General features: G+C 72.6%; 39 protein-coding genes, 1 tRNA gene and 1 pseudogene (1 of these 41 running past the window's edge). 21 read left to right on the top strand and 20 right to left on the bottom strand.

Annotation, left to right across the window (positions count from 1 at the left end; translation table 11 throughout):
* Nucleotides 1–612, bottom strand: partial view of a flavin-dependent oxidoreductase gene (locus LHA35_RS08810; RefSeq protein ID WP_264185431.1) — the beginning only. It extends 633 nt beyond the left edge of the window; 612 of the gene's 1,245 nt are visible here — the first part of the coding sequence; its start codon is at nucleotides 610–612; its stop codon lies off the left edge, out of view.
* A 22-nt stretch (nucleotides 613–634) separates the two neighbouring features.
* Nucleotides 635–1,804 (bottom strand): serine hydrolase domain-containing protein, encoded by a 1,170-nt coding sequence (locus LHA35_RS08815; RefSeq protein WP_226607155.1) that lies wholly within the window; start codon nucleotides 1,802–1,804, stop codon nucleotides 635–637.
* Between the two features lie 113 nt (nucleotides 1,805–1,917).
* On the opposite strand from LHA35_RS08815, the gene mmsB reads away from it, so the two are divergent.
* The gene (gene mmsB / locus LHA35_RS08820) at nucleotides 1,918–2,835 is read left to right on the top strand and encodes a 3-hydroxyisobutyrate dehydrogenase (RefSeq protein WP_456316076.1); all 918 of its coding nucleotides are present in this window, start codon (nucleotides 1,918–1,920) and stop codon (nucleotides 2,833–2,835) included.
* A gap of 195 nt (nucleotides 2,836–3,030) precedes the next feature.
* Nucleotides 3,031–4,827: a sensor histidine kinase gene (locus LHA35_RS08825; RefSeq protein WP_226607158.1), complete on the top strand. Its 1,797-nt coding sequence runs from the start codon at nucleotides 3,031–3,033 to the stop codon at nucleotides 4,825–4,827.
* Nucleotides 4,828–5,157: 330 nt separating this feature from the next.
* Here the strand turns inward: LHA35_RS08825 and LHA35_RS08830 are convergent, their stop codons facing one another.
* A complete protein-coding gene (locus LHA35_RS08830) occupies nucleotides 5,158–6,099 on the bottom strand; it encodes a 2-dehydropantoate 2-reductase (RefSeq protein WP_226607160.1) in 942 nt (313 codons plus the stop codon).
* Nucleotides 6,100–6,164: 65 nt separating this feature from the next.
* Between LHA35_RS08830 and LHA35_RS08835 the strand changes: the two genes are divergently transcribed.
* Genes LHA35_RS08835 through LHA35_RS08845 form a run of 3 tightly spaced genes read left to right on the top strand, consistent with a single transcriptional unit; the run spans nucleotide 6,165 to nucleotide 9,798 of the window.
* Nucleotides 6,165–7,760, top strand: a complete 1,596-nt coding sequence (locus LHA35_RS08835; protein ID WP_226607163.1) for an efflux RND transporter periplasmic adaptor subunit — start codon at nucleotides 6,165–6,167, stop codon at nucleotides 7,758–7,760.
* Nucleotides 7,760–8,494, top strand: coding sequence for an ABC transporter ATP-binding protein (locus tag LHA35_RS08840; protein ID WP_226607166.1), 735 nt, complete (start codon nucleotides 7,760–7,762; stop codon nucleotides 8,492–8,494). Before LHA35_RS08835 ends, LHA35_RS08840 begins: the two co-directional genes overlap by 1 nt.
* Nucleotides 8,491–9,798, top strand: coding sequence for an ABC transporter permease (locus LHA35_RS08845; RefSeq protein WP_226607169.1), 1,308 nt, complete (start codon nucleotides 8,491–8,493; stop codon nucleotides 9,796–9,798). The genes LHA35_RS08840 and LHA35_RS08845 overlap by 4 nt, the downstream gene beginning before the upstream one ends.
* Nucleotides 9,799–9,892: 94 nt before the next feature.
* Here LHA35_RS08845 and LHA35_RS08850 read toward each other — a convergent pair whose 3' ends face one another.
* The 6 genes from LHA35_RS08850 to LHA35_RS08875 form a co-directional block, all read right to left on the bottom strand.
* A complete protein-coding gene (locus LHA35_RS08850) occupies nucleotides 9,893–10,792 on the bottom strand; it encodes a lipid A biosynthesis lauroyl acyltransferase (protein ID WP_226607172.1) in 900 nt (299 codons plus the stop codon).
* A gap of 133 nt (nucleotides 10,793–10,925) precedes the next feature.
* Nucleotides 10,926–11,948 carry a zinc-binding dehydrogenase gene (locus LHA35_RS08855; protein WP_226607174.1) on the bottom strand — a complete coding sequence of 341 codons (1,023 nt, stop codon included), beginning with the start codon at nucleotides 11,946–11,948 and terminating at the stop codon, nucleotides 10,926–10,928.
* The gene (locus tag LHA35_RS08860) at nucleotides 11,948–13,246 is read right to left on the bottom strand and encodes a beta-ketoacyl-ACP synthase (RefSeq protein WP_226607177.1); all 1,299 of its coding nucleotides are present in this window, start codon (nucleotides 13,244–13,246) and stop codon (nucleotides 11,948–11,950) included. The genes LHA35_RS08855 and LHA35_RS08860 overlap by 1 nt, the downstream gene beginning before the upstream one ends.
* 1 nt (nucleotide 13,247) lies before the next feature.
* A complete protein-coding gene (locus tag LHA35_RS08865) occupies nucleotides 13,248–14,399 on the bottom strand; it encodes a beta-ketoacyl-ACP synthase (RefSeq protein ID WP_226607180.1) in 1,152 nt (383 codons plus the stop codon).
* 4 nt (nucleotides 14,400–14,403) lie between these two features.
* Nucleotides 14,404–14,862, bottom strand: coding sequence for a 3-hydroxyacyl-ACP dehydratase FabZ family protein (locus LHA35_RS08870; RefSeq protein WP_226607181.1), 459 nt, complete (start codon nucleotides 14,860–14,862; stop codon nucleotides 14,404–14,406).
* 9 nt (nucleotides 14,863–14,871) lie between these two features.
* Nucleotides 14,872–15,171 (bottom strand): acyl carrier protein, encoded by a 300-nt coding sequence (locus tag LHA35_RS08875; RefSeq protein WP_226607183.1) that lies wholly within the window; start codon nucleotides 15,169–15,171, stop codon nucleotides 14,872–14,874.
* A 219-nt stretch (nucleotides 15,172–15,390) separates the two neighbouring features.
* On the opposite strand from LHA35_RS08875, the gene LHA35_RS08880 reads away from it, so the two are divergent.
* Entirely contained in the window at nucleotides 15,391–15,843 is a 453-nt protein-coding gene (locus LHA35_RS08880; RefSeq protein ID WP_226607185.1) for an SgcJ/EcaC family oxidoreductase, read from the top strand.
* 29 nt (nucleotides 15,844–15,872) lie between these two features.
* On the opposite strand, the gene LHA35_RS08885 is transcribed toward LHA35_RS08880, so the two are convergent.
* Together LHA35_RS08885 and LHA35_RS08890 are read right to left on the bottom strand one after the other, a co-directional pair.
* Nucleotides 15,873–15,958 (bottom strand) — tRNA-Leu (locus LHA35_RS08885).
* Nucleotides 15,959–16,005: 47 nt separating this feature from the next.
* Nucleotides 16,006–16,407, bottom strand: a complete 402-nt coding sequence (locus tag LHA35_RS08890) for a cupin domain-containing protein (protein WP_226607187.1) — start codon at nucleotides 16,405–16,407, stop codon at nucleotides 16,006–16,008.
* Nucleotides 16,408–16,518: 111 nt separating this feature from the next.
* Between LHA35_RS08890 and LHA35_RS08895 the strand changes: the two genes are divergently transcribed.
* The 3 genes from LHA35_RS08895 to LHA35_RS08905 all read left to right on the top strand — a co-directional run bounded on the left by LHA35_RS08895 (nucleotide 16,519) and on the right by LHA35_RS08905 (nucleotide 18,911).
* Nucleotides 16,519–16,746, top strand: a complete 228-nt coding sequence (locus tag LHA35_RS08895; RefSeq protein ID WP_226607190.1) for a hypothetical protein — start codon at nucleotides 16,519–16,521, stop codon at nucleotides 16,744–16,746.
* A gap of 93 nt (nucleotides 16,747–16,839) precedes the next feature.
* Nucleotides 16,840–17,568, top strand: a complete 729-nt coding sequence (otsB, locus tag LHA35_RS08900) for a trehalose-phosphatase (protein ID WP_226607192.1) — start codon at nucleotides 16,840–16,842, stop codon at nucleotides 17,566–17,568.
* Nucleotides 17,565–18,911 carry an alpha,alpha-trehalose-phosphate synthase (UDP-forming) gene (locus LHA35_RS08905; RefSeq protein WP_226607196.1) on the top strand — a complete coding sequence of 449 codons (1,347 nt, stop codon included), beginning with the start codon at nucleotides 17,565–17,567 and terminating at the stop codon, nucleotides 18,909–18,911. Before otsB ends, LHA35_RS08905 begins: the two co-directional genes overlap by 4 nt.
* A gap of 157 nt (nucleotides 18,912–19,068) precedes the next feature.
* Here the strand turns inward: LHA35_RS08905 and LHA35_RS08910 are convergent, their stop codons facing one another.
* The gene (locus LHA35_RS08910) at nucleotides 19,069–19,701 is read right to left on the bottom strand and encodes a glutathione S-transferase family protein (RefSeq protein WP_226607197.1); all 633 of its coding nucleotides are present in this window, start codon (nucleotides 19,699–19,701) and stop codon (nucleotides 19,069–19,071) included.
* 3 nt (nucleotides 19,702–19,704) lie between these two features.
* On the bottom strand, nucleotides 19,705–20,331 hold the full coding sequence (locus tag LHA35_RS08915; protein ID WP_226607199.1) for a glutathione S-transferase family protein: 627 nt from the start codon (nucleotides 20,329–20,331) through the stop codon (nucleotides 19,705–19,707).
* A 205-nt stretch (nucleotides 20,332–20,536) separates the two neighbouring features.
* Between LHA35_RS08915 and LHA35_RS08920 the strand changes: the two genes are divergently transcribed.
* From LHA35_RS08920 to LHA35_RS08935, 4 genes are all read left to right on the top strand, one after another.
* A complete protein-coding gene (locus LHA35_RS08920; RefSeq protein ID WP_226607201.1) occupies nucleotides 20,537–21,010 on the top strand; it encodes a disulfide bond formation protein B in 474 nt (157 codons plus the stop codon).
* The gene (locus tag LHA35_RS08925; RefSeq protein ID WP_226607203.1) at nucleotides 21,007–21,576 is read left to right on the top strand and encodes a demethoxyubiquinone hydroxylase family protein; all 570 of its coding nucleotides are present in this window, start codon (nucleotides 21,007–21,009) and stop codon (nucleotides 21,574–21,576) included. The genes LHA35_RS08920 and LHA35_RS08925 overlap by 4 nt, the downstream gene beginning before the upstream one ends.
* A 72-nt stretch (nucleotides 21,577–21,648) precedes the next feature.
* On the top strand, nucleotides 21,649–22,116 hold the full coding sequence (locus tag LHA35_RS08930) for a YybH family protein (RefSeq protein ID WP_226607205.1): 468 nt from the start codon (nucleotides 21,649–21,651) through the stop codon (nucleotides 22,114–22,116).
* A gap of 203 nt (nucleotides 22,117–22,319) precedes the next feature.
* Nucleotides 22,320–23,285, top strand: a complete 966-nt coding sequence (locus LHA35_RS08935; RefSeq protein WP_226607207.1) for an alpha/beta hydrolase — start codon at nucleotides 22,320–22,322, stop codon at nucleotides 23,283–23,285.
* A gap of 315 nt (nucleotides 23,286–23,600) precedes the next feature.
* Here the strand turns inward: LHA35_RS08935 and LHA35_RS08940 are convergent, their stop codons facing one another.
* Together LHA35_RS08940 and LHA35_RS08945 are read right to left on the bottom strand one after the other, a co-directional pair.
* Complete coding sequence (locus LHA35_RS08940; RefSeq protein WP_226607210.1) at nucleotides 23,601–24,176, bottom strand: HNH endonuclease; 576 nt, start codon at nucleotides 24,174–24,176, stop codon at nucleotides 23,601–23,603.
* 159 nt (nucleotides 24,177–24,335) lie between these two features.
* Entirely contained in the window at nucleotides 24,336–25,001 is a 666-nt protein-coding gene (locus tag LHA35_RS08945; RefSeq protein WP_226607213.1) for an alpha/beta hydrolase, read from the bottom strand.
* Between the two features lie 44 nt (nucleotides 25,002–25,045).
* Between LHA35_RS08945 and gluQRS the strand changes: the two genes are divergently transcribed.
* Entirely contained in the window at nucleotides 25,046–25,930 is an 885-nt protein-coding gene (gene gluQRS / locus LHA35_RS08950; RefSeq protein ID WP_226607215.1) for a tRNA glutamyl-Q(34) synthetase GluQRS, read from the top strand.
* A 225-nt stretch (nucleotides 25,931–26,155) separates the two neighbouring features.
* Here gluQRS and LHA35_RS08955 read toward each other — a convergent pair whose 3' ends face one another.
* Both LHA35_RS08955 and panC read right to left on the bottom strand, forming a co-directional pair.
* Nucleotides 26,156–27,076 carry a calcium-binding protein gene (locus tag LHA35_RS08955; RefSeq protein WP_226607218.1) on the bottom strand — a complete coding sequence of 307 codons (921 nt, stop codon included), beginning with the start codon at nucleotides 27,074–27,076 and terminating at the stop codon, nucleotides 26,156–26,158.
* Nucleotides 27,077–27,408: 332 nt separating this feature from the next.
* A complete protein-coding gene (gene panC / locus LHA35_RS08960) occupies nucleotides 27,409–28,239 on the bottom strand; it encodes a pantoate--beta-alanine ligase (RefSeq protein ID WP_226607221.1) in 831 nt (276 codons plus the stop codon).
* Nucleotides 28,240–28,303: 64 nt separating this feature from the next.
* On the opposite strand from panC, the gene LHA35_RS08965 reads away from it, so the two are divergent.
* The 5 genes from LHA35_RS08965 (at nucleotide 28,304) to LHA35_RS08985 (ending at nucleotide 34,122) form a co-directional block, all read left to right on the top strand.
* Nucleotides 28,304–29,500, top strand: coding sequence for a class I SAM-dependent rRNA methyltransferase (locus tag LHA35_RS08965; protein ID WP_226607223.1), 1,197 nt, complete (start codon nucleotides 28,304–28,306; stop codon nucleotides 29,498–29,500).
* On the top strand, nucleotides 29,497–29,886 hold the full coding sequence (locus LHA35_RS08970; protein WP_226607226.1) for a DUF3293 domain-containing protein: 390 nt from the start codon (nucleotides 29,497–29,499) through the stop codon (nucleotides 29,884–29,886). Before LHA35_RS08965 ends, LHA35_RS08970 begins: the two co-directional genes overlap by 4 nt.
* Before the next feature lie 220 nt (nucleotides 29,887–30,106).
* Nucleotides 30,107–31,195, top strand: a complete 1,089-nt coding sequence (locus LHA35_RS08975; RefSeq protein ID WP_226607229.1) for a mandelate racemase/muconate lactonizing enzyme family protein — start codon at nucleotides 30,107–30,109, stop codon at nucleotides 31,193–31,195.
* Nucleotides 31,196–31,313: 118 nt separating this feature from the next.
* Nucleotides 31,314–32,771: an amidase gene (locus LHA35_RS08980; RefSeq protein ID WP_226607232.1), complete on the top strand. Its 1,458-nt coding sequence runs from the start codon at nucleotides 31,314–31,316 to the stop codon at nucleotides 32,769–32,771.
* 328 nt (nucleotides 32,772–33,099) lie between these two features.
* Nucleotides 33,100–34,122: a calcium-binding protein gene (locus LHA35_RS08985; protein ID WP_226607235.1), complete on the top strand. Its 1,023-nt coding sequence runs from the start codon at nucleotides 33,100–33,102 to the stop codon at nucleotides 34,120–34,122.
* Nucleotides 34,123–34,141: 19 nt separating this feature from the next.
* On the opposite strand, the gene moaB is transcribed toward LHA35_RS08985, so the two are convergent.
* From moaB to LHA35_RS09000, 3 genes are all read right to left on the bottom strand, one after another.
* Nucleotides 34,142–34,681 (bottom strand): molybdenum cofactor biosynthesis protein B, encoded by a 540-nt coding sequence (moaB, locus tag LHA35_RS08990; protein WP_226607238.1) that lies wholly within the window; start codon nucleotides 34,679–34,681, stop codon nucleotides 34,142–34,144.
* A gap of 211 nt (nucleotides 34,682–34,892) precedes the next feature.
* Nucleotides 34,893–36,545, bottom strand: a complete 1,653-nt coding sequence (locus LHA35_RS08995; protein ID WP_226607257.1) for a lytic transglycosylase domain-containing protein — start codon at nucleotides 36,543–36,545, stop codon at nucleotides 34,893–34,895.
* A gap of 316 nt (nucleotides 36,546–36,861) precedes the next feature.
* Nucleotides 36,862–37,665, bottom strand: a complete 804-nt coding sequence (locus LHA35_RS09000) for a uracil-DNA glycosylase (RefSeq protein ID WP_456316077.1) — start codon at nucleotides 37,663–37,665, stop codon at nucleotides 36,862–36,864.
* Between the two features lie 109 nt (nucleotides 37,666–37,774).
* On the opposite strand from LHA35_RS09000, the gene LHA35_RS09005 reads away from it, so the two are divergent.
* Nucleotides 37,775–39,478: an electron transfer flavoprotein-ubiquinone oxidoreductase gene (locus LHA35_RS09005; protein WP_226607245.1), complete on the top strand. Its 1,704-nt coding sequence runs from the start codon at nucleotides 37,775–37,777 to the stop codon at nucleotides 39,476–39,478.
* Between the two features lie 426 nt (nucleotides 39,479–39,904).
* Nucleotides 39,905–41,940 (top strand): annotated as a pseudogene (locus LHA35_RS09010) (hypothetical protein); the annotation flags it as partial.

Raw genomic sequence — 41,940 nt, forward strand, 5'->3', positions numbered from 1 at the left:
CTGGTCATGGCTGCCGGCCTGCACCATGGAGGCGCCGGTGAGATAGGGCGGCGCCTCGCTGGTGGCGCGCCAGAGGATGGCGCCGTTCCATTTCGGCGGCCCCTCATCCGGGGCGAAATGCCGGCGCACCACGGAATGGATGCCATCGGCGGCGATCAGCAGGTCGCCCTGCGCCGTGCTGCCATCGGCGAAGCGCGCGGTGACGCCGGCCGCGTCCTGCGCGAAGGCGACCAGCCGCTTGCCGGCCTGCACGCGCCCGGCGCCCAGCCTTTCCTGTGCCGCGCGCCACAGCAGCGTCTGCAGCCGGCCGCGATGGATGGAGTATTGCGGCCATCTGTAGCCGGCGGCGAGGCCGCGATCCTCCCGCCAGATCACCTGGCCGAAGCGGTTGGCATAGACCAGTTCCCGCGTCGCGATGCCGGTCTCGGCCAGGCGCTCACCGAGGCCAAGCTCCGTCAGCTCCCGCACCGCATGCGGCTGCAGGTTGATCCCGACGCCGAGCGGCCTCACCTCCGCCGCGCTCTCGAAGACCTCGGCCCCGATGCCCGCCGCGTGCAGCGCCAGCGCCGTGGTCAGCCCGCCGATCCCGCCGCCGATGATGATGGCCCGCATGCGCATCCTCCCTCGGGCGGGATCATAGCCCGGCCGGGGCCGGGCCGCCCAGCAGGTGGCGGACGGCCTGGACGAAGGATACCACCTCCCGCCGGTGCGCAGGGTCCCGCTCGGGCGGCACATGCGGCGGCTGCGGGAAGGCGCCGAGGGTGATGACGGCCAGCCGCTCCGCCCGCAGGATGTCGATGCGCTGGCCGGCGAAGCCGATGGCCGACATCAACCCATCGCCGAGCCACCAGGAATAGCCGTAATGCGTGATCCCCGGCGGCTTCGGCTCAGCCACCGCGAAGCGCGGCGCCGCCACCGCCTCGATCCAGCCCTCCGGCAGCACGCGCCGCCCGTCGATCACGCCGTCATCCAGCACGAATTGCGCCAGCTTCCCCATGTCGCGCAGCGCCATGCCGGCGCGGCTGCCGGCGATCTCCTGCCCGCCCTCCGATTCCAGCGTGTAGAAGGCGTCGAATTCCATGCCGGCCGGCTGCCAGATCCGCTCCGACAGGTAGTCCGCCAGCGGCCGCCCCACCGCCCGCGTCAGGGCGGCGCCGAGCAGGAAGGTATCGCCGGAATTGTAGAGGAAGGCGCTGCCCGGCAGGGTCGCGCGCGGCAGCCCCGCCATGATGCGCAGCACGCCGCCCGGCTCCTTCGCTGCCAGCGCGCGGCTGTAGCGGTTCACGTCGCAATCCGGGTCGGAATAGACCTCCGTCCAGCGCGTGCCGGAGGACATGGTGAGCAGGTCGCGGAGCGTGACGCCCGCATAGGCGGTGCCCGCCAGTTCCGGCAGGAAGCGCGTGACCGGCGCCTCAACCGATTCGATGGCGCCGTCCCGGATGGCGGCGCCGAGCAGGATCGCCGTCCAGGACTTGATGGTGGACATGGTGGTCCAGCGGTCGCCCTCCGCCAGGCCGAGCCCGTAGCGCTCCAGCCGGATCCGCCCGTCCTGCACCACCAGCAGCCCGGCCAGGAAGTTCCGCTCCATGAAGGCCTCGACATCCTGCGCGCGCCCATCGGCCAGATAGGCCGGCGCGATCTCCGCCCCGCGCGCCCAGGGCTTCGGCCTGCCCCGCCGCACCACGCGATGCGCGAAGAGCCGGTCGACGATGCGGTAGCCCCAGGGCTGGATGGTCGGCGGGTAGAGCAGGAAATCGCCTGCCCGCGGCAGGTGCGCCATGGGGTCTGCCTGTCTCGCTGCCATCGGCGCCTCCGGCCCGTTCCGCTCGGGACGATGCCCCGGCCCGGCCGCCTTGTCATGAAGCCCGTCGCGCTGCAGCCCCGGCCGATGCCCCCGGGGTGACGCCGCGCCGGGCCTTGCCTACCCTGCCGGCCGACCAGTTGGAGGACATCGCCATGGCACGGATCGGCTTCGTCGGGCTCGGCAACATGGGCGGGCCGATGGCGCGCAACCTGCTGAAGGCCGGCCACCAGATCGCCGGCTTCGATCTCGTGCCCGCGGCGCTGGAGGCCTTCGCCGCGGCCGGCGGCACCCGCGCCGGCAGCGCCGCCGGGGCCGCGCAGGGCGCCGATGTCGTCATCACCATGCTGCCGGCCGGACGGCATGTGCGCGATGCCTGGCTCGGGGCCGGCGGCATGGCGGCGGCGAGCGCGCCGGGCGCCGTGCTGATCGACTGCTCGACCATCGATGTCGCGACCGCGCGCGAGGTGGCCGCCGGCGCCGGCCGGCCCATGCTGGATGCGCCGGTCTCGGGCGGGACCATGGGGGCGGAGGCGGCGACGCTCACCTTCATGGTCGGCGGGCCGGAGGAGGCCTTTGCCAGGGCCCTGCCGATCCTGCAGGCAATGGGGAAGACCATTGTGCATTGCGGCGGCGCCGGCGCCGGACAGGCGGCCAAGGTCTGCAACAACATGATGCTGGCCGCGAACATGATCATCACGGCGGAGGCCTTCGTGCTGGCGGAGAAGCTCGGCCTCTCCCACCAGGCGCTATTCGATGTCTCGAGCAAGTCCTCCGGCCAGTCCTGGGCGCTGACTTCCTATTGCCCGGTGCCCGGCCCGGTGCCGAACAGCCCGGCCAACCGGGACTACAGGCCGGGCTTCGCCGCCGCGCTGATGCTGAAGGATCTCGGCCTCAGCCAGGAAGCCGCGGCGACCGCCGGGGCGGAGACGCCGCTCGGCGCCCAGGCGCTCGCCCTGTATCGGCGCTTCGTCGAGGCGGGTGGGGGAGAGAATGATTTCTCCGGCATCATCCGGATGCTGCGGGGCGGGTAGCGGCCGCCCCCTTCCGGTTCCGGTGCGGCTGGTCGGCGCTCGTGCTATCGTGAATCCGTGCTGTGGTTGAGTCTCGGGCAATGTCGGAACCTATGACGGTTCATGAAAGGGCGCCGCGTTGATGCTTCCGTCCAGGCCGGTGCCTCCGGCCGTCGGCGCCCGGGGCGGGACGATCGCCGCAGGGCGGCGCCATCCTTGACGCCGCTCCCCGATATCGAGCGGCCGAGCCTCGGCTCTCTTGGCGCCGCGCTCGACCTCGTCCCGGTGGCAACCCTGTTGCTGGACTGGCCGGGGCTCCGGGCCATCGCCGGAAACGACGAGGCGGCGAGGCTGCTGGGCAGCGCCCGCGACCGGCTGCCGCAGGTCTGGGAAGGGACGCTCGCCGCCGCGGCCGGGGCAGCGCTGCGAAGCCGGCTCGGCGCCGTCACCGCGCGGGAGACGCCCGAGGTCTTCGATGCCTGCCTCGCGCCGCCGGGCGGGGCGCCCTTGACCGTGCTGGTCCGTGCCCGCCGCCTCGAGGTGGAGGGGCGCAGCCTGCTCTCGGCCGGGCTGGTGGACATTACCCGTCGCCAGAATGTCGAGGCCCGGCTCGCCATGGCGCACCGGCAGCTGGAGATCGCGCTGGCCGGCGCGGAGCTGGGCGCCTGGCAGAGGGACCTCCGCGAGGAGGTCCTGCAGGTCTCGCCGCGCTGGTGCACCATGCTGGGCCTGCCGCCCGGCCTGGGCATAATCCCGGTCGCCACCTGGCGGCAACTGGTCCATCCGGACGACCTCCCGCGGCTGGAGGCCATCGTGGCGGCGCATATCGCCTCCGAGCAGGGGCGCTACGAGGTGGAGATCCGCCTGCGCCATGCCGATGGCCGCTGGATCCCCGTGCTGTCGCGGGGCGAGGCGATCGAGCGCGATGCCGAGGGCCATGCGCTGGTGATCGTCGGCACGCATTTCGAACTCTCGGCCCAGCGGGCCTCGGAACTGGCCCGCGCCGCCAGCGAGCGGGAGGCGCGGCGGCGCCTGGCCGAGTTGGAGACGCTCTATCGCTCCGCGCCGCTCGGCCTGGCGCAGTTCGACCGCGAGTTCCGCTTCGTGCGCGTGAACGAGGCAATGGCCGAGATCAATGGCCTGCCGGTGGAGGCGCATCTCGGCCACCTGGCCTGGGCGCTGGTGCCGGACCTGCGGGAGGCGGCGGAGCCGCTGATGCGCCGGGTGCTGGAGCAGAGGGAGACCATCACCGGCATCGAATTCTCCGGCGAGACCCCGAAGGCGCCGGGCGTGAAGCGCGACTGGATCGAGCAATTCTACCCCGTGCGCGATCCGGAGACGCAGGAGGTTGTCGGCCTCGGCGTGGTCTGCGAGGAGGTGACGGAGCGGAAGCAGGCCGAGCGGACCCGCGAGCTGCTGCTGCGCGAACTGGACCACCGGGTGAAGAACCTCTTCGCCATCGTCAATGGCCTGGTGGCGTACAGCGCGCGGGGCGCGGCATCATCCCAGGCGATGCGGGATGCGCTGCTCGGCCGGGTCGGCGCCCTGGCGCGGGCGCATGACCTGGTGCGGCCGGCGATCGCCGGCGATGCCGGCCGGCAGTCCGGCACGACGCTGCCCGGCCTGCTGCAGGTGCTGCTGGCCCCTTTCCAGGGCGGGCACGCCCTGCCCGAGCGGCTCCGCCTGCACGGGCCGGCCCTGCCGCTCGGCCCCAATGCGGCGCCGCCCATCGCGCTGGCGCTGCACGAACTGGCGACCAATGCGGCCAAGTACGGCGCCTTGTCCCGTGCCGGCGGCAGGGTGGCGATCGACTGGGAGACGCAGGACGGGTCGCTGCGCCTGCGCTGGATGGAGGCCGGCGGCCCGCCGGCCGCGGCGCCCGGGGCATCCGGCTTCGGCCACCGGCTGGTGACGCAGAGCGCGGCGCAACTCGGCGGCAGCGCGGCCTTCGACTGGACGGAAGACGGGCTGCGGGTCGAGCTGCGGCTGCCGCTGGCACGGCTGGCGAACTGATGCCGCTCCGCATGAATGCTGGCGCATTGATGCGGCCTCGGCCGCCGATGGCGGCTGCCCGTCAGGACTGACGCCGGCCGGTATGACCGGGCGACCCTGACCGTCCCGGCCGGATCCGGGCGCGCCGGCCCGGCCCGGGGCCGGGGAGGGACGGGATGCGGCGCGCGAGTCCTCCCCCGGCGGGCGCCCGGCGCCCAGGCGCGGCGGGTCATTGCGCCAGGGGCGGCGTAGCGCCGCGGGAGGTTCGCGCCCCCTCCGCGATCCGCTGCCGCGCTCTGCTTTCCGGGCGGAGCCACCGGGCCGGTCATGCACGGCCTCCCGCGATCCGCCCTATCCCCGCGGCAGCCGCCCCGCGTCGCGCCGCTGCTCGAAGGCCTTGGCGTGCAGGAAGGCCGCCTCATGCACCTCCTCCGGCACGCCGGCCTGCCGCGCCGCCTCCAGCAGGAAGCCGAGGATGTGGTCGGATTCGATCCGCCCGCCCGCCTCCAGGTCGCGCAGCATGGAGGTGGCATAGGCGCCCTTCGGGTCGGCGAAGAGCGCGCGGAACTCCGCCATGAAGCTGTCGGGCATCGGGTGGCCGTTGGCGGCGGCGATGGCTGCGTTGCGCTCCAGCACCCGGTGCATGAAACCCACGCCGCCAGGGCTGCGGGCGATCTCGCCGGTATTGGCGCGCAGCAGCACCGTGCCGATGGCGCTGGTGCCGAGATGGGTCAGCTTCTCCCACATGCGCTGGAGGATGTCGGGCACCGCCGTCGCCACCATGCCATCGGCCTTCGCGGCGAGGGCGGCCAGGGCCTCGACGCGGGGGCTCATGCGCCCGTCCAGCTCGCCGAAAGTCAGCCAGCGCCAGTCATTGAGCTGCCGCACCACGCCCTCGGCGGTCATGGTCGCCTGGATCTTGGCCAGGCCCCCCAGCACCGCGCCGGCGCCGAATTCCCGCCGCAGGGTCTCGAGATGGGACAGGCCGTTCAGGACCGGCAGGATCGCGGTGCGGCCATCCACCGCCGGGCGGATGGCGGCGATGGCCTCGGCCAGGTCATAGGCCTTGCAGGTCAGCAGGATCAGGTCCCAGCCCGGCCGGACCTCCTCCGCCGACAGGGTCGCCACGGAAAGGCGCGCCCCGCCGAAGGGGCTCTCGATCACCAGCCCGTCGCGGGCCAGTTGCTCCCGCCGCCGCGGCCGGACCAGGAAGCCGAGCTCGGCCCCCGCCTGCTGCAGCCGGCCCCCGAAATAGCCACCCAGCGCGCCGGCGCCCAAAACCAGGATGCGCATCGGTTCCCGTCCTCCCTCGCAATTCGCGGCGCTTTCGCCGGCTCCCCTGCTATATGCAGCACCCCATGCGCCGCGTCCTGCTCCTCCTGCTGCCGGTCCTTCTCCTCGGAGCCGGGCTGGCCTCGCTCGGCAGGCCGGCCGCCACGGCGCTGAACCTGCCCTGGCCCGGCCAGGCGGTGGCGCCGGACGGGCCGCGGCTGCGCACGGCCGTGGTGGACCGGGGCAGCATCACCGCCGCGGTCGCGGCGACCGGCACGGTCAACCCGCTGGTCACCGTCTCGGTCGGCAGCCAGCTTTCCGGCCAGATCCGGGAGCTGCTGGCGGATTTCAACACCCGCGTCCGGGCCGGCCAGCCCGTGGCGCGGCTGGACACCCAGCAGCTCGAGGCGAAGCGCGCCGCCGCCGCCGCGGATGTGGAGGCGGCCGAGATCGGCGTGCTGGTGGCGCGCGCCGCGGCCGAGAAGGCGGAGGCCGATGCCGCCTCCGCCGTCGCCCAGCTCCGCGCCGCCGAGGCCGGGGCGGCGCGCGACGAGGCCGCGCTGCGCGATGCCGATTACGAGGCGCGCCGGACCGAGGAGCTGCGCCGCGGCGGCACCGGCGCGGTGCGGGACGCGGTCCGGGCCGGCTTCATGCAGGAGAAGGCGCGCGCCGACCTCGCCAATGCCCGGGCCCAGATGGCGGAGAAGGAAGCCGGGCGCCTCTCGGCCGAGGCGGCGGCGCGCACCGCCCGCGCCCAGGTCCGGGCGGCCGAGGCGGCGCTGGCGCAGCGGATCGCGCAGCTGCGGCAGGTGGAGGTGGACCTTTCCTTCGCCACCATCCGCTCCCCCATCGACGGCGTGGTCATCTCCCGCAACGTCGATCTGGGGCAGACGGTGGCGGCCAGCTTCCAGGCGCCGGTGCTCTTCACCATCGCCGCCAGCCTGGACGAGGTGGAGGTCTGGGCGACGGTGGACAAGGCCGATATCGGCCGCATCCGCCCGGGGCAGGAGGTGCCCTTCACCGTCGCCGCCTTCCCGGGGGAGACGCTGCCGGGCCGGGTGAAGGAGATCCGGCTGGCCGCCGTCACCATCAGCAATGTCGTCACCTATACCGTCGTCGTCTCCGTCCCCAATCCGGGCGGGCGGCTGCTGCCGGGCATGACCGCGACGCTGCGCATCGTCACCGACCACCGGCCCGATGTGCTGCGGGTGCCGAATGCCGCGCTGCGCTGGCGGCCGCGCGGGGAGGGGGCGGGCGCCGCCTCCGGCAGCCCGATCGAGCAGGCGCTGCGCGAGATGCCGGACCTGACCGCGGCGCAGCAGGCGGAGATCGCCGCCGCCCAGGCCGAGGCGCGCGAGCGGACCGAGGCGGTCCCCCGCCATGCCGAGGGCCGGCAGCAGCAGGTGGCGGCGATCCGCCAGCGCCTGCTGGCCCGCCTCAACGCCATCCTGACGCCGGAGCAGCGCCTGCGCCTGTCCGAGGCGCGCGGCGCCCGCGGCGGCGCGGGCACGGTCTGGGTGGTGGACGGGGAGGGGCCGCCGCGCCCGGTGCCGGTCCGCACCGGCGCGACGGACGGGAATGTCACGGAAATCCTCGCCGGCGCGCTTGCGCCCGGCCAGGCGGTGGCGGTGGGGCAGGAGCGGCAGAACGCCCCCGCCCAGGCCGCGGCACGGCCCTTCTGATGCTGATCGAGACCGAGGGGCTCAGCCGGCACTACGCCGCCGGGGAGGGGAGTGTGGTGGCGCTCAGCGACGTCACGCTCGGCATCCCGCCGGGCGAGCTGGTGGCGGCCATGGGACCCTCCGGCTCCGGCAAGTCCACCTTCCTGAACCTGATCGGCTGCCTGGACCGCCCGACCTCCGGCATCTACCGGCTGATGGGGGAGGATGTGGCGCGCCTCTCTCCCGATGCGCTGGCCGGGCTGCGCAGCCGCCGGCTCGGCTTCGTCTTCCAGAGCTTCCACCTGCTGCCGCGGCTGGACGCCATGGCGAATGTGGAGCTGCCGATGGTCTATCGCGGCCTGCCCCGCCGGCAGCGGCGGGAGAGGGCGGCGGCGGCGCTGGACGCGGTCGGGCTCGGCGCGCGGCTGCACCACCGGCCGACCCAGCTTTCGGGTGGGCAGCAGCAGCGCGTCGCCATCGCCCGCGCCCTGGTCAACGGGCCGGACCTGCTGCTGGCGGATGAGCCGACGGGCGCGCTCGACACCCGCACCGGCCTCGAGATCATGGCGCTGTTCCAGGCGCTGAACCGCTCGGGCGTCGCCATCCTGATGGTGACGCATGATGCGGAGGTGGCGCGCTACGCCATGCGGGTGCTGCGCTTCCGCGACGGTCGGCTCGTCGCGAACGAGCGGCAGGCGCCCGCCGATGCGGCGGCCGAGCTGGCGGCGCTGCCGGCGGCGGGACGGGCGGCATGAACGCGCCCTTCTGCCCGGCGGCGCTGCAGCCCGCGCCCATCCTGCCGCCGCTGCCGCCCGGCACCGGCGGCATGGACCTGGTCGAGGCGCTGCGCGGCGCCCTGCTCGCCCTCGCCGCCAACCGGCTGCGGGCGGTGCTGACCGCGCTCGGCATCTTCATCGGCGTCGCCGCCGTCATCGCCACCGTCGCGGTCGGGGCGGGGGCGCGGGAACAGGTGCTGGCGCAGATCCGGGCGCTCGGCGCCAATCTGCTGATGGTGAGCCCTGGCAGCGTGAACCAGGGCGCGGTGCGCCTCGGCGCCGGGCAGCGGCCGAACCTGACCTGGGAGGACGCCCAGGCGATCCGGGAGGGCGTCGCGCTGCTCGCCGGCGTCTCCGGCGTCATCCGCCAGCAGCACCAGGTGGTGGCCGGCAACATGAACTGGTCCACCGGCATCCTGGGCGCGGATCCGGACATCTTCGCCGTGCAGGAATGGGTGCCCGAGAGCGGCCGGGTCTTCAATGCGGAGGAGGCGCGCGGCGCCCGCAAGGTGGCGGTGCTGGGCGCGACCGTCGCCGAGGCGCTGTTCGGCGATGAGGACCCCGTCGGCCAGCCCATCCGCATCCGCGCGACGCCCTTCGAGGTCATCGGAGTCCTGGCGCGCAAGGGCCAGGGGCCGCAGGGGCAGGACCAGGACGATGTGGTGGTCATCCCCTTCTGGACGGCGCGGCGCAGCGTCATGGGCGCCTGGCGCATCTGGGCGCATGCCGTCTCCTGGATCAGCCTGAAGGTCGAGGAAGGCGAGGAGATGGCGGCGGCCGAGGAGGAGGTGCGGCAATTGCTCCGCCAGCGCCACCGCCTGGCGCCGAACGAGCCGGACGACTTCATCCTGCGCAACATGGCGGAGGTGGCGGCAACCAGGGATGCCTCGGCGCGGACACTGTCCATCCTGCTGGCCTCGGTCGCCGCGGTGTCCCTGCTGGTGGGCGGGATCGGGGTGATGAACATCATGCTGGTCAGCGTGACGGAGCGGACGCGGGAGATCGGCCTCCGGCTCGCCATCGGCGCGCGGCGGCGCGACATCCTCGCGCAATTCCTGATCGAGGCGGTGGTGCTGGCGCTGCTCGGCGGCGCGGTCGGCGTGCTGGCGGGGATCGGGCTGAGCCACGGCCTGGCTGCGGCGGCGGGCTGGCCGGTGCTGGTGCAATGGGATGCGGTGGCGCTGGCGGTCGGCGTCAGCGCGGCGACGGGGTTGTTCTTCGGCTACTGGCCGGCAAGGCGGGCGGCGGGGCTGGATCCGATAGCAGCTCTCCGGCACGACTGATCGGAGGGGGCTCCGCCCCCTCCGAGCCTCCCCCGCCAGGGGGCAGGCGACCCCTGGACCCGGCCCGGGTCTGCCCGATCGGCCGAGGGCAGCCTCACCGCCACCGCCGGTGCATCCACAGCCACTGCCCCGGATGCTCCCGCACCCAGCCCTCGACGATGCGGTTCATCAGCGCCGTCGCGGCCTCGACATCCACCCGGCCCCTGGCGTCGCGCGGCAACTCGATCGCCTCGGTCAGTTCCAGCCGGAAGCCGCCATCGGGCTCGCGGATCGCCCGCGCGCCATGCACCGGGCAATCGAAGCGCCGCGCCAGATGCGCGACCAGGGGGTTGGAATAGGCCGGGCGGCCCAGGAAGGGCACGCGCGGGCCGCGGCCGAAGCGCTGGTCGATCAGCATGCCGACATGCAGGCCCTCGTCCAGCGCCTCCATCATCCGGATCGGCGCCTCGATCCCGGCCGGGATCAGCCGCCCCATGCTCCCGCTGCGCAACGTGACGATGTCGCGCGCCACATGCGGGTTGTTCGGCCTGCGGTAGAGCACCGCCGTCGGCAGGCCATGCCGCGCCGCGGCGATGGCCGGCAATTCCCAATTCGCCAGATGGGCGGCGAAGATCAGCGCCGGCCTGCCGTCATCCCGCAGCGCGAGGAAGCGTTCCGTCACCTCGGGCGCGATGCGGATGCGCCCCTGCGTGGTCGCTGCCTCGTCGAAATCCCAGAGCCGGTCGAGATGCGGATACTCCGCCGCGGTGCGGCCGAGATTGTCCCAGGCCTCCCGCGCGATCCGCTCATGCTCGGCAGCCGGCATGTCAGGGAAGGCCTGGCGGATGTTGTCGAGCGCGGTGCGGTGCACCCGCAGCCGCGGTCCGATGCCGCGCGCGACCCGGGCGCCGAGCGCCGCCGCGCGGTCGGGGCCCAGCAGGCGAACGAGCGTGAAGAGCCCGCGCACCAGGGCGGCGACCGAGGCATCCGCCGCGCGGCGCAGCCTGGCCTTCATGGTCAGGGGCGGCGCGCCGGAAGCGCGTCCACCCCGGCCCGGCGCCACGGCGCAGCGGCCTTGGCGACAGGCCGCCAGCCCTGCGCGCCGCGCGGGAGGGGGGAGGCAGGGGCGCGCGACAGGTCCATCGGGGCTACAGCGTCACCACGATCTTGCCGAAGACGCGCCGGCTCTCCAGCCGCTCCAGCGCCCCGGCGAAGCCATCGAGCGGCGTCACCGTGTCCAGCACCGGGGTCAGCCCGCCCGCCATCTTCGCCAGCCCGTCCGCGATGTTGCGCATGGAGGCGCCGAAGCTGCCGAAGATGCGGAGCTGGCGCTGGAAGACCATCATCAGGTTGGTCTCGGCCGAGACGCCGCTGGTCGAGCCGCAGGTCACCAGCCGCCCGCCCATCTTCAGCGAGAGCAGGGAGCCCGCCCAGGTCGCGGCGCCCACATGCTCGAACACCACATCGACGCCACGCTTCCCCGTCACGCGGCGAGCGACGCTCTCGAAGCGGTCGGTGCTGTAGTTCACCACATGGTCGGCGCCGAGCGCGCGCGCCTGCGCGCATTTCTCGTCCGAGCCGGCGGTCGCGATCACCGTGCAGCCTATCGCCTTGGCCATCTTCACCGCGACGGTGCCGATGCCCGAGCCCGCGGCCTGGATCAGGATGGTCTCGCCCGGCTCCAGCCTCGCATTGTCGAACAGCATGTGCTCGACGGTCGAGAAGGTGATGGCGGCGCAGGCGGCATCGGTGACGGAGATACCCTCGGGCACCGGCACTAGCAGGCGGGCCTCCTGGTTCATCAGTTCCTGCGCGAAGCCGTCGACATGGAAGCCCTTCACCCCCGCGACCTTCTCGCAGAGATTGTCGCGCCCCTCCCGGCAGGCGCGGCACTGGCCGCAGGTGAGGGCGCCATAGGGCACGGCGAGCTGGCCGAGGCGCCAACCGGCGACGCCGGGCCCGATCGCCGCGACCTCGCCCACCGCCTCGGCGCCCACGGTCAGCGGCATCTGCCGCTTCGCGAAGGCCATGCCGCGCCAGCCCCAGACATCGATGTGATTGAGGGCGACCGCGCGCATGCGGAGCTGCACCTCGCCCGGGCCGGGCGGCGGCGGCGGCTCCATCTCGACCAGGCGCGTGTCGCGGTCCCCGAACAGCCGAAGCGCGCGCATCAGGCGGCCGCCCCCAGCACGAGGCACACATTCTGCCCGCCGAAGCCGAAGCTGTTGGACAGCACGCGCTGCACCCGGGCGTCGCGCGCGACATTCGGCACCACGTCCAGCGGGATCGCCGGGTCGGGCGTCTCGTGGTTGATGGTGGGCGGCAGGCGCTGGTCGCGGATGGTCAGCAGGCTGAACACCGCCTCGATCGCACCGGCGGCCGAGAGGGTATGGCCGATCATGGACTTGTTGGAGGAAATGGGCGGGCAGCCTTCGCCGAAGACGGCGCGCATGCCGAGCGTCTCCATCTTGTCGTTCTCCGGCGTGCCGGTGCCATGCGCGTTGACATAGTCGATCTGCCCCGGCTCGAGGCCCGCATCGGCGATCGCCGCGCGCATGGCGCCGATGATGGCGCCGCCATCCGGGTTGGAGCGCGTGCGGTGGAAGCTGTCCGCCCGCTCGCCCGCGCCCAGCACCAGGCCGAGCACGGTCGCGCCGCGGGCACGGGCGCTCTCGAGGCTTTCCAGCACCAGCGCCGCCGCGCCCTCGCTCATTACGAAGCCCTCGCGGGTCTTCTCGAAGGGGCGGGAGGCCCTTGCCGGGTCCTCGTTGCGCGTGGAGAGGGCGGAGAGGAGCGAGAAGCGGATCAGCGCCTCCGGCTGCACGCTGCCCTCGGCGCCGAGGCAGAGCGCGGCATCCGCCTCGCCGCGCTGGATCGCCTCGAGGCCTAGCTGGATGGCCGAGGCGCCGGTCGCGCAGGCGGTGGTGATCTCGATCGGCGCGCCGCGCGTGCCGAAGCGGTCGGCGAGCCGTTCGCCGACGCCGCCGAAGAGCGCGCCCTCGAACAACTCGGTCCGGCCGGTCGCCGCGGCGATCAAAGCCGGGTATTTGCTGCCCTCCGCGCCCACGCCGCCGCGCGCCAGGTCCAGCCGCTGCGGCCACTCCACCTCGACCGGCGGCATGCCGAGGAAGAGCGGGCCCGGGAAGGCGCCCTTCCTGCCGATGCCGGCGCCGGCGATCGCCTCCTCGGCCGCCAGCGCCGCCATGCGCTCCACCCGCCCGGGCGAGGTGAGGGGCCCGTGCCCCGCCTCCTCCGGCAGGTCCACCTGGCCGGCGATGGTGGTCTTCAGGTGCTCGGTCGGGAAGCGGGTGATGCGGCGGATGCCGGAGCGGCCGGCAAGCAGCCCCGCCCAACTCTCCTCGACGCCGATGCCGAGCGGAGTGACCAGGCCGATGCCGGTGACGGCGACGATGGGCCGCCCGAGATGGTCGCGCGTCGCGCCGGAGGCGCGCGAATTGCTCTGGGTCATGTCAGATGGCCTCCATCAGGGCCAGGGCCTCGCCGCGCCAGGCGCCGAAGCCGGTGACCAGGGCCTGCGGCGCCTCGCCGGCCTGCACCGCCAGAGCGCCAAGCGCCAGATTGGCCGGGAAGGCGGCTTCCACCGCATGGCCGATCAGGTCCGCCGTCTGCCGCACCGGGCCCTGCGCCGGCCCGGCCTCCCGCAGGCCGGCGAGGAAGCCGGCCTCCGCCCCGGTCGGCACCGCGGCGCCGGTCGCGCCGGAGATCACGGCATAGCCTGGCCTGAGCGGCAGGCCCTGCGCCAGCGCCGCCGCGGCGGCCTCGGCACTGTCCGCGCCGCGCCGGCGGGCAGCCGCGGTCCGCACCGGGCCGAGCCGGGCGATCCCCGTCGCGCCACGCGCCCTGGCATGGCTCTCGGTCTCCAGCACCAGGAAGGCCGCGGCGCTGCCGGTAACGAGCCCGCCGCCCGCGGCCTGCCGCGCCGCGACCGGCGCCCAGGGGCCGCGCCAGAGCTGGCCGGAGGCGGCATAGAGCAGCAGCATGTCCCAGCGCCCGGCGACATAGGCGCCGCCGACCAGGGCGATGTGCGCGCCCCCCTTGGCTCGCCCCTCGGTCAGCCGCGCCGCCGCGATCCGCACCGCATCCGCCGCCGCGCTCTCCTCCCCCATGAAGGTGCGGGAGGAGCCGGTGACGCCATGCACGATGGAGATGTTGCCGGCCAGCAGGTTGGAGAGCTGGGCGAGGAACAGGGTCGGGCGCAGGCCGCCCGCCAGCCGCTCGTTCAGCAGCCTGGCCCCCTCTTCGGGCGGCAGCGCTGCGATCTCGGCGCAGATCGCCTCGTCCAGCGCCGTGTCGCGCTCGCCGCCGCCGGCCGCGACGATCAGGTGCATGTCGGAGACCAGGCCGCGCGCGCCCGCATGGTCGATGGCGAGGCCGGCGGCATAGGTGCCGAGGCGCTGCCAGGGCTCCATCTGCCGCTGGTCGCCCTTCTTCGGGATCTGCCGGTCGAGGTCCAGCGCGGGCAGTGGGTGGATGGGGAAGGGCGCGAAGCCCGCTTCATCCACCACGGGCTGGCCGCCGGCCAGCGCCGCGCGGTGCGCCTCCGGTCCCTCGCCCAGCGAGGAGACGAGGCCGATGCCGGTGATCCAGACCTGGTCCGTCATGTCTTCAGTGTCCGGGAAGGCCGATCCGCCCGGCTTGGGCGCGCATCTCCGCCTCCAGCTCCGGGGCGGGGAAGGGGAGGGTGCGGAAGGTCAGCTCGGCATCGCAGATGCGCTTGCCGTCCGCCGTGATGCCGGCCTTGGTGACGGCATAGCCGGAACCGTCATGCTCCAGCCGCGCCGAGACCTCCAGCCGCGTCTCCGGGGTGACGAAGCTGCGGAACTTCGCCTCCTTCACGGAGGAGAGGAAGGGCATGCGGGCGAAGCCGAAGCGGTGCAGCAGCAGGTAGCCGGAGGCCTGGGCCATGGTCTCGACCAGCAGGACGCCCGGCACCAGCGGGTGGCCGGGGAAATGTCCCGCGAAGACCGGGCTTTCCCCGGCGGCGGGGACGATCGCCTCGGCGGCGATCGCCTCGGGATCGACCGAGAGCACCCGGTCGATCATCTGGAAGTATTCGAGGCGCACGGCCCGGTATCAGCCGCCGGCGGCCCCGGGGGATGCCTTCGCCGCCACCAGCTCCTCGATCCGCATCGCCAGGTTCTTCATGACGAAATACTGCTCGGCCGGGGCCTCGCCATTGTTGACCTCCTGCGTCCAGGCCTCGACCGGGACCTTAATGCCGAAGGCCTTGTCGATGGCGAAGACGATGTCGAGGAAGTCCAGGCTGTCGATGCCCAGATCATTGATCACATGGCTGTCCGGCGTGATGTTCTCGCGGGGGACGTCGGACGTCTCCGCGATGATGTCGGCGATGCGGTCGAACGCCGATGCCATGGCGAATCTCCGGGGTGAACGGTGAGAGGCGGGTCTTTCGCCCGAACCGGGGCGCTTGTCCAGCGCCGGTACGACCGGGGCGGGAGACGCATCGGGGCCGGTCCCGGCCGCCCCTGGCCCGGGTGCGGCGGGGCCCGGCTGCGGCCCGCGCCGCCCGTCCTTGTGTCCGCTCCCCTGCACCCGGATCTGGCACCAAGGCATGGTCGAGGGAGGCATCCCATGCCACGCCGCAGACTGTTCCTGGCAGCGCTGGTCCCGTTCGCGCTGCCCGCCGCCGGGCAGCCGGCCGATCCCGCCGGGCTGCTGCGGGCCTGGGCGGAGGCCTATGCCAGCAACGACGGTCCGCGCTGCGCGGCGCTCTATACGGAGGATGCCCGGCTCTGGGGCAGCACCAGCCGGGAGCAGACCGTCGGTCGCGCCGCGATCGCCGCCTATTTCGGCCGCGTCCGGCCGGGGGCGACCGCCATCTCCGTCAGCTTCGGCGAGCATGCGGTGCGGGAGGTAGCGCAGGGCGTCGCCCTTGCCTCCGGCCACTATAGCTTCCGCCGGCAGCGGGCGGACGGGACCGAGGCGCAGGAGCCGTCGCGGTTCAGCATGGCCATGCTGCGCGGGGCGGATGGCGCCTGGCGAATCGCCGACCATCATTCCTCGCGCCTGCCGCCGGAGCGCTGATCGAGGTTTCCATCCGGCAGATGCGGCGGTGGTGCCCCCGGGGAGATTCGAACTCCCACACCCTCTCGGGCGAGCGATTTTGAGTCGCCTGCGTCTACCGTTCCGCCACAGGGGCCACGGCGCCTGATCTAGCCCGTGGCCTGCCGGGGGTCCAGCACCCCGTCACTCCGCCGAATGGGTCTCGAACTCGGCCGGGGCGGTGATCTCGACCAGTTCCAGATCGTCCGAGTGCTCGATCTCCCGGTGCTTCACCCGCGGCGCCTGGTAGACGCAGTCGCCCGGTTTCAGCAGCACCTCGCCGATATCCTCGTATTCGAACCGCACCCAGCCCTTCAGGATGAAGACCATCTGGAAGGTCAGTTCATGCCAGTGCCAGTGCGGCTGGGCATGGGTCCCGGGCACGGCGCGGATGACATTGGCCCCGTAGCTGCCGCCCGTGGCCTCCGCGATGCCGAGGTCGCGATAGGCGAAGAAGGCCCGGAGGCCGGCATCGAAGCTTGCCCCCTCGGCATGGCGGACCGTGGTGCGGGTGCCGGCAGCCGGCAGTGGGGAATCGTCGGGCATGGTCGGCCTCCCTTTTTCGTGTGCGTTCTTCACGGATGCGTGTATTGTCTGCCGCGAGCCGCCCTGCCGGGCGGCCGCTTCGCCCGACCCCACTCTGAAGGGAAGCCGCGCATGCGGGAAGCCTCCCGGCAGCAGGCGCGCGCCGAGCAGCGCGCCCTGGCCGCCGCCGTGATCTGGATGCTGCTGGTGCAGATCGCCTGCGTTGTCCTGTGGGACTCCGGGTTCTTCGGCCGCCAGGCGGCGCTGGTGCACTGGCTGATCGTCGGCGTCCTGCCGCCCGCCTTCGCCCTTTGGGGCCTGCGCCACCCCGAGCCGGCCAGGGCCCGGCGGCCACAGTAGCAGACCTCGCGCCCTCGCGACGCAACGCCGGCGGCTTCATGGGCTTGTCTAGGGGGCATGGCCGGATCCTTTCTCCTGCCGCCGCCCCCTGGCGTGCCCGGTCTGGGCCCCATCGGGCGTGCGGCGCTGCTCCTCGACTTCGATGGCACCCTGGTGGAGATCGCCGCACGGCCGGATGCCGTGCGCGTGCCTCCCGAGCTGCCGGGCCTTCTGCACCGGCTGGCCGATGAGCTCTCCGGCGCGCTGGCCGTCGTCAGCGGCCGGCCGCTGCGCGACCTCGACCACTTCCTGCCGGTGCCGATCGCCATGGCGGGCGACCACGGCGCCTCGCTCCGCCCCGACCCGCTGGCGCCCGCCCTCGATCCCCGCCTCCCGCACGCGCCCGCCGCCTGGCGCGCGCGTGCCGCCGAGCTGGCCGGGCGCCACCCCGGCGCGCTGATCGAGGACAAGGAGCACGGCTTCGTCTTCCACTACCGCCAGGCGCCCGATGCGGGGCCGGAGGCGCAGGCGCTGCTCGCCTCCCTGATCGCCGAGAACCCCGAGGCCTTCACCCTGCTGGAGGCGCGCATGGCCTGGGAGGTGCGGCCGCGCGGCGCCTCCAAGGGCACCGCGGTCAGCGCCCTGATGGCCCGCCCACCCTTCGAGGGGCGGGTGCCGGTCTTCATCGGCGATGACGTGACCGATGAGGAAGGGATGGAGGTGGCCCGCCGCCTCGGCGGCCACGGCCTCAGGCTGCAGGATGCCTTCGGCAGCCCCGCCGTGTTGCGGGACTGGCTGGCCCAGGCCGCCGCCCCGCCCGGACCCGCCGGCACCACCCCGTGAACCGCCTGGTCATCGTCGCCAACCGCGTCCCCAACCCCGGGGAGCGCGGCGCCACAGCGGGCGGCCTCGCCGTCGCGCTGAAGGACGCCCTGGCCAAGCGCGAGGCCCTGTGGTTCGGCTGGTCCGGCCAGATCGCCGAGGCGACCGCGGCCGATCCGGTGGAGACGCGGATCGGCCGGATCACCTACGCCACCCTCGACCTGGGGCGGGAGGATCACCGGCGCTACTACCTCGGCTTCTCCAATGGCTCGCTCTGGCCGACCCTGCATTACCGGCTCGGGCTCGCGGTCTTCGCGCGGGAGGACCATGCCGGCTACCGCGCGGTGAACGCTGCCTTCGCCGCGGCGCTGGCGCCCATGCTGCGGCCGGACGACACGATCTGGGCGCATGACTTCCACCTCTTCCCGGTGGGGGCGGCGCTGCGCGCGCTGGGCTGCCGGCAGCGGATCGGCTTTTTCCTGCATGTGCCCTTCCCGCCGGCCGGGCTGTTCTGCGCCCTGCCGCGGGCGGCGGAATTGCTGACCGATCTTGCGGCCTATGACGTGATCGGCGTGCAGACCGAGGACGACGCCGTCAACCTCCGCGCGGCCCTGGCCGGGGTGGGGCAGGAGGAAGCCGCGGCACGCGTCCATGCCTTCCCGATCGGCATCGAGGCGGAGGCCTTCACCACCCTGGCGGAGAAGGCCATCGGCAAGCGGGAGACGGAGCGCTTCCGCCAGTCCCTGGTGGACCGCGCGCTGATCATCGGCGTCGACCGCCTGGACTACACCAAGGGCCTGCCGCAGCGCTTCTGCGGCTATGGCCAGTTGCTGGCGCGCTTCAAGACGCACCGGTCGAAGGTCACCTACCTGCAGGTCGCCCCCGTCTCCCGCGGCGACGTGGCGCAGTACCGTGCCCTGCGGCGGGAACTCGACGAGTGGGTCGGCCGCATCAACGGCCAGCATGCCGAGCCGGACTGGGCGCCGCTGCGCTACATGACGCGGGCGGTGGCGCGGCCGGTGCTGGCCGGCTTCATGCGCATGGCGCGCGTCGGGCTGGTGACCCCGCTGCGCGACGGCATGAACCTGGTGGCGAAGGAATATGTCGCGGCGCAGGATCCGGAGGATCCCGGCGTGCTCGTGCTGTCGCGCTTCGCCGGCGCCGTCGCGCAATTGCCCGGCGCGCTGCTGGTGAACCCGCTCGATCCGGACGAGATCGCCGAGGCGCTGGACCAGGCGCTGACCATGAAGCCGGCGGAGCGGAAGGCGCGCTGGGAGGAGTGCATCGTCTCCGTGCGCCGGGATGGCGCGCGGGCCTGGTGCCGGGAATTCCTCAGCCGGCTGGAGGGGGCGAACGACGCGTGATGGTTGGGGGGCCTTGCCCCCCAAGCCCCCCACCAGGCCAGAACCTGGCCTGGACCGGTCGGAGTTCGGCTGGCACCGGAGATGGAGACGCGGGCCAGCTTCGAAGAATGGGTGCAGGCTCCCCAATGCCGCAGGCGCAGCGGGGAGAGGCGGTGCCTCAGCTCAGCGGCACCGCCACATGCTTCGCATAGGCCGGCCGCGCCAGCAGCCGCTCATACCAGCCCCGCAGCCGCGGCAGGTCCGGCCGCTCGATCGGCAGCGCGAACCAGCGGTGCAGGAAGCCACCGAGGGCCATGTCGGCGATGCTGAACGGCCCTGCGACATGGTCGCGTTCCGCCAGTTGCGCCTCGATGATGCGCCACAGCCGCTCGGCGGCATCGCGCGCCTTCGCGCAGGCGGCCATGTCGCGCTCGGCCTCCGGCGTCCTGACCAGCGTCCAGAAGATCACCCGCATCGGCTCGTTGAGCGAGGCGAGCGTCCAGTCCATCCAGCGCTCGACATCGGCGCGGGCCTCGGGCGCCTCCGGGTAGAAGGTGTTGCCGCCCGGCTGGGTGCGGCAGAGATAGCGGAGGATCGCGTGGCTCTCCCACAGGGTGTAGCCATGCGGCATGACCAGGGTCGGCACGGTCGCATTCGGGTTCATCGCGGCGTAGTCGGCATCCCGCGTGCGGCCGAAGGCGCCGCCGGCATCGATCCGGTCGAAGGGCAGGGCCAGCTCGTCCAGCAGCCACAGCACCTTCATGACATTGACGGAGTTGGCCCGTCCCCAGACGGTCAGCAGCTTCGGCATGGGTCAGACCATCGGCACGGCGACATGCGCCGCATAGCCCGGGTGCTGCGCCTTCAGCCGCTCGTACCAGGCTTCCAGGTTCGGCAGCGCGGCGCGCTGGATGGGCAGGGCGAACCAGCGGTGCAGCCAGGGGCCGAGCGCGATATCGGCCAGCGAGAAGCCGCCCGCGACATAATCCCGCCCCGCCAGCTGCCGGTCGACGATCGTCCAGAGTGCCTCCGCCTCGTCGCGCGCCTTCGCCGCCGCGGCCAGGTCGCGCTGTGCCTCCGGGATGCGGACATAGGTGAAGAAGATCGTCGTCATCGGCCCGTTGAGGCTGGCGAGCTGCCAGTCCATCCAGCGCTCGACATCGGCGCGGGCCCTGGGCGCGGTCGGGTGGATGGGATCGCCCGGCTTCCGGGCCGCCACCAGGTAGCGGAGGATGGAGTTGCTCTCCCACAGGGAATAGCCGTCCGGCTCCTCGATGGTCGGGACCCGGCTGTTCGGGTTCATCGCGAGGTAGAAGGGCTCCTTCGTCTTCCCGTACTCGCCGCCGGCATCGATCCGCTCATGGGGGATCGACAGCTCCTCGCAGAGCCAGAGCACCTTCATCACATTGCTCGAACTGGCGCGGCCCCAGATCTTCAGCATGGCGCATCCCCTTCCGTATCGGGGGCAGCCTAGAGCAGATCGCCGGCGGCCGTGAACGACCGAAGGCGTGAATCTGCTCGGAAAACAAGGAGCTACAGCGGATTGCGTTCAGTTCTGAACGCAATCCGCTGTAGCACCGCCCACGGGCCTGCCCCAACCGGGGCGGCGGGTTGCGCGGGATGGGCCCCCCGGCGCAGAAAGGCGCATGGCTCCGATGCTGATCCTGGCAGCCCTCTCGGCCGCCGCGCCGCTCTTCGCCCGCGCCAGCGAGGACCTCTTCGGCCTCGCCCCCTGCGAGCTCTGCCTGTGGCAGCGCTGGCCCTATTGGGTGGCGGCGGGGCTGGCCCTCGGGGCGGCGCTCTGGCCGCGCGGGCGGGGCTGGCTGGGGCCACTCGCCGTCCTCGCCGTGCTCGCCTCCGGTGCCATCGGCGTCTTCCATTTCGGGGTGGAGCAGGGCTGGTGGCCCTCTCCGCTTGCGGGCTGCCAGGTGCCGCAATCCATGGGCGGCAGCGTCGAGGACATGCTGCGCTCCCTGCAGGCCGCGCCCTCCAAGCCCTGCGACGCGCCGGCCTATCTGATCCCCGGCCTGCCGGTCTCCATGGCGGCGATGAACACCCTCTATGCGCTTGGCCTTTCGGCGCTCGGCCTCATCTGGATGCGCAGAGGAGCAAAGGCATGACCCGCAGGACCGGCCAGAGAATGACGGGCGAGGGACGCCTGCCCGGCGACCCCACCCCGCGCCAGATTGTGGAGCGCGTTATCCGCGTGGACCACGCCGGCGAGTACGGTGCCAAGCGCATCTACCAGGGCCAGCTCGCCGTGCTGCGCGGCACGAAATGGGAAGGGCTGATCCGCCACATGCAGGCGCAGGAGCAGGTGCATCTCGACACATTCTCGAGGCTGATCGCCGAGCGGCGGGTGCGGCCGACGGCGCTGCTGCCGGTCTGGCATGTGGCGGGCTTCGCGCTGGGCGCCGCGACGGCGCTGCTCGGCCACCGCGCCGCCATGGCCTGCACCGTCGCGGTGGAGGAGGCGATCGACGAGCATTATGCGGCGCAGGAACGGGCGCTGGGCGAGGACGAGGCCACGCTGCGCGGCCATGTCGAGCAGTTCCGCGCCGAGGAGCTGGAGCACCGCGACATCGGCCTGGAGCACGAGGCCGAGCAGGCCCCCGCCTACCGGCTGCTGAGCGCCGCGATCAAGGCCGGCTGCAAGGTGGCGATCAAGGTGAGCGAACGGGTGTAGCGGCGCGCGGCGCGGGCTTGACCCGGCTGCCGCTTTCCGCCGGCATGGCATGGCCCAGCAGGACCCCGCGCCATGCCGAATCTCCCCCTTCCGGAAGCCGATGCCGCCACCAGCGCCGCCATCAAGGCCTGGCTGGCCGATTTCGCGGCAAGGGTGCGGGCGGTGGACTATGCCGGCGCCTATCCCTTCTGGCACGACGACATCGTCATCTTCGGCACCTACCAGGAGTTGGTGAAGAGCCGCCAGGCCTGGACCGACAGCCAGTGGGACAATGTCTGGCCACGCACCGCCGACTTCACCTTCGATCTCGACAACACCCTGGTGCTGGCCTCACCGGATGACGCCATGGCGGTGGCCATCACCCCCTGGACCAGCACCGGCTTCCATCCGGACGGCACGCCCTTCCCGCGGCCGGGCCGGGCGACCATCGTCCTGGCAAGGCAGCCGGACGGGCGCTGGGTCGGCGTGCACAGCCACATGTCGCTCGGCAAGGGCGTGCCGCAGGACAGCCACGGCCGGCGGCCGGTGAAGGCGCGGTAGGGCAAGGCGCAGCCGGGCCGACCCGGCCGGGCGGCGTCATCGGGCGGCCCGAACAGCGCCGGACCGCCGGGCGCGCGTCACCCGGCGCGTCGGGCGGGCCCGGCGCGGTGGCGGCCGGCGCCCTCCACCGCCCCGGCGCCGGGTTGCCCGCCGCCGCGGGCCGCGCCACCCTCGCCGCCCAAGAGAGGGGAGGAGGGACGCCGATGCCCGTGGACCCGCAGATCCAGGCGCTGCTCGAGGCCGGCCGCCACCTGCCGCGCACCGAGACGCTCTCCGTGCCCGAGGCCCGGGCGCAGTACGAGGCCCGCATCGCCGCCATGGCGCCACCCGCGAAGGTGGCGCGCGTCGAGGAGCGCGACATCCCCGGCCCGACCGGCGCACCCCTCCGGCTCCGCCTCTACACGCCGGAAGGGCGGGGGCCCTTTCCGCTGCTGGTCTTCTTCCATGGCAGCGGCTTCGTGCTCTGCAGCCTCGAGACGCATGACGGCATCTGCCGCAACCTCTGCGCCGGCGCGGGCTGCGTCGTCGCCTCGGTGGATTACCGGCTGGCGCCGGAGCATCCCTTCCCGGCGGCGCCGGAGGACTGCCTGCTGGCCACCCGCTGGTGCGCGGACCACGCTGCCGAACTCGGCGCCGATCCGGCGCGGGTCGTCATCGGCGGGGGCAGCGCCGGCGGCAACCTGGCCGCGGTAACCGCGCTGCGCCTGCGGGACGAGGGCGGGCCGAAGGTCCTCGGCCAGATGCTGCTCTATCCCGTGACCGACTGGCACACGCCCGGGCACCCCTCCTATGCCGAGAATGCCGAGGGCTATGGCCTGACCCGCGCCACCATGGAGTGGTTCTGGGGCCATTACATGCCCGATCCGGGCGGCACCGTCTCCCATCCGCATGCCGCGCCGATCCATGCCGCGAGCCATGCCGGCCTGCCGCCCGCGCTCGTCACCACCGCCGAATACGACCCGCTGCGCGACGAGGGCGAAGCCTATGCCGAGAGGCTCCGCGCGGCCGGCGTGCCGGTGTCCTGCACGCGCTGGCTGGGGCTGAACCACGGCTTCTATTTCTGGTGCGGCAAGGTGGACCGCGCGACCGCCGCGATGGCGGAGGCGGCCGGCTGGCTGCGGGAGGTCTTCGCGGGAAGGCCGCCGGTATGGCCGACGGTGCACCGGTGACCCGCTCGATCACAGACCACCGAGGAGGCGAAGAGCCGCGCGCACCCCTGCCGCCCCGGCCCGGCTTGTGGCGGGCTGGCATTCCGGTCTGATCTGCACGCCACCCGGGGGCAGCCGGCCGCGGAGCCGGCCCGCGCCTTTACCCGGCCTGGCCAGGGGAGCCGGCGGGGCCGAGTCCTCAAGCAGGCCGCTGCCCAGCCATGATGGCGAGGCAACGGAGCGCGGCCACGGCGGAATGTGGTCAGAACGGAGCGCCGACCGCGATGGGTTGCCATCTACGGAGCAAGGGCATCCGCGTCGCCTCCATGCCCGCCCTCAGCTCTCCAGCTCGGAATCCCAGTACAGGTAGTCCCGCCAGCTCTCATGCAGGTAGTTCGGCGGGAAGGCCCGGCCATTCTCCTGCAGCTCCCAGCTCGTCGGCTGGCGCGGGCTCTGGCGGGGATGCATGTGGCATTCCCGCGGCAGCTTGTTCCCCTTGCGCAGGTTGCAGGGGCCGCAGGCGGTGCAGACATTCTCCCAGGTGGTCCGGCCGCCGCGGCTGCGCGGGATCACGTGGTCGAAGGTCAGGTCGTGGGTCGGCCGCCCCTCGCCGCAATACTGGCATTCGAAGCGGTCACGCAGGAACACGTTGAACCGGGTGAAGGCCGGCCGCCGCGCCGCCGGGATGTATTCCTTCAGCGCGATCACGCTCGGCAGCCGCATGGACAGGGTGGGCGAATGCACCACCGCCTCGTACTCGTTCAGCACGGAAACGCGGTCGAGGAACACGGCCTTCACCGCATCCTGCCAGGACCAGATCGACAACGGGAAATAGGAGAGCGGGCGGAAATCCGCGTTCAGCACGAGGGCCGGGAAGGTCTGGCCACCGATGAAGCTACCGCCGTCAGGCAAGCGCCGCTCCTATCCGGGGCGGTGCCAGCTACCCATGGGGCCCGTAACAAGGTTTGGGCCCCATATCCTGTGGCACCGCCGTGTTCTCCCGCATCCTGCCCCTGCTGGCCGCACCGTGCAAGGCATGCCGCCCGGAGGGGGGCGGTTTTCATGGCTTCGTCATGCGTCCGGCGCCGCACCGAAACCCGCCTGCAGCGTGCGGAGCCCGGCCGCCAGCCCCGCCTCGTCGATCCCATGGGCGAGGCCCGGGCGGTAGATCGCCTCCACCGGCACCCCGGCCTCGCGCAGCGCCGATTCGGCCATGCGCGTCGCCTGCACCGGCACGATGTCATCCGCCTCGCCATGCACCAGCAGCACCGGCGGGCGGCCGGTGATCTCGGCCGCCAGCGCCTCCGGCGCCAGCAGCGCGCCGGAATAGCCGAGGATGGCCGCCGGCGGGGTGGCCCGGCGCAGCCCGGTGAAGAGCGCCATCATGCAGCCCTGGCTGAACCCGGCCAGCGCCAGGGCCGAGCCGGGCAGGCCCAGCCGCGCCAGCTCTGCCTCCAGGAAGGCCTCCAGCCCCTCCCGCGCCGCCCGCGCGCCGGCCGCCATCAAGGCCGGGCGCCGGTCCTGCAGGCTGAACCACTGCCGGCCATAGGGACCCATGTCGCAGGCCTCCGACGCATCGGGCGCCACGAAGGCGGCATGCGGCAGGGCCTCGGCCCAGTGCGGCGCCAGCGCGATCAGGTCCGACCCGTCGGCGCCCAGGCCGTGCAGCAGCACGACCAGTTGCCGGGCGGGGCCGCCCGTCCTGGGGCCGAAGCGCGGTCCGTCGAGTCGTGCCATGCGTCTTGCTCCTGCTGTCCGTCTGCCGCTACGCGCCGGGACCGATGCCAGCAATTGCACGCCTGCGTCACCTGCTGCCGCACCTGCCGCGCGGCGCCGTTACGCGCTTCGCGCCGAGCCCGACCGGCTACCTGCATCTCGGCCACGCCCATTCCGCGCTGTTCGCCGCGGCGCTGGCCGGGGCGGCGGGCGGGCGGTTCCTGCTGCGGCTGGAGGATATCGATAGCACCCGCTGCCGGCCGGACTATGCCGCGGCGATCGGGGAGGACCTCGCCTGGCTCGGCCTCGCCTGGGAGGGCCCGGCGCGGGTCCAGTCCCGGCACATGCCGGACTACCGCCAGGCGCTGGACCGGCTGGCGGCGCGCGGCCTGCTCTATCCCTGCTTCTGCACCCGCGCCGACATCCAGCGGGAGGTGGCGGCCGCCGGCCACGCCCCGCACGGGCCGGACGGGCCGCTCTATCCCGGCACCTGCCGGCGCCTCTCCGCCGCGGCGCGTGTGGACCGCCTGGCGGCCGGCGAGCCCTATGCGCTTCGCCTCGACATGGCGGCGGCGATGGCGGCGGCGCCGCCCGGCCTCTCCTTCCACGAGCTGGGCGAGGGGCGGCTGCGCTGCGATCCCGCGCAATTCGGCGATGTGGTGCTGGCGCGGAAGGACGTACCGGCCAGCTACCATCTCTGCGTCACCCATGACGACGCGCTGCAGGGGGTGACGCTGGTGACTCGCGGCGCCGACCTGAAGCCCGCCACCCATCTCCACCGGCTGCTGCAGGCGCTGCTGGGCTGGCCGGAGCCGGCCTATGCGCACCACCCGCTGCTGCTGGGCCCGGATGGCAGGCGGCTGGCCAAGCGGGATAACGCGCCGACCCTCCGGGCGCTGCGGGAGGCGGGACGCAGCCCGGCAGAGGTCCGCGCGCTCGCGGGCTGGTAGGGCGGATCGCGGGAGGCCGAGAACGGCCGCGGGCGGGACCCTGCCCGAAGGACAAAGACCTGCGGCGGATTGCGCCCAGATCTGCAGGCAATCCGCCGTGGCGCAGATCGTGGGCGGGCCTGAACGGCGGGAGGCTTGGATGCGCCGTGCGAGCCATGGCATGGACCGCCTTCGCCGGGCATTGCCAGAGGGAAGGCGGCCCATGGCGCGGCGCTGGCCGGCCGCTCAGGCCAGGATGAAGTCCGCGGCCCGGAGGTGGTGGATGCCGGACAGTTCGATCTCCCCGGTCGGGCCATCCGGCACCGGGGGCGGCGTGCCATCCTCCGGCGCGCCGCCGATGGGCGCCGCCACGAATTGCACGAGGGTGCGGTCGCCCTCGATCGCGTAGCGCACCTGCAAGGCCCAGCTTGCCACGAAGGGCTGCGTGCCGAGGAAGAGCGGTGCCGCCTGGCCGGCCGCAAGGCTGGCAAAGCCGGTCAGGTCGATCCGGTCCTGGTGTTGCTCGAAGTCGAGGATGACGTCGCGCTGGCCGGGACCGACACCGGTCTCGGCCACGAACTGCCCGGCGTAGGGCCGCCCGAAGGCGAAGACATCCCCCCCGGGGCCGCCCACCAGGGTATCCACGCCGACGCCGCCCACCAGGGTGTCGTTGCCCCGGCCGCCATGCAGCCGGTCGTCCCCGCCGCCGCCCCGCAGCAGGTCGTCGCCCGGGCCGCCATGCAGGAGGTCGGGGCCGTCGGTATTGATCCAGGCATTCGGCACGCGGGAGTAGAGGTAGACCGCGCCGTAGCCCTCGATCGTGTCGTTGCCAGAGCCACCCAGGACGGTGTCGGCCCCGAAGCCCGCCACCACGCTGTCATCGCCCCCGCCGGCGAGGATCAGGTTGTTGCCGACCTTGCCAAGGAAGGCGCCCCGTCCGGACGGGAATTCCGGGGTCTCGCCGGGCGGGGTCGGCCCCCAGGGCGAGACACTGCCCGGCAGGGGCAGGTTGTCGCCCCCGATGGTGTCATCTCCGGCGCCGCCCAGGATGATGTCATCCTCCTCCCCTCCGGAGAGAAAGTCGGCGGCGCCGCGGCCGATCAGCACATCCTGCCCGGCCGTGCCGAGCAGGGTATCCGCGGCCTGCGTGCCCGTGATCCATGCCATGGCGCAAAACTCCGGCGGGACGCGGACGGCCGTGGCGCCCCGCAACGGGCTAAGCCGGCGGCGCGCGATCCGTTGCGACGCGCCGGGACAAACCCCGGCGATGCCGCTGCCGCCCGTTGAGGGTGGCCCGCCACCGCCTCCGGCGCCCTGCCTTTCGGCTCCACGCCGAAGACCAGGACGAGGCCTGCGCCCGGCCCGCCCCGGAGGCCGGTGCCGCCACACCACCCGGCCAACCCCCCGGTGACGCTCCGCCCATGCCGCATCGGCAGTCAGGTCTGCATGCCCTTAACCCGGTCGGGCGCGCCTGGCGGGCAGCGACACATGCCCAGGCTCTACGCCGCCGCAATGTTGTCCAGCAGCCGCACGCTGCCGAGCCGGGCCGCGATGACGAGCCGCCCGGGACCGCGCATGATGGGGCGCAGCGTCTCCGCCTCCACCAGGGCCAGGTAGTCCACCGCGAAGCCCGCCGCCGCCAGCCGCGCGCGGGCCTCCGCCAGCACCGGCTCCGCCATCCGCCCGTCCCGCAGCGTCGCGGCAACCTGCGTCAGCGCCTCGAAGACCAGCGGCGCCTTCGCCCGCTCCTCCGGCGCGAGAAAGCGGTTGCGCGAGGACATCGCCAGCCCATCCGCCTCCCGCACCGTCGGGCAGCCGAGGATGCGCAGCGGCATGTCGAGGTCGCTCGCCATCCGCCGCACCACCTGCAATTGCTGCCAGTCCTTCTCCCCGAACAGCGCCACGCGCGCGCCGGTCTGCAGGAAGAGCTTGGCGCAGACCGTGGCGACGCCGCGGAAATGGCCCGGCCGCGCCGTGCCTTCCCAGCCCTCGGAGGGGCCGGCGACATCGATCACCGTGGCCCGGCCGGGCGGGTACATCACCCCGACGCTCGGCAGCCAGGCCAGGTCGCAGCCTGCCGCCTCCAGCGCCCGCAGGTCGCCCTCCTCGTCCCGCGGATAGCGCGACAGGTCCTCGTTCGGCCCGAATTGCAGCGGGTTGACAAAAATCGAGGCGGCGACCGCCCCGCCCATTGCCGCGGCTTCCCGCCGGGCTGCCCTGACGAGCGAGATATGGCCCTCATGCAGCGCCCCCATGGTGGGGACGAGGGCGATGGGGCCGAGCTTTCCGGTCTCGGCGCGGAGGGTGGGCAGGTCTCGGACGATCCTCATGCCCACGCATCTGCACCGGTCCCGATTGCGCCGCAAGCCGGTTGCGGCGCATACCCCGCCCCCCATGAGCGACACCCAAGCCGCCCGCCCGCTGATCCGCCTGTTGCCCGGCCATGACCGCAGGGTGAAGGCCGGCCACCCCTGGGCCTTCTCGAACGAGATCGCCATGACGCCGGCCGCCCGGGCCCTGCCGCCCGGCGGCGCCGTCCGGCTGGAGGGCGACGATGGCTGGCGCCACGGCACCTGGAGCTTTAACCCGCACAGCCTGATCGCCGCCCGGCTGCTGGACCGCGACCCGGCTGCGGCGCTGGACCTCGATTGGGCGAAGCGCCGCCTCGGCGCCGCCCTCGCGTTGCGGCAGAAGCTCTACGACACCCCCTATTACCGCCTGGTCCATGCCGAGGCGGATGGCCTGCCCGGGCTCGTCATCGACCGCTATGGCGATGCCCTGGCCCTGCAGGCCAACACGGCCGGGATGGAGGTGCTGACGCCCGTGCTGGTCGAGGCGCTGCGCGAACTGGTCTCGCCCCGCCTGATCGTCGCCCGCAACGATGCCGCCGTGCGGAAGCTGGAAGGGCTGGAGGAACGCGTCGCGCCGCTGCTGGGCGAGGATGCGACCGCGCGGGTGGAGGAGGGCGGCCTCGGCTTCTCCGTCGACCTGCTGGGCGGCCAGAAGACCGGCTGGTTCTACGACCAGCGGGAGAACCGCGACCGGGTCGCGCGCCTCGCCCCCGGCGCCACGGTGCTGGATGCCTTCTGCCATACCGGCGGCTTCGGCCTCCGCTGCGCGGCGGCCGGCGCGGCGCGCGTCACGCTGCTGGACCGCAGCGCGCATGCGCTGGACCTCGCCATGGAGACCGCTCGCGCCAATGGCCTGGCGGAGCGCGTCGAGGCCCAGCGGAGCGAGGCGCTGGAGGCGCTGGAGCGGATGGGCGCGGCCGGCACGCGCTTCGACCTGGTGGTCGCCGACCCGCCGGCCTTCGCCAAATCCCGCAAGGACCAGCCCCAGGCGCTGCGCGGCTACGGCAAGCTGGCGCGGCTGGCGGCGCCGCTGGTCGCGCCGGGCGGGTTCCTGTTCATCGCCTCCTGCTCCCACCATGTCGCGCCGGGCGATTTCGCCGATGCGGTGATCTGGGGCATCGGCCGGGCACGGCGAGAGGCGAAGCTGCTCTTCCAGGGCGGCGCCGGCCCCGACCACCCGGTGCATCCGCAATTGCCCGAAAGCGCTTATCTCAAAGCCCTGCTGTTCCAGCTGGCATGAGCGGCTCCCTCGCGGCGGCCTATGCCGCCAGCGCCTATGAGGCAGCGGGCGCCGTCGCGCGGGTGGGCCGGCGCAGCACGGCGGTGGATGCGCTGCTGCGTCGGCTGGGCGCGCGGCAGGGCAGCTTCGTGACGGCCTGGAACCCCTTCAGCCGGCGGATGCCGCGCGGCTGGAACGACCGCATGCAGGCCCGGCTGCGGGGGGCGGCGCGCCGGCTGCCCGCCGCCGAGGGCTGGGGCGGCACGCCCGGGTGGCGGGAGCGGCACCTGCTGCTCGCCGCTGATCCGCGCCGCATTGCGGTGCTCGCGCGGCGCTTCCGGCAGAACGCCATCCTGGCCGTGCAGGCGGGCCGGCCGGCGCGGCTGGTGCTGCTGCGCCGGCTCTGAGGGCCGGCAGGGGAGGGGCGCCGGATCACGCCCGGCGCCCCTGCGCGCGGGCATCGCGGCCTCCAGCAGCGCCGGCTCCGGCCTTGCTGCGGGTTGCGTCCTGTCGGCCCGCCCCGCCGCTGCGGATCGCCGCTGGTGGTCAGGGTCTCGCGCCGGGGCCTTCGCGCCCCTTCTCGATCCGCTGTAGCCTCTCCCCAACAAGCAAGGGGAGGGGAACGCCATGCCACGTCTCGACCGCATCGAGGCCGGCCACTACCGCATCCCGCTGCCGGAGGTGCTGACCGACAGCACCCATGGCGCCATGGCGGATTTCGAGCTGGTCACCTGCCGGGTCCGCGACGCCGATGGCGCCGAAGGCGTCGGCTACACCTACACCGTCGGCCGCAATGGCGGCGCGGTGCACCACATCCTGGCGAGGGAGATCGCCGAACTCGCCGCCGGGCAGGATGCCGAGCGCATCGAGGCGCTCTGGCAGCAAATTTGGTGGGGGCTGCATTATGGCGGCCGCGGCGGCCCTGCGGTGCTGGCGCAATCCGCCTTCGACATCGCGCTCTGGGACCTCAAGGCGAGGCGCGCCGGGGTGGCGCTCTGGCGGCTGCTCGGCGGGCATGACCCGCGCGTGCCCTGCTATGCCGGCGGCATCGACCTCGATCTCTCGGCCGAGGAATTGCTCCGGCAGACGGATGGCAACCTCGCCCGCGGCTTCCGCGCCATCAAGATGAAGGTCGGCCGGCCGCGCCTGTCGGAGGATGTGGCGAAGCTCGCCGCGATGCGCGCGCATCTCGGGGAGGGCTTCCCGCTGATGGTGGACGCGAACATGCGCTGGACGGCGGACGCCGCCATCCGCGCCGCCCGTGCCTTCGCGCCCCATGACCCGTACTGGCTGGAGGAGCCGACCCCGCCCGAGGATGTCGCGGGCCATGCGCGCGTGCTGCGGGAGGGCGGGGTGCCGGTGGCCTCGGGCGAGAATCTCCGCTCGCTCTGGGACTTCCAGGCGCTGATCGCCGCCGGCGGCGTCAGCTTCCCCGAGCCGGACGTGACCAATTGCGGCGGCGTCACCGCCTTCATGAAGATCGCCCACCTGGCCGAGGCCTTCCACCTGCCGGTGACGAGCCATGGCGCGCATGACGTGACGGTGCAGCTGCTCGCCGCCTGCCCGAACCGCTCCTATCTCGAGGCGCATGGCTTCGGCCTCGACCGCTACATCGCCGAGCCGCTGCGGATCGAGGAGGGGATGGCGGTGGCGCCGGACCGGCCGGGCCATGGCATCGGCTTCGACTGGGCGGGGCTGGAGAAGGTGTGGGCCTAGCCTGCGGTCGCCCGGGGCCCGACCACCCGGGGCGTGCTTCGCGGGCGCGGGAATGCCCGATTGCGCCGCGGGACAGGGCGGGCTGCAATCGCGGCGCCGAGCCCGGGGGAGCCGCCGCATGTCCGATGACCTGATCCGCCTGACCGCCACCGAGGCCGTGGCCCGCCTCCGGCGGCGGGAGGTCTCGCCGCTCGAGCTCATCGACGCCGTCGCGCGGCGGATTGCCGAGGTCGAGCCGGCGGTGAACGCCCTGCCCACCCTCTGCCTCGACCGTGCCCGCGCGCATGCGCGGCGCATCCTGGCGCGGGAGGGGGCGGAGCAGGCCGACCATCCCGGCTGGCTCGCCGGCCTGCCCGTCAGCATCAAGGATCTGACGGATGTCGCGGGTGTCCGCACCACCTATGGCTCGCCGATTTTCCGTGACCATGTCCCGGAGAAATCCCACCCCCTGGTCGAGCGGATCGAGCGGATCGAGCGGCTGGGCGGCATCGTCATCGGCAAGTCCAACACGCCGGAATTCGGCGCCGGTGGCTCCACCTTCAACGAGGTCTTCGGCCGCACCCGCAATCCCTGGAACACCTCGCTCACCTGCGCCGGCTCCACGGGCGGCGGCGCGGTCAGCGTCGCCACCGGGGAATGCTGGCTGGCGCATGGCTCGGACCATGGCGGCAGCCTCCGGCGCCCCGCCACCTATTGCGGCGTGGTCGGGCTGCGGCCCTCGCCGGGGCGGGTCACGCGCGGCACGTCGAACAACCTCTTCTCGCCGCTCTCGGTGCAGGGGCCGATGGCGCGCAACATCCCGGACCTCGCGCTCTTCCTCGACACCATGGCCGGCTGGGACCCGCGCGACCCGCTGACCTATGACGCGCCCGCGACGCCCTATGCCCGCGCGGCCGCCGAGGCCCGCCCGCCGCGGCGCATCGCCTACACGACCTTCGGCGGGAGCCTGGCGATCGACCGGGAGACGCGCGACATCTGCGCCGAGGCTGTCCGCCGCTTCGAGGTGGCGGGCTGCGTGGTGGAGGAGATCCCGCTCGATCTCGCTGCGCTGCAGGAAGCCTTCCTGGTGCTGCGAAGCCAGCAATTCGTGGTGGACCGGGAAAAGCAGCTTGAGACCCACCGCGAGCTGATCAAGCCCGATATCGTCTGGAACACCGAGCGCGGGCTCAAGGCGACGCCGAGCCAGCTCGCCTGGGCCGAGCGCGAGCGGGCCGCCTGGTACCGCAGGCTGGCCGCGGTGTTCGACCGCTTCGACATCATCGTCACGCCCGGCGCCGGCACGCCCGCCTTCGACGTCATGCTGCGCCACCCCGAGAGCATCGGCGGCAGGAAGCTGGAGAACTACATGGCGGGGTCGATGTGGAACGCCGCCTTCACCCTCGGCGGCTGCCCGGCCGTCGCAGTGCCCTGCGGCTTCGACCGGTATGGCCGCCCGATCGGGCTGCAGGTCGCCGCCCCGCCGCGGCGCGACGAGGTGGCGCTGGCCGCCGCCGCGGCGTTCGAGCGGATCACCGGCCTTGACCGGCTGCTGCCGATCGATCCGCGCCCCGGCACGGTGCCGCCGCCGGAGGCCTGACGCGTGGGCTGCCGGCCAGGGCCCGCGGCCGCCGCACGGCGGCACGCCACCGCGGGCGCCGGTGGCCAGCGGGGAAAGAGAGGCCATGGCCAGGCGCATCGGCCGCGCCGCCTCCGGCCCGGTTGGAATCGAGGAGCACGGCGCCACCCGTGCCGATGTCGCGCGGCGCTGAACCTGCCCTGCCGGCGCAGCGCGCCTGGCGATAAGATTGCTTGAGAAACTATCCCATAAAGTTCAAATCGCTGCCGATAGTGTGTGGTGATTGAATCGCGTCATGGTTGATAGACGAACTCCGTCATGGCCTGCCGGCAAAACGACGGAGATGCACATGTCGACCACCAAGCTGACCACGTCCCAGAAAACAGCCTTCAGCCCGTCCGACCCGCTACCCGAGACCAGCGCCGATCCCGGCGCCCCGACCATCACCGGCGGCGCGACCGCCACAGCGGATATGACGAATGCCGGCCTCGCCTCCGGTGCCGCCCGGCCCGGCGGGAAACCGGTGCATATCGATGTCCTGCTGGCCGGCTCGAGCGTCCATTTCGGCGACGACCGCACCTATGTGATGGTCTCGGCCGACCAGGCCTGGATCCAGGGTGGCCATGGCGATGACCAGGTGCGCGGCAGTGCCTCCTCCAGCGCCGTGCTCCTCGGCAACGGCAACAATGTCGTGCGGCTCGACGGCCAGGGGAACTGGGTCTGGCTCGGCAGTGGCAGCAATCAGGTCACCCTGACCGGTGAGGGGAATTCCGCCTTCCTGGGCGCCGGCAACAATGCCGTCACGCTCACCGGCGATCTCGGCGCCGTCTTCACCGGGGGCGGCAATGACGTGATCAGCATCACCGGCACCGGCAATTTCGTCATGACCGATGAGGGCGATGACCGGATCGCCATCAGCGGCACGGGAAACATCGTGAATGCCGGCGGCGGCCGGGACACCATTCTCCTCACCGGTGGCAGCTATGCCATGGCCGGCGACGGCGATGATCTGCTGCGTGTCCAGGGCAGCGGCAACACCGTCGATGGCGGCGCGGGCAATGACACCATCCATCTGAGCGGCACCGAACACCGGATCATCCTCAACGCGCCGGGCGACGGCACGGACGAGATCCATGGCAGCATCATCCGGGGCGGCCACCTGCTCGACCTGCGCGATGCCCTGCGCTCGACCGGCTGGGACGGGGATCCGGAGCGGCTGGCCGATTACGTCACGGTCACCCGGCACAAGGGCGATACCCTGCTGTCGATCAACCTGACCGGCCTGGAGGGCGACCCGACCTATGCGATCGCCATCCTCAACGAGGGGCAGGTGAGCTACGAGGCCCTGCTGCCCTACATGGTCTGGGCCTGACCCCGGCCGCGGGCGGCGGTCAGGCCGCCCGCAGATGCTCCTTCAGCCGCGGCATCAGCTCCACCAGGTTGCAGGGGCGGTGCCGGGCATCGAGTTGGAAGACCAGGATGTCGTCCCAGGCATCCTTGCAGGCGCCGGTCGAGCCGGGCAGGGCAAACAGGTAGGTGCCGCCCGCGACACCGCCGAGCGCCCGGCTCTGCATCGTGCTGGTGCCGATCTTCCGGTAGCTCAGCATCCGGAACAACTCGCCGAAGCCCTCGATCTCCTTCTCGAGCACCCGCTTGAAGGCTTCCGGTGTCACGTCCCGGCCGGTGATGCCGGTCCCGCCCGTGGTGATGCCGCAATCGATGGTCGGGTCCTCGATCCAGCGGCGCAGCGCCGCCTCGATCACATCCGCCTCGTCCTTCACGATCTCCCGCGCCACGCAGCGGTGCCCGGCGGCCTCGATCCGCTCCTGCAGCGTCTGGCCGGAACGGTCGCTCGCCAGGTCGCGGGTGTCCGAGACGGTCAGGACCGCGATGTTGACGGGGAGGAAGGGCAGGTTCTCATCAATCGGCATGGGGCGCTCCGCTGGAGCAGATCACGGGCGGGCGTGAAGGCCCGGGGGCCTGAATCTGCTCGACACACAATGACCTGCAGCGGGTCGGCGTCCAGGCAGGAACGCAATCCGCGGCAGGCGGCTCCGGCAGGCGGCCGGGCGGCCTCGGCCTGAGGCGCCGGCGCTTCACGCCCCCGGCTGAAGCCGGCCGGGGGCGATCGCGGGCTTGCCCCTAATGTAGTACGCGGCCCCGCTGGCGCAGCATGGCCGTCACCTCCTCCGGCTGGCTGAAGCGCGGGAAGCTGCCGGCCGCGAGCTGGTCCAGGCTCGGCGCCGGCAGGCCGAGGCGGGAGGCATAGATCCAGGAGAAGGTGAGGACCTGCTGCACGAAGCCGCGGGTCTCGTCGAAGGGGATCGCCTCGATGAAGAGGAAGGGGTCGTCCCGGTGCCCATGCGCAGGCAGCCATTTCAGCAGGTTGCCCGGCCCGGCATTGTAGGCGGCGAGCACCCGGATGAGATTGCCCTCCACCCCCTCATGCCGGGCGAGGTAGTGCACATAGCGCTGGCCGAGCTCCAGCGAGAAGGCCGGGTCGTGCAGCCGGTGCGCCCCCTCGCCCAGCAGGGAGGGGTCGCGGGTCAGGTAGCTCGCGGTCGCCGGCATGATCTGCATGAGCCCCCGCGCCCCGGCCGGGGAGACGGCGCCGGCATTGAAGCGGCTCTCCTGCAGCGCGAGCGCGTAGAGCAGGGCCGGGTCCACCCGGAAGCCGCCCTGCGGCAGCAGGCGCGGCAGGGGGAAGCGGGCGAAGTCCCGCGGCCGCCCGTCCTCCGCCTGGGAGGCGGCGGCGAGTTGCGAGCCCAGCCCGGTGAGATTGGCCTGGGCGGCGACGACCAGCATGGCGCGGACCAGGCCCGGATTGCGCTGCGCCCGGGTCCAGAGCTGCCGCAGCTCCGCCTCCGCCCGGCCGGTCTGGCCGATCTGCAGCAGGGCGAGGGCGCGCCAGCCCCCGGCGGTCTCGGCGATGGCGGCCGCCTCGGCCTCCCCGGCCAGTTCGCCTTCCCAGGCGAAGCCGGCGCCGAGGCCGAGGGAGCGCCGGGCGACGAGGCCGTAGAAGGTCCGCGGCTCCTGCGCCGCCTGCATCATCCAGGAGACATAGAGCTGCGGCCGGCGCGCCCGCACCGCGGCGCGCGCGGTCCAGAAGGCGGCGGCGGCACGGAGGGCGGGGGCGGCCTGCTCGGTGCGGGCGGCCTGCTCGAAGAAGGGCAGGGCGGTCTCGTAGCGCCCGAGCCCCCAGGCCGAGAGGCCGGCCGCGAAGGCGGCGAGGCCGCTCGGCTCGCCGGCCCGGGCGGCCTCGGTAGCGATCCGCAGCGCCTCCTCGTCCCGCCCGGTGCGGAACAGGCCGATGGCGAGGTCGGCCTTGAGCAGCCCGGCATAGGCCGGGGTCATGCCCCTGCCGCGGTTGATGAGGGTGAGGGCGGCGGCGGCATTGCCCTCCCGCGCCCGCTCGCGCACCGCGCGGTCGAGGCCCGGGTTGCGGCTCACCGCGCCCGTGGCCGGCGAGCGCTCCTCGGGCGCGAGGGAGGTCTCGGCCGAGAGCGGCTCGGGGGCTGCCGGCGGGGCGGGCAGGGCGGCGCCGCGCGGCAGCAGCCGCCCCAGCAATTCATGTAGGCGCAGCGCGTCCGGGTGGTCGGCAAAATCGGCCAGCCAGGCCTGGACCTCCGCTGCCGCGGGCGCGGCGTCCGGCCGCAGGAAGCGATCGGCCAGCACATGCCCCATCAGCCGGCGGTCGCCCAGCCGTTCCGACTCGCGCGTCGCGGCGGCCAGGTCGCCGCGCGACTGGAGGTCGAAGATGCGTCGCAGCCGGGCGGCGTCGGACGGAGCCAACACCTGGGGCAGGCCGGGAACACCGCCAGGGGTGGCGGGCCGGGGGACGCTCATGGCGGTCTGGTCAGTGGCCCTTTGCGCCGCAGCGGGGTTGAGACCCCCGCTCATCAGCGCCGCGCCCCACAGGACCCCGGCAAGCAGGGGGCGAAGGGCGCCGCGGGCCATGGGGCCGATCGCTCGCATGGCCCGTTCCCGTTAGCGGTCCCGGTGGCGTCAAGGCAACCCCGAAATTGCGACGCGCGCCGAGAAAAAGTGCCTCAAGCCCCAATCTCAGTGGCTTACGATTTGTTGACGGATAGAGGAACCAGACACCTTCCCGCTATTGGCTTGCCAGGCTGCGCTGAAGCAACAGGAGATCGGCCCAGGCATCTCGCTTCGCGGCAGGGTTTCGCAGCAGGTAGGCGGGATGGAGTGTCGCCAGGGCAGGAAGTGACTGTCCATCGCTTGTCGTTACTTCATGCCAACGTCCGCGCAGCCGGGTGATCCCCTCCTTCGAGCGCAGCAGCGCCTTGGCCGAGACGCCGCCCAGCAGCACGAGGTGCCGCGGCCTGGCGAGGGCGATGTGCCGCAGCACGAAGGGCAGGAAGAGCGCGATCTCGGCATCCGTCGGCGTGCGGTTGCCGGGCGGGCGGAAGGGCAGGATGTTGGTGATGTAGAAACTCGTCTCCCGGCTCAGCCCGATCGAGCCGAGCATCCGGTCGAGCAACTGGCCGGAGACGCCGACGAAGGGGCGGCCCAGCCGGTCCTCGTCGCCGCCCGGCGCCTCGCCGATCAGCATCAGCCCGCTCTCGGGCAGGCCATCGGCGAAGACCAGGTTGGTCGCGGTCTCGCGTAGCGGGCTGCCGTCGAACTCCGCCATGGCGGCGCGCAGCGCCGGCAGGCTGTCCGCCTGCGCGGCGAGCGCCGCGGCCCGGGAGGCGGCGGGCGGGGCGGTGCGGGGCAGGCCGATGCCGGCACGGCCCGGCATGACCAGCGCCGGGGCCGGGCGCTGGGCCGGGCCCGGCGCGGCCGCCGGCGGGGCGGCGCGCGGCACGGTGCGGTCGATCGGCGCCTCCTCCAGCGCCTCTTCCGCTCCCCATTCGATCTGCAGCCGGAGCGCCGCCAGCAGCGCCTCCTGCGTCATGCCCTGCATTGTCCCGCCTGCGTCATCCCATCCCCGGTATCGGCCGGGGGCGGGGTTTCGTGCAACCCGAACCGGGGCTACATGCGGCAGGGATCAGGAGGAGCAAGGCATGTCCGGCGCGGAAGAGCGGGAAGCGATGGAGTTCGACGTGCTGATCGTTGGGGGCGGGCCGGCCGGCCTGGCCGCCGCGATCCGGCTCAAGCAGGTCGCGCCCGAGGCCTCCGTCTGCCTGGTGGAGAAGGGCAGCGAGATCGGCGCCCACATCCTCTCCGGCGCCGTCATCGAGCCGCGCGCCCTGGACGAGCTGCTGCCCGACTGGCGCGACGACCCGCCCTCCCTGGCGACGCCGGCCCAGGACGACCGCTTCATGCTGCTGACGGCGACGCGCGCCATCAAGCTGCCGACCCCGCCGCAGATGAACAATCACGGGAACTACATCGTCAGCCTCGGCAATGTCTGCCGCTGGCTCGGCGCGAAGGCGGAGGCGCTCGGCGTCGAGATCTATCCGGGCTTCGCCGCCTCGGAGACCATCATCGAGGATGGCCAGGTCAAGGGCGTCGTCGCCGGCGTCATGGGCATCCAGAAGGACGGCACCAAGGGCCCGAACTACCAGCCGGGGATGGAGCTGCGCGCGACCTACACCCTGTTCGCCGAGGGCTGCCGCGGCTCGCTGACCAAGAAGCTGATGGAGCGCTACAACCTGCGCGAGGGCGTCGCGCCGCAGACCTATGCGCTCGGGATGAAGGAGCTGTGGGAGATCCCGAAGGAGAAGCACACCCCGGGCCTGGTGTGGCACTCCACCGGCTGGCCGCTCACGCAGGATACCTATGGCGGCTCCTGGCTCTACATGCTCGGCGAGAACCTGGTCTCGATCGGCTTCGTGGTGGGCCTCGACTACCCGAATCCCTGGCTCTCGCCCTTCGACGAGTTCCAGCGCTTCAAGACGCACCCGGAGGTGCGGAAGATGCTGGAGGGCGGCAAGCGCGTCGCCTATGGCGCGCGCGCCCTGAATGAGGGCGGCTTCCAGGCCATCCCGAAGCTGGTCTTCCCGGGCGGCATGCTGATCGGCGACACGGCGGGCTTCCTCAACGTGCCGAAGATCAAGGGCACGCATACCTCCATGAAGTCCGGCATGGTGGCGGCCGAGGCGGTGGCGCAGGCGCTGGCCGGCGAGGAGCGGCCGGCGGTGCTGGAGAGCTACCCGGCGGCGCTGCGCGAGAGCTGGGTCTGGAGCGAGCTGCAGGGCGTGCGCAACATCCGCCCTGGCTTCGCGAAGTACGGGCTGTGGGGCGGGCTCGTGAATGCCGCGCTCGACACCTATGTGTTCCGCGGCAAGGCGCCCTGGACCTGGGCGCACCACCAGGACCACGAGACGCTGAAGAAGGCCTCCGAGGCGAAGCGGATCGAGTATCCGAAGCCGGATGGCGTGCTGACCTTCGACCGGCTCTCCTCGGTGTTCCTCTCGAACACCAACCATGAGGAGGACCAGCCGGCGCACCTGAAGCTGCGCGACCCGGACAAGTGGAAGGGCGTGAACTGGGACCAGTTCCGCAGCCCCGAAAGCCGCTACTGCCCGGCCGCGGTCTATGAGGCGGTGGGGCCAGAGGCGGAGCGGGAGCTGAAGGGTACGCCGGATCCGGAGGCGACCGGGCAGGGCGCCTCGGTCGAGGCGGGGAATGGCGGCGCGCGGCTGGTGATCAACGCGCAGAACTGCGTGCACTGCAAGACCTGCGACATCAAGGATCCGACCCAGAACATCGACTGGACGACGCCGGAGGGCGGCGGCGGGCCGAACTATATCGGCGGCATGTAGCATGGGGGTGCCGCCGGCCCGCCGAGGATGGCGGGGCGGCGGCGCGCCTGGCGTTTCTGCGGCGGGGCTGGCGCGACGGCCAGACCCGCCGCGACACGACTGGCCGTCGCGTCAGATGCTGGCCGGATCAGCGGACAGCATGGGCAAAGAGCCTCCGCAACGGGTCCAGGCCCGGAAATCTCCTGTCATAGAACTTATGGTTGATAGATAAGGAAATTATTTCAACAGAGGGTTGCTTTTTCCGGGCCGATTCTTGAATGCACGCCTCCCTGGATCTTGCGTGACCCCAACTGTCCTGTTTTCTTAACGGATTCGTGTTGGGTCTTTACCAAATCGTGGAAAGACCGCTCCCGCTCTTCACTGTTTTCTCCCTGGGCTTGTCGGCCCGCTCTGCACCGTGCGGCGCCGCCCGGGGAGACCCAGAACGTGAACCTGAATGTCCTGCTGCGTGGGCAGTCCAATGCCGTCATCCTCGGCTGGCTCACAGACGCGAACAACACCAAGGCCATCGCCGCCGAGGTGCAGCGATTGCTCGGCTTCGATGGCGTCACCGATACGGTCACGCTGCTGTTCGAATGGAGCGATCCCGGCGGCAGGAACACCGCGGTCGGCGGGACGGCGCTGATCGGCGACTGGCTGACCCGGACCACGGTGGACGGCCAGCCCTCCTGGCAGGTCAACACGCTGGAGAAGGGGCTGCTGGACTATATCGGCGCCCTCTCATCCGGCCAGCGCGACGACCCGACCGTCGTGCTGTGGCTGCACAGCGAATACGACAGTGACGGCCGCCATCCCGACCTGACCGCCGCCATCTGGGAGAGCGCGGTGCGCTACGATGCGGGGCTGGTGCGCGCCGCATTCGGCAGCAACGATATCCCCTACATCTTCGTCGAGCCCATTCCCTATGTCTCGGGCACGAATGCCGGCACGCAGGCGATCCGCCTCGGCATGGAGAACCTGGTCGCCGACAACAGCTTCAATGCGCGCCTGACCGCCGCGAATGACGACCTGATCATGAATGCCGAATGGTTCGGCGCCGGCGGCCATATGGCCCAGTCGGATGCCGAACTGGTCGCTGGCCGGGCCGCGCGCAGCATCGCCGAGGCTTTCGCCGCCTATGCCAAGGATGGCTCCGTGGTGAAGCTGGCGAACGGCAATATCGCCGATACCGGCCCGATCGCCATCCAGGCGCAGCAGACCGGGCCCCGGCAGGTGGCGGTGACGCTGCAATTCGACGGCGCGACCAAGCTTGCGGCGCTTGATGCCGATGCCGCGACCGGCATCGGCTGGTCGGTCATCTCGGGCTCGACCGTCATCAAGGCAACCGGCGTGGCGCTCGGCGCCGGCAACTCCCTGGTGGTCACCTTCGGCGCCGACCTGCCCACGGGCGGCACGCTCCACTACGGCCATGGCAACGCGCAGCTTCGTGCGGATAATGGCTCCGTCCAGGGCAACGCCATCTATGATGACCAGGGGCTTCCCATGCGGACCCCGGCAGCGGGGCTGGTCATCGATGCCGCGCCCTTGCAGCCGGGCGTGACGCAGGCGGGAACCGAGGGTGTCGATTACCTGCAGGCCGGCACGAACGGCGACACGCTGATCGGCGGCAAGGGGAATGATTTCCTCTTCGGCGGCGCCGGCGCCGACACCTTCGTCTTCTCCCTCGGTGACGGCTTCGACTGGGTCGCGGGCTTCACGCCGGGGGTGGACCGGATCAAGTTCAACCTCGGCATCGCCGCGGCGGGTGTGGTGGTCACGCCCATGACGCTCGAGGATGTCGACGGCCTCGGCGTGATCTATGACCTCAATCAGGACGGGCTCTTCCTCGCGGGCGTCTCGGCCCTGCAGCCCGGCGACATCATCTACACGCCGCCGCCGGTCGGGCCGAGCACGATCCAGGGCGGCTCGAACGGCGCCGATACGCTCGCCGCCGGTGGTGGCGGCGACACGCTGGTCGGCTTCAAGGGCGCCGACTATCTGGTGGGTGGCAGCGGCAAGGATGTCTTCGTCTTCAGCCCCGGGGATGGTCCTGACTTCGTCAACGACTTCACGCCCGGTGCCGACAAGCTGCTCTTCGCGGGCGGCCTCACCAGCGGTGACGTCACCAGCTTCCAGGGCAGCTTCTTCATTGGCGATCTGGAACTGACGGGCCTCTACGTCCAGTACGGTTCCGACGACTCGCAGGTCTTCCTGAACGGCGTGTCGGCCTTGCAGCCCGGCGACATCACCTTCGGCTCCGTGCCTGGCGATGTGGAGCCCGTGCCCAGCTTCACCGTGGTGCAGGGGGGCACGACGACCCAGGTGATGGCCACCGCCTATGCCGGCCCGATGGCCGGGCTGCGCTGGCAGTACACCGGCAGCGCGGCGGCGGAGGCGGTGACCGGCACCGGCCGCAACGACCACATGGCGATGGGGCGCGGCGCCGATACGGTCCGCGGCGGCGCCGGCGACGACTTCCTCGA

Origin of the sequence: Roseicella aerolata, from assembly GCF_020523605.1 — a bacterium.
Lineage (GTDB): Bacteria > Pseudomonadota > Alphaproteobacteria > Acetobacterales > Acetobacteraceae > Paracraurococcus > Paracraurococcus aerolatus.

Excerpts from the sequence above, each read along its gene's own strand:
- LHA35_RS08815 (WP_226607155.1), bottom strand. The coding sequence starts at position 1,804 with ATGGCAGCGAGACAGGCAGACCCCATGGCGCACCTGCCGCGGGCAGGC.
- LHA35_RS08830 (WP_226607160.1), bottom strand. The coding sequence starts at position 6,099 with ATGCGCATCCTGGTTTTGGGCGCCGGCGCGCTGGGTGGCTATTTCGGG.
- LHA35_RS08835 (WP_226607163.1), top strand. The coding sequence starts at position 6,165 with ATGCGCCGCGTCCTGCTCCTCCTGCTGCCGGTCCTTCTCCTCGGAGCC.
- LHA35_RS08840 (WP_226607166.1), top strand. The coding sequence starts at position 7,760 with ATGCTGATCGAGACCGAGGGGCTCAGCCGGCACTACGCCGCCGGGGAG.
- LHA35_RS08845 (WP_226607169.1), top strand. The coding sequence starts at position 8,491 with ATGAACGCGCCCTTCTGCCCGGCGGCGCTGCAGCCCGCGCCCATCCTG.
- LHA35_RS08850 (WP_226607172.1), bottom strand. The coding sequence starts at position 10,792 with ATGAAGGCCAGGCTGCGCCGCGCGGCGGATGCCTCGGTCGCCGCCCTG.
- LHA35_RS08855 (WP_226607174.1), bottom strand. The coding sequence starts at position 11,948 with ATGCGCGCGCTTCGGCTGTTCGGGGACCGCGACACGCGCCTGGTCGAG.
- LHA35_RS08860 (WP_226607177.1), bottom strand. The coding sequence starts at position 13,246 with ATGACCCAGAGCAATTCGCGCGCCTCCGGCGCGACGCGCGACCATCTC.
- LHA35_RS08865 (WP_226607180.1), bottom strand. The coding sequence starts at position 14,399 with ATGACGGACCAGGTCTGGATCACCGGCATCGGCCTCGTCTCCTCGCTG.
- LHA35_RS08875 (WP_226607183.1), bottom strand. The coding sequence starts at position 15,171 with ATGGCATCGGCGTTCGACCGCATCGCCGACATCATCGCGGAGACGTCC.
- LHA35_RS08880 (WP_226607185.1), top strand. The coding sequence starts at position 15,391 with ATGCCACGCCGCAGACTGTTCCTGGCAGCGCTGGTCCCGTTCGCGCTG.
- LHA35_RS08890 (WP_226607187.1), bottom strand. The coding sequence starts at position 16,407 with ATGCCCGACGATTCCCCACTGCCGGCTGCCGGCACCCGCACCACGGTC.
- LHA35_RS08895 (WP_226607190.1), top strand. The coding sequence starts at position 16,519 with ATGCGGGAAGCCTCCCGGCAGCAGGCGCGCGCCGAGCAGCGCGCCCTG.
- LHA35_RS08910 (WP_226607197.1), bottom strand. The coding sequence starts at position 19,701 with ATGCCGAAGCTGCTGACCGTCTGGGGACGGGCCAACTCCGTCAATGTC.
- LHA35_RS08915 (WP_226607199.1), bottom strand. The coding sequence starts at position 20,331 with ATGCTGAAGATCTGGGGCCGCGCCAGTTCGAGCAATGTGATGAAGGTG.
- LHA35_RS08920 (WP_226607201.1), top strand. The coding sequence starts at position 20,537 with ATGGCTCCGATGCTGATCCTGGCAGCCCTCTCGGCCGCCGCGCCGCTC.
- LHA35_RS08925 (WP_226607203.1), top strand. The coding sequence starts at position 21,007 with ATGACCCGCAGGACCGGCCAGAGAATGACGGGCGAGGGACGCCTGCCC.
- LHA35_RS08930 (WP_226607205.1), top strand. The coding sequence starts at position 21,649 with ATGCCGAATCTCCCCCTTCCGGAAGCCGATGCCGCCACCAGCGCCGCC.
- LHA35_RS08935 (WP_226607207.1), top strand. The coding sequence starts at position 22,320 with ATGCCCGTGGACCCGCAGATCCAGGCGCTGCTCGAGGCCGGCCGCCAC.
- LHA35_RS08945 (WP_226607213.1), bottom strand. The coding sequence starts at position 25,001 with ATGGCACGACTCGACGGACCGCGCTTCGGCCCCAGGACGGGCGGCCCC.
- gluQRS (WP_226607215.1), top strand. The coding sequence starts at position 25,046 with ATGCCAGCAATTGCACGCCTGCGTCACCTGCTGCCGCACCTGCCGCGC.
- LHA35_RS08955 (WP_226607218.1), bottom strand. The coding sequence starts at position 27,076 with ATGGCATGGATCACGGGCACGCAGGCCGCGGATACCCTGCTCGGCACG.
- panC (WP_226607221.1), bottom strand. The coding sequence starts at position 28,239 with ATGAGGATCGTCCGAGACCTGCCCACCCTCCGCGCCGAGACCGGAAAG.
- LHA35_RS08965 (WP_226607223.1), top strand. The coding sequence starts at position 28,304 with ATGAGCGACACCCAAGCCGCCCGCCCGCTGATCCGCCTGTTGCCCGGC.
- LHA35_RS08970 (WP_226607226.1), top strand. The coding sequence starts at position 29,497 with ATGAGCGGCTCCCTCGCGGCGGCCTATGCCGCCAGCGCCTATGAGGCA.
- LHA35_RS08975 (WP_226607229.1), top strand. The coding sequence starts at position 30,107 with ATGCCACGTCTCGACCGCATCGAGGCCGGCCACTACCGCATCCCGCTG.
- LHA35_RS08980 (WP_226607232.1), top strand. The coding sequence starts at position 31,314 with ATGTCCGATGACCTGATCCGCCTGACCGCCACCGAGGCCGTGGCCCGC.
- LHA35_RS08985 (WP_226607235.1), top strand. The coding sequence starts at position 33,100 with ATGTCGACCACCAAGCTGACCACGTCCCAGAAAACAGCCTTCAGCCCG.
- moaB (WP_226607238.1), bottom strand. The coding sequence starts at position 34,681 with ATGCCGATTGATGAGAACCTGCCCTTCCTCCCCGTCAACATCGCGGTC.
- LHA35_RS09000 (WP_456316077.1), bottom strand. The coding sequence starts at position 37,665 with ATGACGCAGGAGGCGCTGCTGGCGGCGCTCCGGCTGCAGATCGAATGG.
- LHA35_RS09005 (WP_226607245.1), top strand. The coding sequence starts at position 37,775 with ATGTCCGGCGCGGAAGAGCGGGAAGCGATGGAGTTCGACGTGCTGATC.